The 57,671-nt window shown below is 61.9% G+C and carries 52 protein-coding genes (1 of these 52 running past the window's edge); 25 read left to right on the forward strand and 27 right to left on the reverse strand.

The genetic code is table 11. The features are described 5' to 3' along the window. Both FHW94_RS21275 and FHW94_RS21280 read left to right on the forward strand, forming a co-directional pair. On the forward strand, positions 1-785 hold the 3' portion of the coding sequence (locus tag FHW94_RS21275; RefSeq protein ID WP_168557847.1) for an MFS transporter. 481 nt of this gene lie to the left of the window's left edge; 785 of the gene's 1,266 nt are visible here — the last part of the coding sequence; the start codon falls outside the window, past its left edge; it ends in the stop codon at positions 783-785. A 498-nt stretch (positions 786-1,283) separates the two neighbouring features. Further along, complete coding sequence (locus FHW94_RS21280; RefSeq protein ID WP_168557848.1) at positions 1,284-3,722, forward strand: TonB-dependent receptor; 2,439 nt, start codon at positions 1,284-1,286, stop codon at positions 3,720-3,722. A gap of 151 nt (positions 3,723-3,873) precedes the next feature. Here FHW94_RS21280 and FHW94_RS21285 read toward each other — a convergent pair whose 3' ends face one another. Further along, complete coding sequence (locus tag FHW94_RS21285) at positions 3,874-4,839, reverse strand: AraC family transcriptional regulator (RefSeq protein WP_168557849.1); 966 nt, start codon at positions 4,837-4,839, stop codon at positions 3,874-3,876. A gap of 302 nt (positions 4,840-5,141) precedes the next feature. On the opposite strand from FHW94_RS21285, the gene FHW94_RS21290 reads away from it, so the two are divergent. Next, complete coding sequence (locus FHW94_RS21290; RefSeq protein ID WP_168557850.1) at positions 5,142-6,209, forward strand: aromatic ring-hydroxylating dioxygenase subunit alpha; 1,068 nt, start codon at positions 5,142-5,144, stop codon at positions 6,207-6,209. Continuing rightward, on the forward strand, positions 6,206-7,345 hold the full coding sequence (locus FHW94_RS21295) for an FAD-dependent monooxygenase (protein WP_168557851.1): 1,140 nt from the start codon (positions 6,206-6,208) through the stop codon (positions 7,343-7,345). The genes FHW94_RS21290 and FHW94_RS21295 overlap by 4 nt, the downstream gene beginning before the upstream one ends. Positions 7,346-7,512: 167 nt before the next feature. Here FHW94_RS21295 and FHW94_RS21300 read toward each other — a convergent pair whose 3' ends face one another. Next, the gene (locus FHW94_RS21300) at positions 7,513-8,460 is read right to left on the reverse strand and encodes a LysR family transcriptional regulator (protein ID WP_168557852.1); all 948 of its coding nucleotides are present in this window, start codon (positions 8,458-8,460) and stop codon (positions 7,513-7,515) included. A 226-nt stretch (positions 8,461-8,686) separates the two neighbouring features. Between FHW94_RS21300 and FHW94_RS21305 the strand changes: the two genes are divergently transcribed. From FHW94_RS21305 to FHW94_RS21335, 7 genes are all read left to right on the forward strand, one after another. Next, positions 8,687-9,664 carry an amidohydrolase family protein gene (locus FHW94_RS21305; RefSeq protein ID WP_349237583.1) on the forward strand — a complete coding sequence of 326 codons (978 nt, stop codon included), beginning with the start codon at positions 8,687-8,689 and terminating at the stop codon, positions 9,662-9,664. Between the two features lie 17 nt (positions 9,665-9,681). Continuing rightward, complete coding sequence (locus FHW94_RS21310; protein WP_282599614.1) at positions 9,682-10,803, forward strand: FAD-dependent monooxygenase; 1,122 nt, start codon at positions 9,682-9,684, stop codon at positions 10,801-10,803. A 30-nt stretch (positions 10,804-10,833) separates the two neighbouring features. Beyond that, on the forward strand, positions 10,834-11,829 hold the full coding sequence (locus FHW94_RS21315) for a VOC family protein (protein ID WP_210425803.1): 996 nt from the start codon (positions 10,834-10,836) through the stop codon (positions 11,827-11,829). Positions 11,830-11,863: 34 nt separating this feature from the next. Then, a complete protein-coding gene (locus tag FHW94_RS21320; protein ID WP_168557911.1) occupies positions 11,864-12,364 on the forward strand; it encodes a cupin domain-containing protein in 501 nt (166 codons plus the stop codon). 8 nt (positions 12,365-12,372) lie between these two features. Beyond that, positions 12,373-13,119, forward strand: a complete 747-nt coding sequence (locus FHW94_RS21325; protein WP_246866328.1) for an SDR family oxidoreductase — start codon at positions 12,373-12,375, stop codon at positions 13,117-13,119. Positions 13,120-13,122: 3 nt separating this feature from the next. Further along, on the forward strand, positions 13,123-13,527 hold the full coding sequence (locus FHW94_RS21330) for a nuclear transport factor 2 family protein (RefSeq protein WP_168557855.1): 405 nt from the start codon (positions 13,123-13,125) through the stop codon (positions 13,525-13,527). Positions 13,528-13,598: 71 nt separating this feature from the next. Further along, on the forward strand, positions 13,599-14,528 hold the full coding sequence (locus FHW94_RS21335) for a fumarylacetoacetate hydrolase family protein (RefSeq protein ID WP_349237582.1): 930 nt from the start codon (positions 13,599-13,601) through the stop codon (positions 14,526-14,528). A 55-nt stretch (positions 14,529-14,583) separates the two neighbouring features. Here the strand turns inward: FHW94_RS21335 and FHW94_RS21340 are convergent, their stop codons facing one another. The 3 genes from FHW94_RS21340 to FHW94_RS21350 form a co-directional block, all read right to left on the reverse strand. Then, positions 14,584-15,555, reverse strand: coding sequence for a fumarylacetoacetate hydrolase family protein (locus FHW94_RS21340; protein WP_168557857.1), 972 nt, complete (start codon positions 15,553-15,555; stop codon positions 14,584-14,586). A gap of 30 nt (positions 15,556-15,585) precedes the next feature. After that, entirely contained in the window at positions 15,586-16,533 is a 948-nt protein-coding gene (locus tag FHW94_RS21345; RefSeq protein WP_168557858.1) for an NAD-dependent epimerase/dehydratase family protein, read from the reverse strand. 194 nt (positions 16,534-16,727) lie between these two features. Next, positions 16,728-17,696, reverse strand: a complete 969-nt coding sequence (locus FHW94_RS21350; protein ID WP_168557859.1) for an AraC family transcriptional regulator — start codon at positions 17,694-17,696, stop codon at positions 16,728-16,730. Between FHW94_RS21350 and FHW94_RS21355 the strand changes: the two genes are divergently transcribed. Continuing rightward, positions 17,697-18,845 (forward strand): aromatic ring-hydroxylating dioxygenase subunit alpha, encoded by a 1,149-nt coding sequence (locus tag FHW94_RS21355; RefSeq protein WP_168557860.1) that lies wholly within the window; start codon positions 17,697-17,699, stop codon positions 18,843-18,845. A 505-nt stretch (positions 18,846-19,350) separates the two neighbouring features. Further along, positions 19,351-20,646: a site-specific integrase gene (locus FHW94_RS21360; protein ID WP_168557861.1), complete on the forward strand. Its 1,296-nt coding sequence runs from the start codon at positions 19,351-19,353 to the stop codon at positions 20,644-20,646. 53 nt (positions 20,647-20,699) lie between these two features. Here the strand turns inward: FHW94_RS21360 and FHW94_RS21365 are convergent, their stop codons facing one another. Continuing rightward, complete coding sequence (locus FHW94_RS21365; RefSeq protein ID WP_168557862.1) at positions 20,700-21,365, reverse strand: hypothetical protein; 666 nt, start codon at positions 21,363-21,365, stop codon at positions 20,700-20,702. Between the two features lie 323 nt (positions 21,366-21,688). On the opposite strand from FHW94_RS21365, the gene FHW94_RS21370 reads away from it, so the two are divergent. Genes FHW94_RS21370 through FHW94_RS21380 form a run of 3 tightly spaced genes read left to right on the forward strand, consistent with a single transcriptional unit; the run spans position 21,689 to position 25,029 of the window. Then, positions 21,689-23,260, forward strand: a complete 1,572-nt coding sequence (locus tag FHW94_RS21370; protein ID WP_168557863.1) for a recombinase family protein — start codon at positions 21,689-21,691, stop codon at positions 23,258-23,260. Then, the gene (locus FHW94_RS21375; RefSeq protein ID WP_168557864.1) at positions 23,261-24,142 is read left to right on the forward strand and encodes a plasmid partitioning protein RepB C-terminal domain-containing protein; all 882 of its coding nucleotides are present in this window, start codon (positions 23,261-23,263) and stop codon (positions 24,140-24,142) included. After that, a complete protein-coding gene (locus FHW94_RS21380; protein WP_210425804.1) occupies positions 24,139-25,029 on the forward strand; it encodes a plasmid partitioning protein RepB C-terminal domain-containing protein in 891 nt (296 codons plus the stop codon). The genes FHW94_RS21375 and FHW94_RS21380 overlap by 4 nt, the downstream gene beginning before the upstream one ends. A 236-nt stretch (positions 25,030-25,265) precedes the next feature. On the opposite strand, the gene FHW94_RS21385 is transcribed toward FHW94_RS21380, so the two are convergent. From FHW94_RS21385 to FHW94_RS21450, 14 genes are all read right to left on the reverse strand, one after another. Next, complete coding sequence (locus FHW94_RS21385) at positions 25,266-25,487, reverse strand: AlpA family phage regulatory protein (protein ID WP_168557865.1); 222 nt, start codon at positions 25,485-25,487, stop codon at positions 25,266-25,268. After that, positions 25,484-25,711, reverse strand: coding sequence for a DUF2274 domain-containing protein (locus FHW94_RS21390; RefSeq protein WP_168557866.1), 228 nt, complete (start codon positions 25,709-25,711; stop codon positions 25,484-25,486). The genes FHW94_RS21385 and FHW94_RS21390 overlap by 4 nt, the downstream gene beginning before the upstream one ends. Before the next feature lie 9 nt (positions 25,712-25,720). Next, positions 25,721-26,938, reverse strand: a complete 1,218-nt coding sequence (locus FHW94_RS21395) for a TrbI/VirB10 family protein (protein WP_168557867.1) — start codon at positions 26,936-26,938, stop codon at positions 25,721-25,723. Then, positions 26,935-27,795: a P-type conjugative transfer protein TrbG gene (gene trbG / locus FHW94_RS21400; RefSeq protein WP_168557868.1), complete on the reverse strand. Its 861-nt coding sequence runs from the start codon at positions 27,793-27,795 to the stop codon at positions 26,935-26,937. Before trbG ends, FHW94_RS21395 begins: the two co-directional genes overlap by 4 nt. Further along, positions 27,792-28,592 (reverse strand): conjugal transfer protein TrbF, encoded by an 801-nt coding sequence (gene trbF / locus FHW94_RS21405; RefSeq protein WP_168557869.1) that lies wholly within the window; start codon positions 28,590-28,592, stop codon positions 27,792-27,794. Before trbF ends, trbG begins: the two co-directional genes overlap by 4 nt. A 19-nt stretch (positions 28,593-28,611) precedes the next feature. Continuing rightward, a complete protein-coding gene (trbL, locus tag FHW94_RS21410; RefSeq protein ID WP_168557870.1) occupies positions 28,612-29,916 on the reverse strand; it encodes a P-type conjugative transfer protein TrbL in 1,305 nt (434 codons plus the stop codon). A gap of 111 nt (positions 29,917-30,027) precedes the next feature. After that, positions 30,028-30,786: a P-type conjugative transfer protein TrbJ gene (gene trbJ, locus FHW94_RS21415; RefSeq protein WP_168557871.1), complete on the reverse strand. Its 759-nt coding sequence runs from the start codon at positions 30,784-30,786 to the stop codon at positions 30,028-30,030. Between the two features lie 6 nt (positions 30,787-30,792). Beyond that, on the reverse strand, positions 30,793-33,231 hold the full coding sequence (gene trbE, locus FHW94_RS21420) for a conjugal transfer protein TrbE (RefSeq protein ID WP_168557872.1): 2,439 nt from the start codon (positions 33,229-33,231) through the stop codon (positions 30,793-30,795). Continuing rightward, positions 33,225-33,485, reverse strand: a complete 261-nt coding sequence (locus FHW94_RS21425) for a VirB3 family type IV secretion system protein (protein WP_168557873.1) — start codon at positions 33,483-33,485, stop codon at positions 33,225-33,227. Before FHW94_RS21425 ends, trbE begins: the two co-directional genes overlap by 7 nt. Beyond that, entirely contained in the window at positions 33,482-33,766 is a 285-nt protein-coding gene (locus FHW94_RS21430; RefSeq protein WP_246866337.1) for a TrbC/VirB2 family protein, read from the reverse strand. The genes FHW94_RS21425 and FHW94_RS21430 overlap by 4 nt, the downstream gene beginning before the upstream one ends. A gap of 52 nt (positions 33,767-33,818) precedes the next feature. After that, positions 33,819-34,820 carry a P-type conjugative transfer ATPase TrbB gene (gene trbB, locus FHW94_RS21435; RefSeq protein ID WP_168557875.1) on the reverse strand — a complete coding sequence of 334 codons (1,002 nt, stop codon included), beginning with the start codon at positions 34,818-34,820 and terminating at the stop codon, positions 33,819-33,821. Then, on the reverse strand, positions 34,817-35,221 hold the full coding sequence (locus FHW94_RS21440; protein ID WP_168557876.1) for a CopG family transcriptional regulator: 405 nt from the start codon (positions 35,219-35,221) through the stop codon (positions 34,817-34,819). The genes trbB and FHW94_RS21440 overlap by 4 nt, the downstream gene beginning before the upstream one ends. Positions 35,222-35,228: 7 nt before the next feature. Continuing rightward, positions 35,229-37,253, reverse strand: coding sequence for a conjugal transfer protein TraG (locus FHW94_RS21445; RefSeq protein WP_168557877.1), 2,025 nt, complete (start codon positions 37,251-37,253; stop codon positions 35,229-35,231). A 161-nt stretch (positions 37,254-37,414) separates the two neighbouring features. Continuing rightward, a complete protein-coding gene (locus FHW94_RS21450; protein ID WP_210425805.1) occupies positions 37,415-38,266 on the reverse strand; it encodes a HEPN domain-containing protein in 852 nt (283 codons plus the stop codon). A 288-nt stretch (positions 38,267-38,554) separates the two neighbouring features. Between FHW94_RS21450 and FHW94_RS21455 the strand changes: the two genes are divergently transcribed. The 9 genes from FHW94_RS21455 (at position 38,555) to FHW94_RS21495 (ending at position 50,577) form a co-directional block, all read left to right on the forward strand. Beyond that, positions 38,555-39,739 (forward strand): Fic family protein, encoded by a 1,185-nt coding sequence (locus FHW94_RS21455; protein ID WP_168557879.1) that lies wholly within the window; start codon positions 38,555-38,557, stop codon positions 39,737-39,739. 210 nt (positions 39,740-39,949) lie between these two features. Then, complete coding sequence (locus FHW94_RS21460; RefSeq protein ID WP_168557880.1) at positions 39,950-40,573, forward strand: restriction endonuclease subunit S; 624 nt, start codon at positions 39,950-39,952, stop codon at positions 40,571-40,573. Next, a complete protein-coding gene (locus tag FHW94_RS21465; RefSeq protein WP_168557881.1) occupies positions 40,570-42,114 on the forward strand; it encodes a type I restriction-modification system subunit M in 1,545 nt (514 codons plus the stop codon). The genes FHW94_RS21460 and FHW94_RS21465 overlap by 4 nt, the downstream gene beginning before the upstream one ends. Beyond that, positions 42,114-43,136 carry a virulence RhuM family protein gene (locus tag FHW94_RS21470; protein ID WP_168557882.1) on the forward strand — a complete coding sequence of 341 codons (1,023 nt, stop codon included), beginning with the start codon at positions 42,114-42,116 and terminating at the stop codon, positions 43,134-43,136. Before FHW94_RS21465 ends, FHW94_RS21470 begins: the two co-directional genes overlap by 1 nt. After that, positions 43,136-44,374 (forward strand): restriction endonuclease subunit S, encoded by a 1,239-nt coding sequence (locus FHW94_RS21475; protein ID WP_168557883.1) that lies wholly within the window; start codon positions 43,136-43,138, stop codon positions 44,372-44,374. Before FHW94_RS21470 ends, FHW94_RS21475 begins: the two co-directional genes overlap by 1 nt. Then, on the forward strand, positions 44,371-44,709 hold the full coding sequence (locus FHW94_RS21480) for a hypothetical protein (RefSeq protein ID WP_168557884.1): 339 nt from the start codon (positions 44,371-44,373) through the stop codon (positions 44,707-44,709). The genes FHW94_RS21475 and FHW94_RS21480 overlap by 4 nt, the downstream gene beginning before the upstream one ends. Continuing rightward, positions 44,709-46,577 (forward strand): DUF6119 family protein, encoded by a 1,869-nt coding sequence (locus FHW94_RS21485; protein ID WP_168557885.1) that lies wholly within the window; start codon positions 44,709-44,711, stop codon positions 46,575-46,577. The genes FHW94_RS21480 and FHW94_RS21485 overlap by 1 nt, the downstream gene beginning before the upstream one ends. Continuing rightward, positions 46,577-49,855, forward strand: coding sequence for an HsdR family type I site-specific deoxyribonuclease (locus tag FHW94_RS21490; RefSeq protein ID WP_168557886.1), 3,279 nt, complete (start codon positions 46,577-46,579; stop codon positions 49,853-49,855). Before FHW94_RS21485 ends, FHW94_RS21490 begins: the two co-directional genes overlap by 1 nt. Then, positions 49,852-50,577 carry a SprT family zinc-dependent metalloprotease gene (locus tag FHW94_RS21495; protein ID WP_168557887.1) on the forward strand — a complete coding sequence of 242 codons (726 nt, stop codon included), beginning with the start codon at positions 49,852-49,854 and terminating at the stop codon, positions 50,575-50,577. The genes FHW94_RS21490 and FHW94_RS21495 overlap by 4 nt, the downstream gene beginning before the upstream one ends. Positions 50,578-50,670: 93 nt before the next feature. Here the strand turns inward: FHW94_RS21495 and rlxS are convergent, their stop codons facing one another. The 7 genes from rlxS to FHW94_RS21530 all read right to left on the reverse strand — a co-directional run bounded on the left by rlxS (position 50,671) and on the right by FHW94_RS21530 (position 57,053). Beyond that, a complete protein-coding gene (gene rlxS, locus FHW94_RS21500; protein WP_168557913.1) occupies positions 50,671-52,659 on the reverse strand; it encodes a relaxase/mobilization nuclease RlxS in 1,989 nt (662 codons plus the stop codon). A gap of 504 nt (positions 52,660-53,163) precedes the next feature. Beyond that, on the reverse strand, positions 53,164-54,252 hold the full coding sequence (locus FHW94_RS21505; protein WP_084584613.1) for an IS110 family transposase: 1,089 nt from the start codon (positions 54,250-54,252) through the stop codon (positions 53,164-53,166). Between the two features lie 217 nt (positions 54,253-54,469). Continuing rightward, entirely contained in the window at positions 54,470-54,829 is a 360-nt protein-coding gene (locus FHW94_RS21510) for a hypothetical protein (protein ID WP_168557888.1), read from the reverse strand. Positions 54,830-55,150: 321 nt separating this feature from the next. Next, complete coding sequence (locus FHW94_RS21515; protein ID WP_168557889.1) at positions 55,151-55,780, reverse strand: lytic transglycosylase domain-containing protein; 630 nt, start codon at positions 55,778-55,780, stop codon at positions 55,151-55,153. After that, positions 55,768-56,322 carry a S26 family signal peptidase gene (locus FHW94_RS21520; protein ID WP_168557890.1) on the reverse strand — a complete coding sequence of 185 codons (555 nt, stop codon included), beginning with the start codon at positions 56,320-56,322 and terminating at the stop codon, positions 55,768-55,770. Before FHW94_RS21520 ends, FHW94_RS21515 begins: the two co-directional genes overlap by 13 nt. 10 nt (positions 56,323-56,332) lie before the next feature. After that, a complete protein-coding gene (locus tag FHW94_RS21525) occupies positions 56,333-56,557 on the reverse strand; it encodes a helix-turn-helix domain-containing protein (RefSeq protein ID WP_168557891.1) in 225 nt (74 codons plus the stop codon). Positions 56,558-56,735: 178 nt separating this feature from the next. Beyond that, entirely contained in the window at positions 56,736-57,053 is a 318-nt protein-coding gene (locus tag FHW94_RS21530) for a DUF736 domain-containing protein (RefSeq protein WP_168557892.1), read from the reverse strand. Between the last annotated feature and the right edge of the window lie 618 nt (positions 57,054-57,671).

Raw genomic sequence — 57,671 nt, forward strand, 5'->3', positions numbered from 1 at the left:
CGGTAGCCTGGACCATGTCGGTGGCCAAAGTCGCCGGATTGGGCGGTCCGCTGCTGGCAGGCGTGTTGTACGCGATCACTCCGCAGCTCAGCTTTGGCGTGGCCGTGGTGCTGTGGCTGGCCGCCGCCGTGGCGGCACTTTCCTTGCCGGCCCCGGCCAGAAGGCCGGCCCATCAGCCGCTCGGGCTCAAGTCCGCCTTCGCCGGATTTGCCGTGATCTGGCGCGATCGCGTTCTGGGCGGCGCGATGGTGCTCGATCTGGTCGCTGTCCTGTTCGGCGGCGCCACGGCGTTGCTGCCGGCTGTCGCGCTCGACCTGTTGCATGTCGACGCCGTTGGCCTGGGCATATTGCGGGCCGCACCGGGCCTGGGCGCTGTTGCCCTGGGCATCTGGCTTGCGCGCCATCCGGTATCGCGGAATTCCGGCAGCGTGCTGATCGGGGCCACGCTGGTGTTCGGCCTCCTGACCTGCGCCTTTGGCCTGTCGCGCAGCTTCGTGCTGAGCAGCCTGTTGCTGGCCGGGATCGGCGCGGCTGACATGGTCAGCATTCACATCCGCAGCGCACTGGTCCAGCTTCGCACCCCGCCAGAACTGCGCGGCCGCGTGGGCGCGGTGAACGGCATCTTCATCAGCAGTTCGAACCAGATCGGCGCGTTTGAATCGGGGGTGACGGCAGATCTGCTGGGGCTGGTTCCGGCGATCGTTCTGGGCGGCGCGGTCACCACGGCTGCGGTGCTGGTGATCGCGGCAAGGTTCGCATCCTTGCGTCAATTGCGCAGCTATTGATCCGATCGGCGATGTGCCCGCGCAGGCATTGCGCCTGCCAAACAACAATCCTGCCCTGACGCACGGCGATCGACGGCGCGCTTCCGCTGCCGGATACCCCCGCGCGGTGATCTGAGCCGCCTAAAAACCTGGGGGCTTTTCACTCGTCGACAAAGGGCGCGATATCGCGACTGCGGTACGCAATCACCCTTTCCTACCGTGGGCCGTACAGTCGTGTTCAGGACATGAGCCAACCCTTGGCGATGATCATCGCCGGCCGCGGCCAGGCGCTCTCCAGTAAATATCGGCGGCAGCGATAGGTGTTATCCGGTCAAGCGACTTTACCGGGCGGATCGCCTGCAGGATATCTGCGCAGACTCAGCGTGGCAAAGATTTATCAAAAATTAAATGGCGCCTCGCCGCGTTTGGGCAATCAAAATGCCTTCTGAATAGAAGTCGAATTCGCATATATAATTATAATATTAGCGGAAAATAAAAATACCATTAGGGAGGATGGCCTTGAAGAAAAACTTCATGATATCGACAATGCTTGTCACGTCGTTCTGCAGCATGCCCTCTGTTGCATGGGCTGACGGCGAGAGCGGATCTGTTGGGCTCCAGGAGATCGTCGTTACTGCGCAGCGCAAGTCTGAATCCGCCCAGAAGGCAGCGGTTCCGATCGACGTCATCTCACAAGCTGCCCTCGCCAATGCCGGCGTTACCAGCGTTAACAACCTCAATACGGTAGCACCCGCTCTGACTGTCGCCCAGGGTGGCGGGTCTACGACCAGCTTCTTCCTGCGTGGCGTGGGTAACTACAACAACAACGGTTACAGCGATTCCGCGGTCGCCTTCAATCTTGACGGCATCTACATCGCCAAGCCGAGCGCGGCGGGATCGTTCTACGATTTGCAACGGGTAGAGGTCCTAAAGGGCCCTCAGGGCACTCTGTATGGGCGCAACGCCACGGGCGGCGCGATCAACGTCATTCCCCAGCATCCGATCATCGGCCAGAATTCGCTCGATCTCACTCTGGGCTATGGCAACTACAACCGGATCGAAGCCGAGGCCGCCGCAAACCTGGCTGTGGGCGACAACTCTGCCTTGCGCGTCTCCGGTCGCATCCAGCGCTCCGACGGCTATAACGCCGATGGTACGGATGACAGCAATGCCAAGGCGGTTCGCGTGCAGTTCCTGACCAAGCCCGCACCGGGCGTGAGCCTGAGACTGTCTGCCGACTACACCAATATTGGCGGGATGGGGGCCGGCCAAGCCTATAATGGGTCATTCCAGTATACCCCCGGCACGCCGCAGACAGCCAGTTCGCCGGCCGACTATTCCTATGTGCCGGTCAATCTGGCGGCGCGGAGCGGGCTGCTGACCACGCAGGCGCGCGACTACTTTTCCAAGCTGGTAATCGGCGGCTCTTTCAACAATCCCGCCCCCTTGGCCACGCCGAAGCTCAATGACAACATCTGGGGTGTTCACGGCGAACTCAACATCGACACCGGCATTGGCCAGATCACGTCGATAACCGCCTATCGCAAGGCGGTGCTGGACGACCTTTACAACGGACCATCGTTCAGCGGCTCCTACGACCAGCAGCACGACACCCAGTTCAGTTCGGAAATCAGGCTGAACGGCAAGCGTATCGGCATTTTCGACTGGCTCGTCGGCGGGTTCTACATGGATGAAAAGCTGTCCGGGAACGCTGTCTACGCGCAATATGTGCTCAGCAGCATTCAGGACTATCGGCAGGATTCCCGGTCGACGGCCACGTTTGGTCGCATTGTCGCCAATCTCACCCCGCGCTTGCGCCTGACAGCCGCAGGCCGCTATACTTGGGATCGAAAGCGTTTTGACGGCACCGCGATTTCTCTGCTGAACATTTGCACCAATGCGCCGCCGCCGAACGGCCCCGGCTGCTTTGGCGGGCCGTCGTTGCCGGTCGGCGACACGCTGGCAAGCATCGCTGCGGCCATTCCCGCCTCGCAACTCCCATTCGGCTTCCCGCCTGCTGCCGGCGCCGCCAATGCCCGGCCGTTCGGCTCGGCTGGCAATATCCTGTTCTATTCGCCCACCGACGTCGACCAGACGCAGAAGAACAGCAAGTTCACCTATCGCCTGGGGGCAGAGGCGGACATCGCGGCGGATTCGCTGGCTTATGTCAGCTACGAAACCGGCTATCGCTCGGGCGGCTTCTCGCTTTCGCTCGGCCACGAATCCTATTTGCCGGAAACCATTCGCGCGTGGACGGTCGGTTTGAAGAACCGGTTTTTCAATCGTCGGCTGCAGGTCAACATCGAACTGTTCGATTGGCGCTATTCCAACCAGCGGATTTCGCACTTCGGCCTGGATAGCAACGGCCAGACAAGCTTCTTTGCTGACAACGCCGGCGCTTCGCACATCCGCGGGGTTGATCTGGACGTGCAGGTGAAGGCGACCGATACCCTGCTCCTGACCGGGACAGTACAATATCTCGACAACAAGCTGACGGAGTTCACCTACTCGACACCCGCCGGCGGTACCAATCTTCCGCCTGTGGTGGGCTGTCCCTACACGCCCGGAACCAATGCCCAGGGCGCGGTCTATCTGGTCAACTGCGCCGGCAAGCCGGGCCTGAACTCGCCCAAGTGGTCGATCAACGGTGGTTTCGAGCAAACCTTCCACCTGGGCGACTACGACTTGGCGCTTTCGGCGCAGGGTCGCTATCGTTCCAATGCCGTGGACGGGTTCGATTACCTGGTCCAGCAAAACACCGGCGCCAATTTCAGTGTGGATGCAGCTATTCGGTTCGGTTCCGCCCAGGGCGCCTGGAACGTGACGTTCTGGGGGCGCAATCTGACCAACACGCTGATTCCGGTTCTCACCACGTATAACAGCTCAGTCGCGGGCGTCCTGACAACCAGCTACGCACCCCCGCGGACGTATGGCGTTCGTTTCTCGGGCAAGTTCTGAAGCCCGATAGCAAAAATTGAAAGCCGCTTTTGCTAATAAACGGGGCGATGGCAGATGCTCAGAGAATGATCGCGTTTTCTAGACCTGTCATGATGGAACGATCATAAATTCGCGGCCTGTGGAGCATATTCACAGGCCGCTTTGCTGTCGGTCATTCTTGTTGTGTCCGGCTTCCCTGCCGACGCATCTCTTGCGGCGACATGCCGAAACGCTGGCGGAAGGCTTTCCTGAACGCGTAATGCGTCGCATAGCCTGCTTCCTCTACCAGCAGCTTGATCCGCTCGCCTGCCAGCAGCCGTTCGCGCGCCCGATCGAGCCTGACCATGCGCAAATACTGGTAAGGCGTCTGGTCAAGCAATTGCTTGAACCTTAAGCAGAATGTGCTGCGCGACATGCCACTGTTCCTCGCCAGCCTGTGCAGTGGCCAATCCTCGTCCGGCCGATCATGCATCACGGCAAGCGCCGCGCCAATTCCAGGATCGACAAGCGCGCGCAGCCATCCCGCGACTTCGTCGGGATGCCGCAGAATGTGCGATCGGACGATCTGCGTAAATACCAGGTCCGCCAATCTGCTCGAAACGACGGCATAGCCACTTTGCTGCTGTTCGGATTCCGCCGACAAAAAGTCCAACGTCATGCGAAGCCAGGGCTCCATGCCCGTTCTTGCTGCGTCTATCTTGATGAAACGGGGCAAGCCCAGCAGCAAAGGGTGCGGGGTGGTCTCGTCGAGTTCAAAAACCAGGGATAGAATGCGGGTGTGCTGTGCACCACCTTCGAGCGTAAGCCAGAGCGGCCGGTTCAGCCAGTCCCCAGGTCGCCATACGTCGCCGCTGTTCTGGCTGACCACCTCGCGTACCGTCAGTTCGCGCAGATGGCCATCTGCGCTGCGCAGCCAATGGCGGTCCCAGCGCGGGAACATCACCAAGTCCCCTTCACGCAACTCAATGGGTTCCATTCCGGGTCGGTCCAGCCAAGCAGACCCTTCCAGAATGTAATGCATGGGCGCACCCGATGGAGCGGATTCGAAATCCACTTTCCAGGGGTTGGCGAAATCGAGCATGGCCAGCAACGAACCACGTAGCCGTTTGTCTGAAAGCGCTCTGCTGAGGCTGTCCATATCGGTGTCCGAAATGCCTTCGGACGAATAGAGCCCAAAAATGGACCCCAGTCCACTCGAATGGCTTCGTTAATCCGATATTGCTTGCAAACTGGCTCGGATGTCCGGCGACCGAGGGCTGGTGGGTTTTGCACAATCCCATGGAATTGTGCGCCTCGCGTTGCTCACGAGATCGTGGCGGGCGGCTTTGCCTCGGGTCGAAATGATCGGGCAGGCGCACCGCTAGATTGCCAGGCCGGGCTCAACGGCGAAGCGGCCCTAGGGGCAGTGCGTCCGAGACCAGAACACGAGAGGACAAGGCAATGCAGATCAACGGCGTCAACATGCAGCCAGGGGCTGCTGAATACCCACGCAACCAATGGTATGTCGCAGCCTTCAGCACGGAGGTCACGCGTGAGCCGATGCACCGGACGCTGTTTGGCGAGCCGATCGTTTTTTATCGAACCGAGGCGGGTGACCCGGTGGCGCTGTTCGATCGCTGCCCCCACCGGGGCATGCGCCTCTCGAACGGCGGCGTGCTGTTCGGTGACACGATCCAGTGCCATTATCATGGCATCCGCTTCAATGCCGAGGGCCGGGCCTGCCTCATTCCTTCTGGCGGCGTGCCCACGTCCGCTCTGGCGGTGCGTCGCTACCCGCTCAAGGAAATCGGCGGGTGGATCTGGATTTGGCCGGGCGACGCCGAGCAGGTCGACGAAAGCCTGATCCCCGACCATGATGCCCTCGGGCTGACGGCGCCGGGTTTCCACGCCTATCATGGCCTGGTCCTGACGGCCAATTCCAATTATCTGTTTTCCCTGGAAAACCTGGTCGACGCAACGCACATCTCGTTTCTGCACCACGGGTTGATCGACGATGGCAACGTCGCTGCCCACCCATATGCCTGCCATCAGGACGGCGTGCGCGTGACGATGGTCCGCGAGTTCAGCAACGAGGTCATCGCCCCCATGGTTGCCCGCAGCATGGGCCTCAAGGGAACGCGCGCGGACCGCACGCTGGAGCTGATTAGCTACGCACCCAACGTCTGCGTTGTCCGGCAATGCTTTGTGGAAACCGACAGCGAAGACAAGGCGCGCCGCGACAGCCGCCTGGTGTTCGGCATCACGCCGACCGGACCGCGCAGTTGCATCCAGTTCGTGGCGCTCGCCAACGACTATGAGAACACGCACCCCGGCATTTTCGAGGACCTGCGCCACCTGTTGATGGAGGATGTGGTGGCGTTGGACGACATCCAGATCCTGTTCGATCAGCTTGGCCAGGGCCGGGCACCCGAGGTCGCCGTGCGTTCGGACGAAGGCGCCATTCGAACGCGCCGGCTGATTGCAGCACAGGTGGCGCAGGAGCGCGAGAAAGCCAAGGTGCTCGCATGAGCGCCGCTGTTGACACAAAAGGCCGCGTTCTCGTGGTCGGTGCCGGGATTTCCGGGCTTACCGCTGCCGCAGCTCTTGGCCGGCGGGGCTGGCATGTCGATGTGATCGAGCGCAAGCCGGTGATCGACGACGGTGGCGGGGTCGGCCTCACGCTCGTTGGAAATGCAATGCGGGCCCTGGATGAAATAGGGGTTGCAGAACAGTGCGTCGCTGCCGGCGTGCCGGCAGATTTCATCAACATCATGAAAGCCGAGGGCTCGCTACTGCTCGAAAACCCGCTGCCGCGCATCGGCGGCCCGCGATGGCCCGGTGGTACGGGGATCAAGCGCGCCGCCCTGCATGCCATCTTGCTCAAGGCGGCGAGTGCGGTATCGGCACCGATCCGTTGTGCGTTGACGATCGGCAGCTGGCACGAGACCGATGACCGCGTCACCATCTCGTTCAGCGATGGATCGACTGCAGATTACGATTTGGTCGTTGCAGCCGATGGGGTCAATTCGTCCACCCGTGCCGTGCTGATGCCCGATGTCAAACCGTCGCCCTCGGGGCAGGCGTGCTGGCGCGCGGCCGTTCCGCGGCCGGCCGGCCTGGATCGGAGCCATATCTTCTTCGGAGGCAAGCATGGCGTGGTGGGCGTCTGCCCGGTTTCGTCCGATCTTGCGTACATGTATATCGTCCAGGCGTATGATGGCGGCAGGCAGGCGGAGGATCGGCTCCACACGATCTTTGCCGAGGAAGTGCAGGGCTACGGGGGGCTCATTGCCCAGCTCGTCGAGCATGTGCGTGATCCCGCGATGGTCAGCTTCAGTCCGCTTCCCGCCATGATCGTCCCCAAGCCCTGGGGCAGTGCACGGGTGGTGCTCATCGGCGATGCGGCCCACGCCAATCCTCCGGTGCTGGCGCAGGGAGCCGCAATGGGGATCGAGGATGCCATTGTCCTGGCACAGGAAATATCGGCTACGCCTGAGGAGATTCCGGCCGCGCGCACCCGCTTTGCCGATCGGCGTTACGAGCGGGCGCGCATGGTGGTGGAAGCCAGCTGGCAACTCGCCCGCGCCGAAGTCGAGCACCAGAAGGACATCGACGTTCCCGGGATCATGCGCGACGTCAGCCAGCAACTCGCCCAGCCAATCTAGGTGTTTGGTCACGACCTAACCGATCGCGGCGGTGAGGCCCCGCGTTTCGCCGATATGCGCGGTATCAATCCATCGGGCGGTGTCTGGCCCAGGCGGCAATGTTACCCGCGCCTGGCCGAAAGTCTCGTCCATCCCCCCGATGGGTTGGACCCCGTAGCAAGTCAAACTCAGTCTTCGCGCTGGACGATGGCCTGGCTGCGCGCGAATATCTGCTCCTTGAGCCATTGCAGGCCAGTGTCGCCACGCCGCATCGAATGCCACTGGATGACTTCGCGAATGGGCGGCGCGGACATCGGTAGAGGATAGACCAGCAGCGGCAAGAGGCGGCTGAAGCGTTTGGCGTGCAGGCCATTGAGCAGCGCCATGCGCCGCGTGCCAATCACGCTCATGGCCACAGCGTTGAAGCTTTCCACCCGCAATTCTGTCTTCAACGCCAACTGCGCCTCACTGATGAAACGCTCGCTGAAGGACGGCGCCCGCCCTTGGCCAAATGTCACGTCCACGTGCGGGCGTCTGAGAAATTCGTCGAACGTCAATTCCCCGTTTTCTGCAGGTTCTTGATCCCAGGCGATGACTTTGAGCTGATCCTGGAAAAGCGGCCGGCCCGGATGATCGACGTGCGTATGTTCCTCGATGGTAATGAAAATATCAATCTCACCGCGTTGAAACCGGTCAGAGTTGTATTGATTGGGAGTGCACAGGTCAAAAGTAAGGTCTGGCGCAATATTCTGAATTTCTTTGATCGCCTCGGCTAGCGCCACATCGTACACATAATCCGATACGGCGATCCGGAAATTGCGTTTGATGGTCGAAGGATCGAAAGCAATCGGAGTGGTGATCGTTGCCCGGATCAGGGTGAGAACTTCGCGCACACGTCCGGCAAGTTCCAGGCCAACTTCGGTTGGCACCATCACACGCCCGACTTGCACCAGCAGGCTGTCCTGAAAGAATTCGCGCAGGCGTGCCAATGCGCCGCTTGTCGCCGACTGGCTCATGTTCAGGCGCCGTGCGGCGGCGGACACGGAGCATTCCTCAATCAGGACGTCAAAGGCCACCAGCAGGTTCAGATCTAGCTTGTCAAAGCGCATAAATTCTCCCCCGTCGGGATAGACCATCTACCGGGCCAAATCGAATCCAATTGGCCATCGTTTTGGCCGATATAACCTATCCGAAGGAACGCTTTTGGGCCGCGCGGCGCAGGCTCTAGTCTCCCAGACAACGGCATGGCTTTCTCAAAGGAGGCGAGCCAGATTGTGGGAGAATGTGGTGAACGGAGGCTTCCATCATTGCCAGCATGGCCGCACCCCCCGAATGGTGCGGCGGGCAGGGCAGTCCTTGGTCGTGGATATCCATTGTCACTATGCCGTGCGCGAAGCAGACGTTCTCTTGCGCGAAGCCATGCCGACTGCGCCCGCAGCCATGCCATTCACGTCCGAGGCTTCCCAGAAAGTGAATGGCGCCCAGTTTGCCGCCATCGGTTCGCGCCTGCACGGCGTGCAGGAACGGTTGGAGGACATGGACCGGCTCGGCATCGATGTTCAGGCCTTGAGCCCATCACCAGGGCAATACTTCTATTTCGCCGACGCGGAATTGGGACGTGAATTGAGCGTCATGGTCAACAATGGTCTGGCCGATGTGGTTGCCGGCCAGCCGGATCGCTTTGTCGGGCTGGGTCACGTGCCCCTGCAAAACACCGAAATGGCAATTGCGGAGATGCGTCGTTGCGTGACGGAATTGAATTTCCGCGGGGTGGAAATCAATACCAACGTCAACGGGCGTGAACTGGCCGATCCGGCGTTTGCACCATTCTTTGCCGCCGCCGAGGAGCTTGGCATCCTGGTCTTCATCCACCCGCTCGGGTTCACCCACGGCCAGCGTCTGACGGAATATTATCTCAACAACATCATCGGAAACCCGCTCGAATCCACCTTGGCGCTTTCGCATCTGATCTTTGGCGGCGTGCTCGATGCCTATCCGGGACTCAAGCTCTGCGTGGCCCACGGTGGAGGCTATCTGCCAGCCTATTGGGGGCGCATGGATCACGCCTGGAGAGTGAGGCCGGATTGCAACTGCAACAGCGCGCACCCGCCGTCCCATTACCTGCGGCAGATATGGGTCGATACGCTGGTGTTCGAACGGGACCAGTTGGATGCGCTGGTCCGGGTGCATGGCGCCGATCGCCTCTGCCTGGGAACGGACTATCCGTTCGATATGTCTGAACCCGATCCGGTCGGGTTCCACAGCCAGCTCGATCCAGCGGTGCGAGAGAAAGTCCTGGGACTGAATGCGGCTGAATTGCTCGGCCTCGTCGTTGCATAAAGGTGGTGGATCAAAAAATGGCTGTGCATTCTGTGCTTGTCATCGGTGGCGGGATTGGTGGCATGGCGACCGCCATCCGGCTGAGCCAACTGGGACACAAGGTAAAGTTGATCGACCGCGATCCGAACTGGCGCGTCTATGGTGCAGGCATTTCGATCACCGCGCCGACATTGCGCGCTTTCAAGCGGCTGGGCATTCTGGCGCCAATCCTGGAGCAGGGCGGTTTCGTTTCTGGCCTCAGGACCTACCTTTACGACGGTACATTGCTGAACCAGATCGAAACTGCGCCGGTTGAGCCCGGCCTGCCGTCTTCCGGCGGGATCATGCGGCCCCTGCTGCACCAGATCATGTCGCGCGAGGTGCGGGCGTTGGGGGTCGAGGTGGTTCTTGGCGTCGCCGCTCAGGAGATCGAGAATAGTGCCGACCGCGTCGCGGTGACGTTCTCCAGCGGGGAGCAGCAATCGTTCGATCTCGTCGTTGGGGCCGACGGCATCTACTCCAACACGCGCAGCATGTTGTTCCCCGGGGCGGTACTACCCGTGCCCAATGGGCAAGGCAGCTGGCGCATCGTGGCCAAGCGCCCTGCCGACATGATGCACGGGCATTTCTACGTCGGCCACGAAAACCTCGTCGGCATTACCCCGGTTTCCGATGACTCCGTCTACCTCTTTATTCTCAATCCCGATCCGCATGGCCGGCGCGTCGCCCCCGCCGAACAGCCGGCGCTGGTTCGCGCCTTGCTGGCCGATTTCGGCGGTGCGGTCGCCGATATCCGCGATGCTGTCTCGCAAGCCAGTTCCATCGTCTATCGTCCGTTGGAAGCCGCGCTCCAGCCAGCGCCGTGGAACGCCGGGCGCGTCGTGCTGATTGGGGACGCGGTGCACGCCACGACTCCGCACCTCGCATCCGGTGCCGGCGCTGCCGTGGAGGACGCCCTGGTTCTGGCCGAGGAGCTGGAGCGTCATGGCGACGATGTCATGGCAGCGCTCGATGCATTCACCGCCCGCCGGTACGAACGCTGCCGCGTTGTGGTGGAAAGCAGCCTGGCGATCGGCCGGCACCAGCTCGAACGGGGGCCGATGGAGAAGCTCGGCCCGCTGATGGCTGCGCCGCTCAAGGCGCTGGCGGCAGAATACTGAACCCAATTCATCAAATCGTGGAGGCACGCCGTGTCTGGAATCAATGGCATCGAGACGATTGTGTACGGCGTCGAAGACGTCGGCATCTGCACGCGCTATTTCACCGACTTCGGCTTGCCGCTGATAGAGTCGAGCGAGAGCGAAGCGTTGTTCGAGATGGAGGAGGGATCTTCCGTCATCATTCGCCCGCTCGATGTCGCGCGGACCGAGGGGCAGGGCCTGGTCGGGTACGGCGTCCAGAAGGTCATCTGGGGTGTGCCCAATCAAAAACATCTCGATCGGGCGGTCAAGCGGCTGAGCGCCGTGACCGAGGTCTCGATCGACGCCGAGGGGACCGCTCATTTCTTCGATTGCGACGGCATCGCTTCGGGTATTCGCGTGTTCGCCAAGCAAAGGGTGTTTGGCGCGCCGGACCCGGTCAATAGCCTGGGGACGATCAATCGGCTGAACCAGCACAGAAAATGGCGGCTAAAGGCCAATCCCAAGACCATCCAGCATGTCGTTTATCAGACGCCAGACCCTCAGGCGAGTTGGGAATGGTACCGGGACAACCTCGATTTCCGCCTGTCGGACGTGCAGGAAGGTTTCGGTGTCTTTGCCCGCGCGCCGGGCACGCTCGACCATCATTCGATCTACTGGCTCAGGGCGGATCTGCCCTTCCCGGGTTGCGACGGCCAGGTTCGCTTCAACCATGCCAATTTCGGCGTCGAAGACATCGATGAAGTCATGGTCGGTGGCAACTATATGGAGCGGCGTGGCTGGAAGAAGTCGATCTGGGGGCTGGGCCGCCATCGCATTGCCAGCGCGGTGTTCCTGTATCTGCCCTGTCCAGCGGGCGGCGACGCGGAATATGGCTGCGATAGTGACATGCACGACGACAGCTGGGTGCCGCGCCACTGGAATGCCGGCTTCGGCACGATGAGTTTCATGCATAATCTGCAACCCTGGATTTTCGACGAGAGCCCATGGGAAGTGCGCTATGTCGAAGGCACGACGCCGAAAAGAAAAGAGCGCGCAGGCCACTGATATCACCGATTACCGGCATTTCGGGGTAAATAACATGGTGGAACTGCAGAAGATGCCCCCCGTACAACGGGTCGTCACCGGCCATGATGCGGCGGGGCGAGCAATATTCGTATCAGAGGATTTTGCCCAACCACAGCCGATCGCGTCTGCACCGGCAGACTTTTTGCTGATGTGGACGACGGCTACTGTGCCGGCCGACAACAACGACGAGACCGATGGCCGCGAGCGCGATGCCGGATTGACCCTCAACGCTGGCTCGGTGATCCGGATTGTCGACATGCACCCCGGCTCTGAAAGCCCGATGCACCGCACCAACAGCATCGATTACGGTATTGTGCTCAGCGGTGCCATCGAGCTCGAACTGGACGATGGCGTCACGAAGACAATCGAGGCTGGCGGGATCATCATTCAGCGCGGCACCAACCACTTGTGGCGGAATACGACCGACGCGGTTTGCCGCATTGCGTTCGTGCTGATCGAAGCGCCGGCCTATGTCCACAATGGCCAACCGCTGCCTGAAAACAAGGCGGAATAGCCATGACGATGTTTGATCTGACCGGCAAAGTGGCCTTGGTCACCGGCTCTACCCGCGGGATCGGTCGGGCGATTGCACAAGCGATGATCGCGGCCGGTGCGCGCGTGGTGATTTCCAGCGAAAATGCGGCTGACACGGAAAACGTGGCTGCGGAATTGGGCCAGCTTGGCGTGGTCTGCGACGTTTCCGACCCGGCGCAGCTTGCGACGCTGGTCGACCGCACGGTGGCCGAGCACGGCGGCCTCGACATCCTTGTGTGCAATGCCGGCGTTCCCGAGCAATTCGGGTCCTTTGCTGACATGGATATCGAGGAGTATGAACGCGTTATCGGAATCAACCTGACGTCGCAGGTGCTGCTGACCAAGTTGGCCTTGCCCCATTTGATCGAGCGGCAAGGCAACGTGATCTTCACCGCCAGCCTGTCTGGCCTGCGCGGCAATGGCGGAATCAATGCCTATGCCCTGGCGAAGGCGGCGTTGGCCCAGTTGGCGCGCAATCTGGCGGTCCAGCTCGGACCGAAAGGCGTGCGCGCCAATGCCCTGTCGCCAGGCGTCATCGCAACCGAACTGTCGCGTTCCTTGCTGGACAACCACGCAGTGCGCGATCGGCGCATGGCATTGACCCCGCTGCGCCGGCCGGGGACCCCGGCCGAAGTGGCGGGCGCTGCTGTATTTCTCGCCAGCCCTGCCGGGGGCTTCGTCACGGGTCACAACCTTGTTGTGGACGGGGGCACTCTGATTACGGACGGAAGTTGAAAAATGACCGCGATGACACCCAACGCTCTCCTTGCGATCAAAGCCCAGGTCAGAGCGGCGGAAGCGCGTCGTTGTGCGGCATTGGCTGCAGACGACATCGATGCGCTTGCTGATCTGATGGCCGATGATCTCGTGCACGTGCACACCACCGGCAGCGTGCATACCAAGGCCCAACTGCTTGATCATGCCGGGCGCATCCTGCGCTTTTTCGAAGTCCGGCGCGGCGAACTGAACGTGCGCGTTCTGGCCGACGATGTCGTGGTCGTCACCGGACCAATGACCAACGTCGTCGGTCGGCGCGACGTGGACGAGACGATCGAGGTGCAGGCTTTCGTCACGCAGGTGTGGGCGCTGCGCGATGGCGCTTGGCGCACGGTCAGTTTCCACGCAGTTCGCCAAGGCGACTGAAGCACAACAGAAATGGGAGAAACGCTGTGTCGCAACGATACGCGATAGGAACGGCGACACACGGACAACGCGTGTTTGCCTGTGTTATCCGTGGCGAGCATGTCTGGGAAATCGCCCGCTTGCCAGGACTGGCGGCATTTCGTGACACCCTGGCTGTGTTCGAAGCGTGGGATTACGCCGATGGGCAAATTGCGGCCGTGATGCAGGATCCGCCCCCAGATTGCGCCATTCCATTGGCAAATGTGCGGCTCGAGGCACCGCTGCGACCGCGGCAGATTTTCTGCACCGGCGCGAATTACCGCAGGCATGTGGCCGAACTCACCGCCAAGCAGACTGACCCTGTCACGGCAGGCATGTCGAGCGACGAACGCGTGGCAGCGGCCTACGCGATGATGGACGAACGCGCCCGCAATGGCGTGCCCTATGCCTTCGTGAAGCTGCCTTCAGCCGTGACGGGGCCATACGACCATATCGTTCTTCCAGCCGGTGTCGAAGAGCCGGACTGGGAGCTGGAACTGGGCGTGGTGATCGGCCGCCCCGTGCGACGCATTTCCCGGGAGAACGCGCTCTCGGCGGTGGCCGGCTATGTCGTCGCCAACGACATTTCGAGCCGTGACCGCATTTACCGTGCTGACATGAAAGTGATCGGCACGGATTGGTTGGCGTCCAAATGCCAGGAATCGTTCTTGCCGCTCGGGCCGTTTATCGCGCCTGCCCGGTTTGTCGCCGATCCGCAGGATTTGCGCATCGAGCTCAAGCTCAACGGGCAGACAATGCAGGATGAATCCACCACTGACATGATTTTCGATGTTGCGCGGCAGATCGAATACATCTCCTCCCTCGTCCGGCTCTTGCCTGGAGATATCATCTGCACCGGCTCGCCTGCTGGAAACGGCACGCATTACCAGCGCTTCCTCCGACCGGGCGACGTCGTGGAGGGAACGATCACCGGTCTGGGAACCCAGCGACTGACCTGTATCGCCGAGCCTGTGCAGCCTTGAAAAAGCGCGCATGAAGCCCGGGCTCGATTGAACAGGGTTCATCGAGCCCGGGTTGTCATCCTTGTGCGACCTTTTGGACGATGCGTCCAAACAGCGTTTCACCCGCAAGCCCGCGCGCTTCCATTTCTACGGTGTCGCCAAACGACATGAACGGCGTACGGGCTTCCCCGGAATCGGCCAGTTCGATGCCGCGCCGTTCGGCGATGCAGGCCGAGCCCACCTCCCGATAGTTTTCGTTCGATATCGTTCCCGAGCCTATCACGGTGCCGGCGACCAGTTTGCGCGTCCTTGCGGCATGGGCAACCAGTTCGGCAAACGAGAAGGCCATCGGATAGCCATCCACCACGCCGAAGGGCTCTGCGTTCCATTTCACTTCCAGTGGCAGCGCAACGCGACCGTCGCGCCAGGCCTGGCCGAGCTCGTCCGGGGTGACCGCAAACGGCGCCATAGAACAGTGTGGCTTGGCCTGGATCCAGCCAAAACCGGTTTTCATCTCGATCGGCGCCAGTGCGCGCAAAGACCAGTCGTTGATCTGGACGATCAGTCTTATGTGTTCAGCCGCCCGTCGCGCATCGGTGCCCATGGGCACTTCATCGGTTACAACGCCGAATTCGCCTTCGAAGTCGATCCCGTCGGCTTCGGTCGGCACGATGAGATCGTCATAGGGGCCATAGAAATGATCGGATGCCCCCTGGTACATCAGCGGCCGATCGGTGGGCGGCAAATCCATCCTGAACACGCGCGACATGAGCACGGCGTGACTGAGATAGGTTGACCCGTCGAGCCATTGCCAGGCGCGCGGCAATGGTGCCGCCAGATCGGCGGACCGGATCGGTTCGCCGGCGGCAACATCAGCCTCGAGCGTTCCGGCGAGCTGGCGCAGGGCCGGTTCCGCGATTGACCAATTTTCCATGGCCTCCTGCAGCGTGCGGGCAATCCCTGTGGCGGCCACAAAACGGGTGCCATCACGAGACACCACGACCAGTCGACCGTCCGGATCGCCGTTGCGGATCGTCGCAATTTTCATACTGTCCTCCCAAACAAACTTATTGAATTATCATTCGAAAATGCGCCGGATAAGTGCGTCTACATTCCCATCGTGCCGGAAGCCGAGACTGTCGGCCAAAGGCGTTTTCAGATCTGGTTGTCGCCCGAACTGCCGTTCCACATCCGGGTCCGGGTGAAACGCCACAGTGGCTCCGCTATCGGGAAAACGTTGCGCCAGGCCGTCTATCAACGCGCGAAAGCTGATTTTCTGGGCCGGCAGGGTAAAGGCGCGGCGGGTGCCAAGCCTTTCCGGCGCTATGCTGCCGGCGTGGACCAGGCAGGCCACGCAGGCGGAAACAGAGAGCCACCACGCGGCGCCATCTGCCGACACGGGAAGACTCTGGGCGCGGCCGGCCGCAAAATCAAAAAACAAGGTATTCATAAATGCAGACCGCAGGCGCTGGTCAGTGTCTCGGCGGGCGACGATGCCCGGCAAGCGAAGGGCCAAGCCATCAATCCAACCCCGCCCGCTCATGTGTTCAATCGCGATTTCGATCATGCGCTTGTGGCAGCCGTAGACCATGGCCGGACGAGGCGTCGTCTCGTCGTCGACAGGATCAGTCTGATCCGGTCCGAACACAGCAACCGAGCTTGCAAACACCACGCGGGGGCGGTTTTGTGCAATCTGCAGGCGTTCGAGCATGTCCAGTGTCGCGTCGACGTTGGTTTTTCGCGCGCGCACTGGGTCCGCTTCCGCAGCGCCCCCGAGGATGCTGCCCAGATGGAACACGATGTTGGCGGGCGTGCTGAATGCCCGATCCAGAACACCAGCGTCAGTCAGGTCGCCGGTAATCATTTCGATGCGGTCGGTTTCGAAAGTAGACGGTGCTGTAACGTCGATCAATGCGAAATTGCAATCCGAATAATCGGGAGAGGCGAGCAACGCATGGACTAATCGACTGCCTATGAAACCGCCGGCGCCTGTCAGGACAATTCGGCGTTTCTCGTCCTTATCCATGGACGTCTACTCCCTACCCCCAATCTTGTGTTCTCCAGAGTTTGCGGGAAAGATCTTCAACGTGTCAAAGCCTTCTGGCCGAATGCACCTATCGTCGCCGCAAATAGGACAGATCTTAGGCGGCGTGGACAGTTTCCACAGCGCCACGGCTGGAGGCAAAAACCGCCAGTTCAGCGTCGGCCCGGCAATGACGCTCAGGCGGGGTCTGGAAACGTCATGCGCCGGGAGCGGCGGAGCTGTGCCGGACTCATGCCGGTGTGCTGCTGAAAAGCCCGGCTGAAGGCAAAGCTGCTGCTATAGTTCAAGTCATGCGCGATTTTCGCCACGGACTCGCCCTGGAGCAGCTGTTGCTGCGCTGTTTCGAAGCGCACGTGTCTGACGTAGTCCGCTGGACTTGAACCGATGGCATGCTTGAAGTGAGCGGCGAACTTGGATCGAGACTGCCCTGCAAGAGACGCCATGCTGGCCAAATTCCAGTTCATGCCTGGCTTGGCATGGATGTGGTGGAGCAAGCGCGCCAATTTGGGATCGGTCATGCCGCGCAGCCGGCCGGGACCATGTTCATGATCCAACGTCCATGATCTCAGTGTCTCGATCAGCAACGCCTCCAGCAGGCGCGCCGCGGTCGCCGCATAACCCGGGCGGCTGTTGCGTTCCTCGTCGACAAACGCGAGGACTGCCTGAAGCAGCCCTTCTGTCCCTTTGCCCAATTCGTTGGTCACGATCACGGCGGGCAGATCCTGCAACAAAGATCCCAGATGAGGCTGCTCGAAAAGACAGATTCCGCCGAGTAGTGTTGCCGCGAGAGGTTCTTCGCCAGCTTCGATTATCAACGACTGGTCCAGCCCGTCATCTGGCGACCATTGCTCGGCATGGTCGCGCATGGCCAGATCGAGAATGCCGTACCGTTGCACGGCCTGCCCCGTTTCGATCCGATAATTGGGCCATCGCGGCAGGAATATCAGGTCGCCGGAGGTCAATACCTCAACCCTGTCCTCGCAGACCAATCGCGCGGTGCCGCTGACGAGATAGTGGAACGGGCAGGCGCCATCCATGCGGCTGCCGGCTCCCATTTCAACCACTACATCTCGACCAAGTTGCATGCGTGCAATGAGGGGCGAGGTCAGCCTGATCCTGGCAAGCGCGAAGGCAAGTGCATCCATGTGGACGGTCTGTATCGAAATAACGCCGAATTGTCACTATTCATGCCAGGATTGCACCGGCATTCTGGAGCGCGCAAAAAACAGGAGAGGTTTGTGTATCCACTCAACGCGGGCGCCCCTTGGCCGGTAAACCAATGGTATGTCGCCGGATTTTCTTCCGAGATAAGCGAAACGCCAATGGCGCGCTTTTACCTCGGGCGTCGTGTCGTGGTGTTTCGCGACGATCAGGGCGAGGTCCACGCCCTGGCAGGTCTTTGCCCGCACCGCATGATGCCGATGGAACTGGGTACGCTCAAGGACGGCAAGATCGTGTGTGGCTACCATGGGCTTGCCTTCGACCTGCAGGGGAAGTGCGTTGCGGCGCCGACTGCGGTTTCGGTTCCCAATTGCGCACTGGACGCATTCCTTGTCCGCGAGGCCGCTCCTCTGGTGTGGATCTGGATGGGGGATGCGGCGCTTGGCGAACGCACGCCCTTGCCACCACAACAGGCGTGCCTGATCGGCAGCGAGGGCTGTTTGACCCAGTGTGTCGACTACACGCTGCTCAAATCTCGCTACATGCTGTTGATCGACAATCTGTTTGATCTGAGCCATCTCGGATTTATCCATGCCAGCATCGTGGGCGAGGGCGGCATCGCCTTGATCAAACCCGATGTGGAGGAGCGCGAGGGGCGCCTCATCGTTTCGCGAACCGAATGCGACACGACGCCCGACGATTTCCAACGGTTCCTTTTCCCCGACATTGCCGAGCGCGTGACCGTTGGAATTGGCACCGATTTGATTGGCATATCGCTGATCAACGCCGGCAGTTTCACGCGTTCCGGTCCCTCTGCCGATTCGGCTCTACTGGGCCAGGTGAACTTCATCCATTGCCTCACTCCCGAAACCGAAACGACCACGCATTACTGGATCATGCTCACGCGAGATTTCCGCCTCGATGATGAAATTCTGAGCAGCGCCCTTGCTGCGCAAAACAAGGCTGTCGTCGCGCAGGACAAGGCCGCCCTGGAAGCAATCGAGGAGGCTTTCGCCTCAGGCACGCCGTTGCCCCGGGAAATCTCCATGTCCTCCGATTTGGGAGCAATGCGCGCGCGCTTGCGGATCACGCAGATGATCCGCAATGATGCTTCCGCGCTCGCTCCGCCTTGAGCGCAACCGCTTCGTACTGGCGGCGCGAACCTGGCAACGAGCAACCTTGGCATCGTTCTACTTGTTGTCCGGAACATTTTGATGTTGTGAGGCAGGCGCGGTCCCACTGTCTTTTCCCGCCCTCGCGCTCACCGCCACCGTGCTCTTCTGGCTTTGATCAGGGTGTCCTGAGCCAGCATGCCTAGCATGCAGCGCAGCTCATCAATGTCCGTAATCGCGGGTGGGCGCCATCTCTTCGGCATCCGCTGCCGTAAGCGCTTGGCTATTTCAATGGCCCAGCCGCTTGGCGGAGACGGAGGGATTCGTATCCCCCTTTTCATGACTTTGCGTCAATTGGCTTTTTCTGGCATATTTAGTCATCGTAAACAACTGCTTAGCAGAGATCCATGCGGATTGCAGGTCGCCGCAGTTCGGACCGGTTCGCTACGATCCAGCGCACAAACCCGGGCGCGGACCCGGGCGGAACCCTCAAGCTGGCAGTTCGACGGAGCCATTGGGATTCGAAATGTCACGCCCATTACATAAGCTGAGCTCTCGACGCATCTCCACGCTGTCCGCGCCAGGATGGTATGGCGATGGCGGCGGCCTCTACCTCCGCATCAAGACCGATGGATCTAAGCGCTGGGTGTTCACCTACGAGCGCAACAAGCGCCGACGCGAGATGGGCCTTGGGGCCGTCGCGGATGTGTCGCTTGCAAAGGCGCGAGAAGAAGCGGCAGCGGCGCGGCAGCTGTTAAGCGAAGGTCTCGATCCAATCGAGCAGCGGCGGGCCACTGGACCTCTCGAGCCGGAACAGAAGCCGGAGTCCGAACCGGAAATCGTGAAGCAGACCGGTGCCCCGCTATTCGGTCCTTTCGCAGAAGCATATATCGACACCCAGGAAGAGGGATGGAAAAATCCCAAGCATCGCCAGCAGTGGCGCAACACGATCAAGACGCACGGGGAATCGTTGCTCGCCATTCCAGTCGATGCGATCACCGTGGATGATGTGGTTGCGGTGCTACAACCGATCTGGCGCTCGACCCCGGAAACCGCAGGGCGGTTGCGTGGGCGGATTGAGAACATCCTCGATGCCGCCAAGGCATCGAAGCACATCGCCGGTCCATGGGAGAATCCTGCACGCTGGCGAGGCAATCTGATCCATCTGTTGCCACGCCGCAGGAAGAAATCGCAGGTGCGCCATCATCCGGCGATGCCATATGAAGATCTACCCGATTTCATCGTGCGCCTGCGCCGTCGGTCGGCGCTTGCGGCACGCGCCCTCGAGTTCACCATTCTCTGCGCAACGCGTACCAATGAGACGTTGCGCATGACATGGTCAGAGGTGGATTTGGACGGTGGCGTATGGAACGTCGCCGCCGATCGCATGAAGATGGGTGTTGGGCACCGAATCCCACTGCCGGGTCGCGCCGTCGAGATTCTTCGTGAGATTGCAAAGGGCTCCAACTGCGATCCAGGCACATTCGTGTTCGAAGGGCAAAAGATGGGAAAGCCGCTTTCCCAGATGTCGATGACGATGGTGCTCCGCCGGATGAAGCTTGGCCATTATACCGTGCACGGCATGCGCAGCGCGTTTCGCGACTATATGGGGGACATGACGAACCACCCGGAATCTGTCGTGGAACAGGCTCTTGCCCACCAGATCGGGGACGAGACCACCCGCGCTTACCGGCGAGGGGATGCTTTCCTGAAACGGCGCGAACTGATGAAGGATTGGGAGGGCTATCTCGATTCCAAAGCGCTGAAGTCGAAACAGCCGAAAGGCCGGTCAAAACCGGATTTGGCGGGAGTGGCCGCGTAGCCATAGTCATCGTGGCGTGGCCAGGAGTGTCGTCGGAAAACCGTAGCCGCGAGTTAGGGCTTGCTGGCAATAAGCCCAGTCACGCCCTGAATCTTGTCCACCCAGTTGGCGGCGACGCTGCTTCTCCAACCAATTACCTCATGAAGGAGCGCATAGTCGACGGCGAGGTTTCGACCGAATATCGGCTCATGGTGCGCGATGCGATTCCGGAAATGTCGAATCGTCAGCAGTGCGTTGAAGGCGGCCGCACGAGCCGTGGGAATTGGAGTTGCGTTAGGAACGCCCGGGAATGAGGCATTGAAGTTTCCATTGGGGAGCCAGAGGCGGTTGTCCTGGCCGACCGTGAATACCTTTTCCCAGAAGGCAAAGTTGAGTTCCGCCACAACCTTGCCCGTGGTTGGCTGCCTTGCCGCAACGTCGCGCAGGTTGTTCTGCGGATTGTAGTGATAGGCCTTCTTGGGCACTGGAAGGCTGCGAATGAAACCGTTTGACCATGGCCAGTTCGGACCATGCACCTTCTCGATCGCCTCGACGACGCCGTTGCGGGCCGCGACTTCGCACACTTGCAGCGGCACGATAAACGCGGCGGAAATTTCCAGATTCCACTGATATAGGGCGAGTGCGTGATCGACGTCGTTGTTTGTGGCGCGCAGATACGTGGCGAATCGCGGTCCGGAAATGACGGAAGGAAGATCGCGAATTTCGTCGGCAGTGAACATTGATGGGGCGACTCGGTGGGGAGATTCCCCTCTGTAGGTTGACTTTTAACCCCTTCGCACCCATTATCTCAACCAGCGGCTTTGAGACACGCGGGCGCAAGCCCCCCCTCATCGTCATCGGATAAATGGGAAGCCCGTCAGAAATGGCGGGCTTTTCCAATTCTTAGCCATGATGCTCGCCTTGACGGCCAGCACTCCACCCAGGGGCGGTATGCAGGCGGCCGGCCCGTCGATTTAAACCCGATTGTCCAAGGTCGATCTCGTACCGTTGCGCCCGCCCCTACAACCGTGTAATGATATTGCGACTCGATAGCAGAGAAGCAATGCCATCTGACTCGGAAAATGGAAAACATGGCATTGGCGGCCGATCCGGCCTTGTTCGCGCTGCGCAATATGTGCGCATGTCGACCGACCACCAGAAATACTCGACAGAAAACCAATCGGAATACATCGCCTTCTATGCCGCCCAGCGTGGCTATGAAATTGTCCGAACGTATGCTGATGAAGGAAAGAGCGGCCTTCGCATAGATGGGCGGGAGGCTTTACAGCGCCTGCTTTCCGATGTGGAATCGGGAACAGCCGACTTTTCTGCGCTCCTGGTCTACGATGTAAGTCGTCTCGGTCGTTTCCAGAACACCGACGAAGCGGCCGAATTTGAACTCCGCTGCAAGCGTGCGGGCGTAGCCATTCAATATTGCGCCGAGCAATTTGAAAACGACGGGTCCATGATGGCTGGCTTGTTCAAGGCGTTCAAGCGCTCGATGGCGGGTGAGTATAGCCGTGAACTCTCCGTCAAGGTCCATGCCGGACAAACACGGTTGATCGAATTGGGTTTTCGACAAGGCGGCGCTCCTGGATTTGGAATCCGTCGCCAACTTGTCGATGAGCACCTGCAACCCAAGGGGGATCTGGCAGCAGGCCAGCATAAAAGCATTCAAACAGATCGGGTCATCCTGGTGCCCGGCCCACCGGAGGAGGTCGCTGTCGTCCAGGCGATCTATCGCGCATTTGTCGAGCACGGTCGTTCCGAGCGCGAAATCGCAGAAGATCTGAACCATCGAGGATTACGGACGAACCTGGGGCGCCCATGGACGCGTGGAACTGTCCATCAAATCCTGATCAACGAAAAATACATTGGCAACAATGTGTGGAACCGCACCTCCTTCCGGCTGAAGCAGGCGCATACCCGCAATCCACGAGAAAAATGGATCAGGCGCGACTGCGCTTTCACACCGATTGTCGATGCCAGCCTGTTTGCTCAAGTCCAGGCGATTATCGCCCAGCGGTCGATCCGACTGACTGATGCGCAAATGCTCGATGTCCTGAAAGCACTATTGAACCAGCACGGCGCATTGTCCGGTCTCATCATCGATGAGAGCGAAGACTGCCCTTCCAGCAGCGCGTTCCGCAATCGCTTCGGCGGTCTGCTGCGCGCTTACTCGCTGGTCGGCTTCACGCCTCGGCAGGATTACGGCTATCTTGAAATCAATAAGGAACTGCGGCGCCTCCACCCCGAACTCATATCCGACATCCTGGCCGGAATAGACGACGTCGGCGGTTCGGCCATGCTGGATCCCGATACGGACCTTGTCCGGGTCAATGATGAATTCACGCTATCCATTGTTTTGGCCCGCCATCGCCAAACCGGCGCTGGTGCGGCTCGATGGCACATCAAGATCGACCACCAGTTGAAGCCGGATATTACAGTCGCCGTGCGGATGGATGCCGACAATCGGACACCGATGGACTTTTATCTGCTCCCCCACCTGTCGCTTGGAGACGCATTCCTCCGGCTCTGCGAACATAATGGGTTGGGCTTCGATGCCTATCGGGTTCCCTCGCTCGAGTCGCTGTTCGCCTTATCCCGGCGCGCCAAGCTGAGAAGGGCTGCATGAATGTCACAAGAGACGGGTCAGACGGTCGCTTTCATCGCCATCGACAGCATCACTGTCGTCAATCCGAGAAGTCGTCCGAAACGCAGCTTCAAGGAGATGGTCGACAGTATTGCCTCTGTCGGCCTGAAAAAGCCGATCACCGTTACACGAAGCCGGGACCAGGGCGCGGGATATGACCTTGTTTGCGGTCAGGGGCGCCTTGAGGCCTTTCGTTTGTTGGGCGAGAAGACGATACCGGCCTTCGTGGTCGACCTCGACCCACAGGAAAGCCTGATTGCAAGCCTGGTCGAGAATTTTGCCCGCCGCCAACTGCGCGGCGTCGACCTGCTGCACGACATCGGCGCGATGAAACAGCGAGGGCATACCGAAGCCGAAATCACGCGAATGACCGGGCTCTCATCGGAATATGTGAAGGGTATCATTCACCTGCTCGAAAAGGGTGAACAGCGACTCCTGCAATCTGTCGAAGCTGGGATCGTGCCGGTCGCGGTCGCGGTGCAGATCGCCGATGCTGATGATATCGGCGTTCAGGAAGCTCTCCAGCAGGCGTATGAGCGCAACGAATTGCGCGGCAAGCGCCTGCTTGCCGCCAAGCGATTGGTCGACCGGCGTGCCAAATACGGCAACGCGCTCGTCTCCAACCTGACGAGAAAGCCCAAGATTTCATCGATGTCGCTGGTGCGAGCCTATGAACAGGACACCGAGCGCAAGCGGATGCTGATACGCAAAGCCGAGGCCACCAAGGCACGGTTGCTACTGATTACCGCAGCAATGCGGGAAATGATGCGCGATGAAGCACTGGTTGAAATCATGCAGCAGGAGGGTCTGGCCACAATGCCGAAGGTCCTCTCCGACCGTGTCTTCCCAGGGAGAATCGCATGATGTCCGAGCTGCGCAAACCGGTCCAGATCGCGTTCGAGCGTGAAAGCCGCATCATCCCGATCTCGAAGATCAAACTTCTTCGGCCTGTTACGCAAGCCATGCGATCAGGGATAAAATATGGGCAGATCGCGGCATCGGTAAAGGAGGTGGGCATCATCGAGCCTTTGGTGGTGGTGCCCGATCCATCTGTAAAACATGCATACTACCTCCTTGATGGACATATCCGATTGGACATTCTCGTCGGCGAAGGTGCCGATCGCGTGGACTGCCTCGTTGCTACGGAAGACGAAGCGTTCACCTACAACAAGCGAATAAGCCGCATGTCGATCATCCAGGAACACAAGATGATCCTCAAGGCAATCGAGAAAGGAACGCCTGAAGAACGCATCGCGCGCGCTTTGAACGTCAATGTATCGACGATCAGATCCAAACGCAGGTTGCTGGCGGGTATTTGCCCCGAGGTCGAGGAAATGCTGAAGGATCGTCAGGTTCCTATCAGCGTTTTCACCGAGCTCAGGAAAATGAAATCGGTACGGCAGGTCGAAGCCGCAGCATCGATGATAAAGATGAACCGCTTCACGAACGATCAGGCGCGCTTCCTGGTCGCCGCGACGCCCGCAAGCCAGTTGGTCGAAGGCAAAGCCAAGCCAAAGGAACTGACGGCGGAGCAGATTGTGGAGATGGAGCGCGAGACAGCCAATCTCGACCGGGAAGTGCGCGCGATCGAAGACAGCTATGGGGCCGACAATCTCGCCTTGGCGGTGATCACGGGATTTGTATCAAAGCTGCTCGATAACGCGGCCGTCCTGCGTCACCTTGCCAAGGTTCATCCTGACATATTGAGCGAGTTTCAGAAAATTCGAGACGCTGGAAGAGTTCGGGCCTGAAGTGTGATGGGGACCCGGACCCGAAAGCGCGGGGACCGCAGGAGACGCCGCACAGTGGGGCGGATCAAGGGCGGGGCAGGAAGGGCGGCGATCCCGCTGAGGCCTGCCAAGGCTGGTAGCCATAGACCAGCCGACTTGCCGCATCCCGCAAGTTCCTCCTGCATGCCGGCAGGGATGCAGCCGGCATGCTCCTGTCTTCTGGTGCGCTCGATCACGCCACGTAGGGCGCTGGCAGATCAGCTCGGAGTTGAAACGGCTCTCGTAACCACGGCAATCCACGCCTCAACCTCGCGCTCGCTCCAGCGCGCTGCCGCTGGCGTGATCTTATATGGCCTTGGGAAGCGCCCTTCGCCGATCATGGCGTAGATCATGGTCTTGCCGAGGCCCACCCGATGCCGAACCTCAGCCAGCCGTAGCAATCGATCAGGCACCGGTGCGCCCTCGATTTCGGTCGTCATTTGCGTCGTTCCAGCCCATCGCGGGCCTTTGCGAAACTGCGGTCGCTCGCAAGGAAAGCTGCGATCATGTGCGGGACCAGATCAGCAATCGCCTGCTCGTCGCCATAGGCCTGCTGGTAAATCGTCGCGTAATCCACCAGGGCCAGATGAAGGTCAGGCGTGACGCTGATCGTCAACTTTACGGGCGTCCTGTCGGGCAGGCGGGGCAACTTGAGATCTGCCATATCGAGCTCCTATTCTCTCCAGGGCGCGAGGATGAGATCGCGGTGAACGACCAGCCGGACCGGCGCGCCCGGTCGGATCGTGATGGTGGGCTGGACTTGCAGGTTGCGGGACGTGATCTGGTCGCCGGCGCGGGAGACGTTCTGCTGGGTCGATTGGCGGATCGCCTGGACGAGATCGCTCTCGCCGGAAAAGGTCACGTTTGCGCCCACGCCCAGCAGGGTCGAAATCGCGACGCCCCTGAGCAGTGCCCAAGTGTGAAAATCGACGCGATCCGCAAGCCCGGCATAGCCTGACGGGTCGGTTGCGGGCACATTGTCGAGCCGGATCGAGTTGCCGTCCGGCAGGATGATCCGCTGCCACACCACCAGTGCGCGCTTCTGCCCGAAGGCGACGACGCTATCGTAACTGCCGATCAGCCGCGCACCCTGGGGGATGAGAAGGATACTGCCCGTGGCGCTGTCGAAGACCCGCTCCGTCACCTGGGCGATGACGAGCCCGGGAAGATCGGACCTGAGTCCGGTGATCAGACTGGCGGCGATGACGCTGCCGGCAGACAGCATGTTTGGTGACGCGGGAGGGCTCAGCCGGTGCGCATTGACATCGCCACCGGTGTCGCGCGCAGCCACGAAGTCAGCCTTGCGCTGTTGCGCATTGGGATCACGATCGGGGTCGATAGCGAGCTGCGGCGCATTGGTCGCAGGCGACGGCAAGGGGGACGTCGCATCCGCAATGCGAGCCGGATCGGTGCGATTGCCCGATTGTACCAGCACGGAGGACTCGCGTGCTGCTTTTAGTTCTGCGGCCCTTCGATCCCGTTCGGTTGCGGCTGCCTGTTCAGCGTGCGCCGCTTCACCGCCCTCGAGCGCGATCGGCATGGCGCGCTGGTGCTCGAGGATTGGCCGCCCGAGGTCACCCGGCAACGGCGGGCCGAGCTTGGGCACGTCACCATAGCTGCCTGGCAGACGGTTGAGGGTCTCGGCAGGCGCCTTCGCGGCTGCGGGCGTGTCCTCTGCCGGTGCCGCGAGATGCAGGTCCGTAGAGCGCAGCGCTACCCACGCCGTCGCGGCCAGACCGACCGAGCCGATCGCCGCGATGCCGACAATGGCGCCTCGCTTGAAGCGGATCGCACGCACGGGCTGTGCGCGAAGCGCCAGCGTTTCCGGATCCACCTTGGCCGGGATGGCAGGCGCTTCAGGAGCCGATGGGGATGCTGCCTCGGCGGTCATGATTCCCTCCGGTCAGGCGAACCTTCCGCCACGCGGCGGATGCGGACAATCTGCTGTTGCTTCGTGCCGAGGCGAAGCTCGGCGACGTCGAAGATCCGATCGACGACATAGAAGCGCCCCTTCACGCGGTAGTTGACGAGCTGGGCCTCGCCCTTCCCGTCCACCAAAAAAAGGGGCGGTGCCTCCCCCACCGCCAGCGATGCCGGAAACTCGACGAAGGTCTGCCGCCCGTCGTCGAACGCGCGAAGTGGCCGCCAGGCCGGTCGATCGCCCGATACCGCATAATTAAAGTGCAGCTGCTCGACCTCGATCCCGGTGGCCACCGGTGCAACCGCCTCGGCTGCTGCGGTGGCGCGCTTCAACGCGATCAGCGCGTCCTGGGGATAGGTCCAGGAGAGCGCGACCATTGCCGCCTTCGCCCTGCTGGTCAGGTTGAGGTGATAGGTGCGCCGGTCGGTGGTGATGACAAGGTTGGTGGACAGGCCGGCGCTGTACGGCTTGACCAGAACATGCGTCCGCCGCTCCGCAGCCGAACCGCTGGTGGTATCGCCGATCACCCAGCGCGCCGTGTCGCCGCTCGCGACCGCGACCAGCGTTTCGCCCGGCTGCAAGGCAATGTCGGTTACCCGCTCCGGCGCCGTGGCGACGGAGTAGATGGCGCCATCGGCGAACGGATATGTCTGCACGGCGGTGACGGAGCCCTGCACGACGGGACCGTGCGTAGACCCATCGTCGGCGCCGACGATCGGCGAGGGAACGCGCCCGGCATTATCGCGAGGCGAACTTGCCCCCGCGCTGGCTTCGGCAAGGATCAGGCAAGGCGCCAGCAGCGCGGTGGTTGCGAAGAGTCTCGTCATGGCTGGGTCTCCGTATTGACGGTAGGTTGAGCGCCAAGGTTCGGGTCCAGCGGCGAGCCGAGCGGCACGTTGCTGGGCGGCGGGACGGTGCGCGCCGAAGCAGGCGACGCTGCGGGCTCGAGTTCACGGCTCCAGTCGATCGCGTCGATGTAGATGCCGAGCGGGTTCTTCCGGAGCGCGTCGGCTGATACCGGCGGCTTGGTCAGGATCGTCAGGATGCCGGTCCAGTGGGACGTGCCTGCAGCATTCCCACGCTCATAGGCGGTCTCGGTCCACTTCACTTGAAAGGAGCGATCCGATGCCCGGACTACGCTCGTCACCTGGACCGACACGGTCCGCTGGCCGATCCTGGCAAACGGGTCTGCCGCCCGCGCATAGTCGCTGAGAAACTGGCTGCCGCGGGTCGTGGTGAAGTCGAAGGCCGAGAGCCAGTTGCGCCGCATCAGCACCGGATCGAGCGAGACGCCGCGGACATTCTCGATGAACTTCGCCAGATGCCAGGCGATCTGGGGATCGGTGGGGCGGTAGCCCGCTTCGGCCTCGGTCACTGCCCGGGCCTCGCCGAGGCGATCGACCTCGACGACATAGGGCGTGACGCGGCTTTGCAGCGACTGCCAGATGAGCGCGCCCGACATGGCGGTCGACAGCGAAAGCGTGCCGAATGCCATCAGCCGCCAGTTGCGGGCCTGGACACGGGCCGACCCGATGCGGTCATCCCAGACCTGCCCGGCGCGTTGGTAGGGAGTCTCTGGCTCGGGCGTCTGCGCGTAGCGCTGGACGGCGCGCTTAAAGAACATGGGATATGAAGATCATGGCTCAATCTTCCCTTTCCTTGATGTCGGGGGTGGCGGATGCGCCGCCGCGATCGCCTTCCTTCAGCGTCTGCATGGCGACATGGCGGTGATGACGGGCGTCCTGCTGGCGACGAAGCGACCGTGCCCAGGGCGGCGCGCCGTCGGTGGGGGCGCTTGGCGTGGATCTGGTGACACCGGCCCCGCCGTTGAGGGCAGACCAGGCGGCGTCACGGCCGCGCTCGGCAGCCTCGCCCAATCCCAGCGCTGACGAGGCCTTCTGGCGCACCGTGTTGCCCGCCGCCTGCGCCATGCCGCCGATGCCCGCACCGACGCTCGACGATCCGGCCGCGGTCTGGCCGAGCTGGTAGGCGGCAGACGCAGCCGACCCCATCGTCGTGCCGGCCCGGATCGCGCCGAGCGCGGCACTGCCAACCGCACGGGCCGCACCCATCGCGGCACCGCCACCCAGGGCTACGGCGCCCGCCGCACCAACGGCGGTGCCAAGCGCGGCGCCCGCACCCAGTTGCGGGGCACCGGCAACGAGGCCCGACGCGATGCCGGGACCGAAGATACCGAGGCCGAGCAGCGTGAGCGAGGCCAGCACAAGGCTCATGGCCTGGCCGATGTCGGGCTCCTGGCCCTGTAGGGCGGTGGTGAATTCGCTGAAGAAATTCGAGCCGATACCGACGATGACGGCGAGCATCATCACCTTGATGCCGGAACTCACCACATTGCCGAGCACCCGCTCCGCGAGGAAGCTGGTCCGGTTCCAGAGCGCGAACGGCACCAGCACGAAACCGGCGAGCGTCGTCAGCTTGAACTCGACGATGCAAACGAACATCTGCACCGCGAGGATGAAGAAGGCGATGATCACGATCGCCCAGGCGAACAGCAGCACGATGATGGTCAGGAAATTGTCGAAGAAGCTGGTGAAGCCCATCAGCTTCGAGATCTGGTCGAGCATCGGCCATGCCGCCGAGAAGCCGGTGCCGGCGAGTCGACCGGGTTTCAGCAGATCATCCGCCGATAGCGTGCCGCCGCCGGCGGTCAGGCCAGCTGCCGCAAAGGAGCGGAAGATGATGTCGGCGAGCGTCGAGAAGCGATTAAGGATGAACGCGAACGCGCCAATATAGAGGATCTTCTTGATGAAGCGGCCGATCACGTCTTGCTCGCCGCCCATCGCCCAGAACAGGCCGGCGAGCGTGATGTCGATGCCGATCAGGGTCGTGGTCAGGAAGGCGACGTCGCCGCCCAGCAGCCCGAACCCGCTGTCGATGTAGCGGATGAAGGTCTGGAGGAACCGATCGATGACGTTCAGGTCGTTCATGAGAAAATCCTAGGAAGGAAGCCGCGGGGTCCGATCTGGGGAGCGGGATCGAACCCCGCGGCGGCAGCGGCGAAGAGGCGAATTCGCCGCTGCCCGCGCACCGGCTCGGGCCTATTGGCCACGGGGCAATGGGCTATAGGCCGAGCCGGAACCGAGAAATCTTGTGGTCGCCGCGCGGGCATCGATCTCGGCCTGCGCCCGGCGCGCCTGCTCGATCGTCTGCGCCCGATATTGTGCCGCCATCAGGTCCTGAATCTGGAACTGCTGCTTGGCGGTGAGGGCAAGCAACTGATTGGTCGCCTGTTGCGCCTGCAGCGCGCCTTCGGCACCCTGGCTTCGCGATACAATGCCGTTCAGGGTCTGCGCGTCCGCCTGGACATTTTCGACGACCTGCGCCTGCACGCCCATCGTCTGTTTGTAGGTCGCCATCTCGGCATCGAGCCGGGACCGAGCGGCGACAACCTGACCGTTCATGGTCAGCGCCTGGTTGAAGCTCTGCGGGAATAACGCGCGGAATTGCTGGTCGAGGCCGTCGACACGGAACTGAATGCCCTGCGCCTGCCCCATCAAGCGGTCGATCTGCTGGAGCGTGCTGGTGATGGCCTGGATCTCAGGAAAGCCGATCTTGGCGAGATTCTTCGCCTGATTGATCAGGCTTTGTGCCTGATTTTGCAGGCTGCGGATCTGGTTGTTGACCTGCTGAAGGGTTCGCGCGGCGGTGAGCAGATTTTGACTGTAGTTGCTCGGATCGAACACGGTGAACTGCGCATGGGCGGGCGCGCTCGGCACGATCAGTGCGCAGGCCAGCGAACCGATGGCGCCCGCCCCGAGTGCGGTCGCGACCAGATATTTGCGGATTGGGATACGCATCACACTTCACTCCTTGGCTTGAGGGACGGGAAAATCGGCGAGGAGGCCGGCAGCCCAGTCGAGACCGGCTCCCTCAAGGAATCGGGCGGCGAAATCCTTGGGGCCATGCTCAGCCAGCAGGGCGTCGATCCGCGCTTGGGTTGCGGGATCGGAGGCGCCGCACAGCGCCAGCGCAATCGGGCCAAGGCCCAGTTCGAAAAGGCGGTTGCCGCGTGCGGATTGCAGATAATAATGCCGCTTGGGGGTGGCGCGGCTGACCAGTTCGATCTGCCGGTCGTTGAGGCCGAACCGCTCATAGGCGGCGCGCGACTGCGGCTCGATCGCCCGGTCGTTGGGCAGCAATATGCGCTGCGGGCAGCTTTCGATGATGGCGGGCGCGATGCTGCTGTCGGCGATGTCCGCCAAACTCTGCGTTGCGAACAGCACCGCGACATTCTTCTTGCGGAGCGTTTTCAGCCATTCGCGGATGCGCGCAGCGAAGAGCGGATGGTCGAGGAAGATCCACGCCTCGTCGAGGACCAGCAGCGTCGGACGGCCGTCGAACCGTTCTTCAAGGCGGTGGAACAGGTAGGTCAGCACCGGGGCAACCACGCCGGCCTGTCCCATCAGCGACTCGGTCTCGAAGCACTGGACGTCGGCGATCGCGAGATGCTGCTCGGCCGCATCAAGGAGACGGCCATAGGGGCCGTCGAGCGTATAGGCCGTGAGCGCGGTGCGCAGCGCATTGGACTGGAGCAGCATGGCAAGTCCAGTCAGCGTGCGCTCCTCGGGAGGTGCCGACGCGAGACTGCCGAGCGCCGACCAGACGGCGTCCTTCACCTCGGGGGTGACGATGACCTGCTCGTGCGCCAGCAGCGCCGCGATCCATTCCGCCGCCCAATTCCGCTCGCTCGAATCGTCGATCCGGCGCAGCGGCTGGAACGCCAGGGTGTCGCCGCTGTCCGCGCCGAGTCCGAGCGCGTGATGGGCACCGCCCATCGCCAGCACGGCCGCGCGCGCCGAATAGCCCTTGTCGAAGATATAGAGCTGGGAGCCGACATAGCGCCGGAACTGCAACGCGATCAGCGCCAGCAGCACCGACTTGCCGGCGCCAGTCGGGCCGACGACGAGCATATGGCCAACATCGCCGACATGGGTCGAAAGGCGAAACGGGGTCGATCCGCTTGTCTGGGCGTAGAGTAGCGGCGGTCCGCCAAGATGCCGGTTTTCCGTTGGTCCTGCCCAGACCGACGATAGCGGCATGAGATGGGCGAGGTTGAGGGTATGGACCAGCGGCTGGCGCACATTGGCGTAGGCCTGGCCGGGCAGCGACGAGAGCCAGGCTTCAACCGCGTTGACGCCTTCGCGCTTGGCGGTGAAGCCGAGGCCGTTGACGATCCGCTCGACCGCGCGGACCTTGTCCTCGGCGCGGTTACGGTCGGCATCCGATACCGTGATCGTCGTGGTCAGGTAGCCGAAGGCGACGTGATCGCCGCCGAGCGCCTGGAGCGCGAGATCGGCATCGACCACCTTGTTGTCAGCGTCGGTGTCGAGGAGTTGGACCGGCTGGTTGTACATCACCTCGCGCAGCAGCGCGGTGATCGACTTGCGCTTGTTGAACCATTGCCGCCGGATTTTGGTCAGCGCCTTGGTGGCGTCGGTCTTGTCGAGCGCGATGAAGCGCGTGACCCAGCGGTAGCCAAAATCCTGATGATTGAGCGCGTCGAGGATGCCAGGCCGGCTCAGGTTCGGGAAGCCCAGCACCGTCAGGGTGCGCAGATGGGTCTGCCCAAGCATCGGCTCCAGCCCGCCGACCAGCGGCGTATCGGCAAGCAGTGCGTCGAGATAGATCGGCGTTTCCGGCACGGCGACCGGGTGACGCCGGCTGGAAACGGTGCCGTGGAGATAGGTAAGTGTCTCGGCGTCATCCAGCGCCCGAACTTCGGGCATGAAGCCCGACAGGAGATCGAGCACGCGATCGGTCTCGGCGATGAAGCTGGAGAGACTGGCATGCCAGTCCCGGCCCTTCGCATCATCGGGTCGCTCAACCAGTGTCCGTCCCGCAGCGTCGCTGCTGTCGGCGGGCGGCAGCCAGACCAGCGTGCCGTGATAGACACTCTCGAAATGCTGCCCCTCGGCTTCGAACCCGGCACGTCGTTCCTGCTCGACCAGCCAGGACGCCGCATCGGGGAAAACGCTCTCGGGGTAATCGAGCGCCTCGCGTCGTTCGGCCTCGAAGAACAACGCCCAGCCGGAGCCGAGCCGCTTGAGGACATTGTTGGCGCGCGCGCAGGTCGCGACCAGCTCCCCCTCGGTCGCGCTTTCGAGATCGGGTCCGCGAAAGGCGAAACTTCGCTGGAAGCTGCCGTCCTTGTTGAGGACGACGCCGGGTGCGACCAGCGCGGCCCAGGGCAGATGGTCGGCGAGCCGGTCCGCGCGCCACCGATATTCGGCGAGGTTCAGCATGCCAGATATCCTTTCTGGCGCAGATGACGGAGCAGTACGGGGGCGAAGTCCGGGTCGCTACGGGCCGCTAACACAGCGATGCTGTGGCCGATCGCCCAGAGCGCGATCCCGACCAGCCATTGCTGGAGGCCCAGGCCAACGGCGGCGGCGACCGTGCCGTTGACGATCGTGATACCGCGCGGCGCACCACCCAGCAGGATGGCTTGCCCCAGGCTGGCGTGGATCGGCGCATCGAAGCCCTCGATATGGCTCATGCCACCAGCGCCCCGCCGCCGAAGCTGAAGAAGGACAGGAAGAAGCTCGACGCGGCGAACGCGATCGACAGGCCGAAAACGATCTGGATGAGCTTGCGAAAACCGCCGGCGGTCTCGCCGAATGCGAGCGCCAGACCGGTGGAAATGATGATCAGGACCGCGACGATCTTGGCGACTGGTCCCTGGACCGATTCCAGCACCTGCTGCAGCGGTTGCTCCCAGGGCATGCCTGCGCCGCTGGCATAGGCGCGGCTGGGGATGGTGACCGAAAGGCCGAGCATCACCCCGGTCAGGAAGAAGCGGTCGCGATTGAGAATACGAACGGTCGTCATGTCAGTCTCCTTGCAAGTCAGGGGTTGGCGTTGGTGTGAGATCGACGACGGCGTAGCCGCCGTCTGGGTCGAGCCCGGCGACGCGGGCAATCGTCTCGATGCGCCGCGCGGTGCCGCGCCCGGCGATGAACACGATCATGTCGATCGCCTCGGCGACCAAGCGGCGCGGCACGGTGACCACTGCCTCCTGGATGAGCTGCTCGATCCGGTAGAGGGCGGACGCCGCGCTATTGGCATGGACGGTAGCGATTCCGCCGGGATGGCCGGTGTTCCAGGCCTTGAGCATGTCCAGCGCCTCGCCGCCGCGGACTTCGCCGACGATGATGCGATCTGGCCGGAGGCGCAGCGTCGAGCGTACGAGAGCGCCCATGGTGACCGTGTCCGCTCGGGTCCTGAGCGCAACCGTGTCGGGCGCCGGCGACTGCAGCTCGCGGGTGTCCTCGATCAGGATCACCCGTTCGTCGAGATGCGCCATCTCGGCGAGCAGCGCGTTGGCGAGTGTCGTCTTGCCTGAACTGGTCCCGCCAGCGACGAGGATGTTGCGGCGGTCGACGACGGCCTGGGCAAGGAGCCTCGCGGCTTCTGCCGTAAGGATGCCGTCGGTCACATAGTCCATCAGCGTATAGATGCGGGCCGCCGGCTTGCGGATCGAAAAGCAGGGAGCGGTCGAAACCGGCGGCAGGATTCCCTCGAACCGCTCGCCTGCGCCAGCACCAAACGGTGGCAGCTCGGCCGACACGATGGGCTTATCGCCATGGACCTCAGACCGGACATGCGACGCCACCAGCCGAATGATCCGCTCGACCTGGGGCGCGTCGAGCTTCACGTCGGTGTCAACGCGGCCTTCGCCGAGGATGTCGATACGGAGCGCACCGTCGGGATTGACCATAATCTCGAGGACGCGGGGGTCGCTGAGCGCGGCGGCAATCGCCGGTCCCATCGCGGTGCGCAGCATGGCGCGGCGGCGTTCCGTCGAAACGCTGTCAGCGGGATGCACCGTCATGCTGCCCCTCCATCGGTTTCGGGGGGTATCAGCGTCCGCCTGCTACCGGCGAGGTGGCGGCCGACCTGGGCTACGAACGCCTCGAAGCGGTCGCGACCGATCGCGCGGGCCGCAGCATCGGCATCGGGCAACGGCGCCGTCACCATCAGCTGGTAGCGGACAAACAGCGCCAGACTCTCCAGCAGCACGTCGATGTCGCGCCGCGCGCCAGCAAGCTCGCGGGTCAGGCGGTCGAGACGAAGCTTGAGGAGATCGTCGATCTCCTTGGTTCCCCGGCGCGCCAGCCAATCCTTCAGCGCATCGTTGACGAGGTGGCTCTTGTTGCCGCGCGGGCCGGCCGCGAGCGCTTCCAGCGCGTCGCTGAGCTCGCGGTCGATATAGAGGTTCTGGCGGATCTTCATGGCAGCCTCAGAAATCCGGTATGAGGTCGCGCTTCGCGCCCTCGTTGATGGCATGCCCCCGGACAACGGCGTTCTGCCCTTGCGCCTGGTCCATGGCGCGCTTGTCGGCGGTGACGTCGTCATCGTCGGGCACGACCTGCGGATCGCGCGTTTCGGCGGCGTCGTTCGTTCTGGAGACCTGCTGGGGAAGGCCGGGATGGCGCTGCTGCTGCATGCCACCATCGTCTTCGCCACCCGCGGCGTCCCCGGCCTGATGCAGTCGGTCGTCGGTGCTGCGTACTTGGTTGGACCAGTCGTCGCTGCGCGACTTCGGCCGATCGGCATATTGGCCCGGCGTCAGTTTGGGTGCAGCAGCCACGCGTGCGGTGAAGTTATGGTCGCGGAAATAGCGCAGCTTGCGCGCCCGGATCGGCGCGAGGCCGGAGACGAGCACAAGCTCCTCGTCGGGCGAAAGCTGCATCACCTCGCCCGGCGTCAGCAGCTGCCGGGCAGTTTCCTGGCGGCTGACCATGACGTGGGCGAGCCAGGGGGCGAGCCTGTGCCCGGCATAGTTGCGCATCGCCCGCTGCTCGGTCGCGGTGCCGAGCGCATCGGAAATGCGCTTCGCGGTCCGCTCGTCATTGGTCGCGAAGGCAACGCGAACATGGCAATTGTCGAGAATGGCGTTGTGCTCGCCATATGCCTTCTCGATCTGGTTGAGGCTTTGCGCGATCAGAAAGGCGCGGATGCCGTAGCCGGCCATGAAGGCAAGGCTCGTCTCGAAGAAATCGAGACGCCCCAGTGCCGGGAACTCGTCGAGCATCATGAGGAGCTGGTGCCGACGTGCGGAGGTGCCGGGCTGGTCGAGCCGCTCGGTCAGGCGGCGGCCGATCTGGTTGAGCACGAGCCGGATCAGCGGCTTGGTGCGGCTGATGTCCGATGGCGGGATGACCAGGTAGAGCGACAAGGGCCGCTCGCCCTCGATCAGGTCGGCGATCCGCCAGTCGCAGCGCGACGTAACCTCCGCGACGGTCGGATCGCGGTACAGGCCGAGGAAGGACATAGCGGTCGACAGCACGCCCGAGCGCTCGTTCTCGCTCTTGTTGAGCAGTTCTCGCGCGGCGGACGCGACGACCGGATGGACCCTGGGGTTCTTGTCGTCGCCGAGATGATTGGTGGTCATCATCCGGCGGAGCGTGGCGACGAAGCTGCGCTGCGGATCGGACAGGAAGGTCGCGACCCGCGCGAGCGTCTTCTCCTCTTCGGCATAGAGAATGTGGAGGATCGCGCCGACCAGCAGCGAATGGCTGGTCTTCTCCCAATGGTTACGGCGTTCGAGCGCGCCCTCGGGATCGACCAGGATATCGGCGATGTTCTGGACGTCGCGCACCTCGTTGGTGCCGCGCCGGACTTCGAGCAGCGGATTGTAGTGCGCCGAGGCGGTGTCGGTTGGATTGAACAGCAGGCAGTGCGAGAAGCGCGCGCGCCAGCCGGCGGTCAGCGTCCAGTTCTCGCCCTTGATGTCGTGGATGACGGCCGAGCCGGTCCAGGAGAGCAAGGTGGGGACGACCAGCCCAACGCCCTTGCCCGAACGGGTCGGCGCGAACGCCATGACATGCTCGGGGCCGTCATGACGCAGATAACGGCCGCGCAGCTTGCCGAGCATGACGCCGGTGTCACGGTGCAATCCGGCCTGCTCGATTTCGCGGCGGCTTGCCCAGCGGGCTGACCCGTAAGTGGTGACGTTGCTCGATTGTCGCGCGCGCCACAGCGAACCGAAAATCGCCGCCGCACAGCCGATGAAGCCGCTGGCGCCGGCGAACATGGCCGCCCGGTCGAACACGTGCGGGGCATAAGCGTCGTAATGATACCACCAGGGGAACAGCGCCCAAGGATGGTAGACCGGCACGCCATCGAGCCGGAACCAGGGCGCACCCAGTTCTGGCTGATAGGCCAGCATGGCTGCCGCCCATTGTGTCGCCGCCCAGATGCCCAGCAGGACGATGGCGAAGACGACGATGATCTGGCCGATGAGTAATTTGGTGGGTGTCACGTCGAGGCTCCCGCCCGCCGGACAGGACCGGTTCGGGCGGTTTCAGACTCGGTGACAGGCGCCGAAAATTGAACGGCGCTGATGGGCGCAGATGGGCTCGTGTCGGTCTGCTCCGGTCGGATGCCGAAACGGAAGGCTATCCGGGAGCGGGTTCCAAGCGGTTAGAGGCCGGCGTCGGCTTTCAGCGTGTCGAGGCGTTCGCGCGAAACAGTCTCGACGATGTCGCGCAGGGCGCGGACCGACTGCGACAGGGCGTCCAAATCCTCATTGCCGATTTCATAGCTCGCCGAATAGCGAGCCTCGACATAGGCGCGCTTGAGAAGTTCGAACCGGCGGCGGTCAAGTCTAGTGGCGCGGGGCCAAGCTTCGATCAGCCGCGCTTCGCTGTCCTCGGCGAGCGAGCGCAGGAACTTGATGTTGTGGGAGCGGGGGAAATAGAGGGTGCGGACGAGCAGGAAGCAAGCGTAAGCCGTTTCGGTCGCTTGATGTAGGTTGAATGCTGCATGTCGCCTATATCGAACCGGATCGTCGGTACGTGACTGCTGCGCCGAAGCTGTTTCGAGCCAGACATCGATATCGCCAAGCTTCTCTGCAAAATATTTCGATGCCATCTCGTGGGCGTCAGCTGTCGTCAGCGGTTTGGGCGTCGCAAGCGCGCTGCCGGGCAATTCGTAGAGCACGATCCCATCGCGGGCGATATCGGTCCAGAAATATTCACCCCGGCTCAGCGCCTGGTTCACTTCGTCCAGCGTATGGACGATGATGTTCACCGGCCGCGCGATCGCGCTGTCGTGCAGGATCTTGTCCTCGGCGACATACCAGTAATCGGCTACGTCAGTGAGGTCCGGGTGGCTGACGATGACCAGCAGGTCGAAATCCGACTGGTAGCCGTTCTCCGGCTCGTCCACCCAGTCGGTCCGGGCATAGCTGCCGAACAGAATGATCTTGAGGATCTTGCCGTTCTTCTTCCACGGCTGGTTCGCGCGCGCGATCGCATCGGCAAACTCGCCCATAAGCGTTTGCTTCACGCGGTCCAGTTCGCTTTGCTGGACCGGGGGCAGATGGTCGATGTCACTCCGCACGAAGGGGATTCTCACGGCAGACCATGAAGTTGGCAAGCCCTAACCACATGGACGGGTGCGCCGATGATCGCGCGTCACGCACGAACGCTATCCCGCGTGTGTTCCAGATGATCGCGCACCTTGCCGCCTCCCTTATTTAAGCCAGCTTATCTTAGCGCATTTGCTAATTAAGTGAAGTGGCGATTGCTTAAATAAGGCGTGCCGTGCATATTGGCGCGCATGACTGATCCAGAACCGAATCCGCGGCTGGGCCGTTTCGTGGAGACCCCCGTAGCCGGGGAGATGGTCAGGGCATTCGTGCCGCCGCCGCAGCCACCTGCGCCACCGATCGACGTGTTGGCGCTGCTCGACCGGCTCAGCCTTGCGGAGCGTGCCCTGGGGCGCCTCGACGGTATCACCATGCTGCTGCCGCGCCAGGAACTCTTCCTCTACATGTACGTCAGGAAGGAAGCGGTGCTTTCGTCGCAGATCGAGGGCACACAATCGACGCTCTCCGACCTGCTCCGCTTCGAAACCGAGGCACAGACCGGCCAGCCTATCGAAGATATTCGCGAGGTATCGAACTACGTCGATGCCATGATGCACGGCCTCGAACGTCTGGAGGAAATGCCACTCTCGCTTCGCCTCATCCGCGAGATGCACGAGCGCCTGCTGCAAAGCGGCCGAGGTGGCACCGAGAGTCCCGGCGAATTCCGCCGATCGCAGAACTGGGTCGGCGGTACCCGTCCCGGCAATGCGCTGTTCGTCCCACCCCCGACCACGGAACTCGATGGCTGTCTCGATGCCCTCGAACGGTTCATGCACGAGGAGGAGTCTCGCCTGCCGGCGTTGATCAAGGCGGGCCTGCTTCACGTCCAGTTCGAGATGATCCACCCCTTCCTCGATGGCAACGGACGGATCGGCAGGTTACTGGTAACATTGTACCTGTGCGTCAACGGCGTCCTTCGAAAGCCGCTGCTCTACCTCAGCTTGTATCTCAAGACGCACCGGCACGATTATTACCGATTGCTGCAAGAGGTCCGCGAAGAGGGCGCCTGGGAGGCTTGGCTCGATTTCTTCCTCGCCGGCGTGGCCGATACCGCCAATCAGGCCTTTGACGCTGCCACCCGCATCGTCGATCTGTTCAAGGAGGATCGCGAACGGATCACCGCTGAGAGTGATCGTGCCGGATCGGCGCTGCGCGTCCATGATCTGTTCCAGCAGAACCCGTTCCTCAATGCGAACCAACTGGTCGAACGGACTGGCCTGTCAGCGCCGACCGTGAATGCGGTGCTCGCCGACCTTGAACGCTTGGGGGTGGTTGAGGAAATCACGGGCAAGCGGCGTGGCCGCGTTTTCGGGTACCGGCGATATCTTGCGATCCTCAGCGAGGGTACGGAGCCGTTGCCCTCACGAACAATCTGACGACAGCTTGGTCGGACGATCCGGAGCGTCTTCCTTGCAGAATGCAAAGGCCAGAAGCCGCCATTCCGACTGCTCGATGGTATCGCAGGTACGTCGCCGAGATTGCACACGATCAAACGAAGCTAGGCCGTGCGCCACATTTTCGATGCGTCAAGCGACTTAATGCAGGATGGATTGACAAACTTCGTCCACCAACTCATTACGAGTCGCATGAAGCGCTTTGATGCATATGATTCTGGTATTTTGGGTGGCTTCGCGTCAATCTCTGCGGGCTACCCTTTTCGCGGCAAGATCGACGCACTGCCGGAAGGCGGGGTCGCCGTTATACAAATGCGCAATGCCGATCCTGACACTGGGATCGATTGGAATAGGCTTTCGCGCATCGAGCTGCCACGCCCATCCACAAAAGCATTTCTTCGGCCCGACGACATCATTTTGTCCACGCGCGGTGGACGCAACTTCCCCTATTGCATCGAGGAACGCGACGAGCAGGTTGTTTGCTCGCCGCATTTCTTCGTCATTCGCGCTATGACAAGTGCGATCCTGCCCCAATTCCTGGCTTGGCAGATGATGCAGAAGCCCGCGCAAGACCACTTCGCAGCGGGCGCGACCGGCTCCTACATCCTCAATCTCAAACGCGAGGTGGTTGAGACCTTGCCAATCACGATCCCACCGCTGGCGAAGCAGCAGCACATCGTCGATTTGGAGGCGGCAATGCGCAGCGAACGTGCGATCCTCACCCAACTTATCGATAACAGAGCCGCCGAAATGGCGGCCATTGCCCGGCAGCTGCTTGCACCTGCCTTTCAGCGCTCGGAGCAGAGAACATCGTGAACGACCAGATTAAACAGGACGAAGTAAACAAGGCTGTGTGGGCCGCTTGCGATACCTTTCGCGGGACGGTCTCGGCTGACGTCTATAAGGACTATGTCCTCACCATGCTGTTCCTCAAGTACCTGTCGGACGTCTGGCAGGATCACTATGACGAGTACAAGAAGCAGTATGGCGACACGCCCGAACTGATCGCGGAGCTGATGACGAGCGAGCGTTTCGTCCTACCGGAATCTGCCAACTTCGCCACACTCTACAAGGCACGGCATGAACCGGGGAATGGCGAGCGGATCGACAAGGCGCTGCACGCCATCGAAGAAGCTAACGTCGGCAAACTGCGCGACGTATTTCAGGATATCAGCTTCAACTCCAACAAGCTGGGTGAGGAAAAGCAGAAGAACGACATCCTGCGTCACCTTTTGGAGGATTTCTCCCGTCCCGAGCTGAACATGCGCCCTTCGCGCATCGGCAACCTCGACGTGATCGGAAACGCCTACGAATTTCTGATAAAGAACTTCGCCGCCGATGCAGGGCGCAAGGCGGGCGAATTCTATACGCCGCCCGAAGTGTCCGAACTGATGGCCGAAATCATGGACATGGCTGAGGGCGAAGAGGCCTGCGACCCCACCTGCGGTTCTGGCTCGCTTCTGATGAAGTGCGGTCGCCGCGTGCAGGCCAAATTCGGAGGCTCAAAGCGGTATGCGCTTTTCGGGCAGGAATCGATCGGCAGCACCTGGGCGCTCGCCAAGATGAACATGTTCCTGCACGGCGAGGACAATCACCGCATCGAATGGGGCGACACCATCCGCAACCCCAAGCTGCTCGAAGTGGACCCTCGCCGTACAAATAATATGCTCGAACCGAGCAGGGACCGGCTGAAGCACTTCGATGTGGTCGTCGCCAATCCACCCTTCAGCCTCGACAAGTGGGGCATCGATACGGCGGAGAATGACAGGTTTGGACGCTTCCGTCGCGGTCTGCCGCCCAAGACCAAGGGTGATTACGCCTTCATCCTCCACATGATCGAGACGATGAAGCCGAAGACCGGGCGCATGGCGGTGGTCGCGCCGCATGGCGTGCTGTTCCGGGGATCGAGCGAAGGCACGATCCGTCAGAAGCTGATCCAGGAAAACCTGCTTGAAGCGGTGATCGGCCTGCCGGAGAAACTGTTTTACGGCACTGGCATTCCGGCCTGCGTCCTGATTTTCCGCAAGACGAAGACGGACGACAAGGTGCTGTTCATCGATGCCAGCCGCGAGTTCAAGGCGGGCAAGAACCAGAACCAGCTTGATGCAAACCATCTGGCGAAGATCGTCGATACCTATCGCAAGCGCGAGAGCGTCGACAAATATGCCTATCTCGCGACCCCCGAGGAGCTGGCCGAAAACGACTATAATCTCAACATCCCGCGCTATGTCGATACCTTCGAGGAAGAGGAAGAGATCGACCTGGTTGCCGTCCGCGCCGAGCGGCTCAAGCTGAAGGCCGAACTCGCGGTGCTGGAGGAGAAGATGGACGGCTACCTCAGGGAGCTTGGCTACTGATGGCGGGCGAGATCATCCAGTACCAGACGGAAGATGGCGTCACCGTCATCCGCCTTCAGGCGAGCGACGGCAGCGTCTGGCTGAGCCAGGCCGAAATGGCTGAGCTGTTCCAGACCACCAAGCAGAGCATCAGCCTGCATGTCCGGAACATTCTGGAAGAAGGCGAGCTGGAGGAAGCGGCAACTGTCAAAGAAAACTTGACAGTTCAAACCGAGGGAAAACGCAAGGTTTCCCGCCAGATTTTGCTCTACAACCTGCAAATGATCCTGGCGGTCGGCTTCCGCGTGCGGTCGCGGCGGGGCATGCAATTCCGGCGCTGGGCATCGGAGGCGCTGAGCGAATATCTGGTCAAGGGCTTCGTCATGGACGACGACCGGCTGAAGGAGCCGGACAACGACTATTTCGAAGAGCTGCTTGCCCGCATCCGCGACATCCGCGCGTCGGAAAAGCTGTTCTACAAGAAGGTGCTCGATATCTACGCCACCGCGGTGGACTATGATCCGAGGGCAGAGGCGAGTACGCAATTCTTTCAGACGGTGCAGAACAAGATGCACCACGCCGCCCACGGCCAGACGGCAGCGGAAACCAAACTGGCCCGCGCCGATGCCGCCAAGCCGATGATGGGGCTGACCAGCTGGCCCGGCGAGAAGCAGGGCCGCCTGCCGACCAAGCAGGACGCGCAGATCGCCAAGAACTATCTGCAGGATGAGGAGATGGAGACGCTGAACCGCATCACCGTCGCCTTCCTGGAATTTGCCGAAGCGATGGCGAAGAACCGCAAGCCGATGCACATGGCCGACTGGATCGCCAAGCTGGACGACTTCCTGAAGCTGGGCGATCACCCGCTGCTCGATGGCGCGGGCCGGGTCTCCGCCAAACAGGCGCAGCGCCATGTCGATGCCGAATACGACCGCTGGCACAGCCGCGCGATCAATGCGCCGAGCGCGGTCGAGCAGCATTTCATCGAGGCCACCGCCAAGGTGAAGCAGCTCGCCGCTGATAAGAAACGGGACGTAAATTGATGGCGCGGCGGATGGAGGCCCCGGAGGGCTGGAAAATCTCGCTGCTCGACAGCGTCACAAAGCGGGGGAGTGGCCACACCCCCGATAAAGAGCATCCTGAATACTGGAACGGTGGGATCAAATGGGTCTCGCTCGCCGATTCGCATCGGCTTGATGCGGGTGCGATATCGGAAACAGACAAAGAGATTTCTGAGCTTGGTATTGCCAAGTCCTCCGCTGTTGTTCACCCGTCAGGGACGGTGATTCTGTCGCGTGACGCAGGAGTAGGGAAGAGCGCCGTTCTTGATGGTGATATGGCGGTGAGCCAGCACTTTATTGCTTGGCGTTGCTCCCCGTCCCTCGGTCTTCAAAACTGGTTCCTCTACATCTGGCTCCAATTCAACAAACGCGAATTCGAACGTCAGGCTGTCGGTTCTACAATCAAGACAATTGGGCTCCCGTACTTCAAGCGCCTGCAAATCTGCTACCCGCCATACGCGGAACAGTCGGCTATCGTTAAAATCATAAGAGCGTGGGACCGCGCCATCGAGACGGTCGAAGCGCTGATCGCCAACGCCCGCGCGCAGAAGCGAGCGCTGATGCAGCAGCTTCTAAGTGGCAAGCGACGCTTGCCAGGCTTCTCCGAGCCGTGGGCATGGGCTGACTTCGCGGACGTGTTCGGCCGGGTGAAAACAAAGAACGCCGAAGGCAACACGAATGTACTCACCATCTCGGCCCAGCATGGCCTCATCAGCCAGGTTGAGTACTTCAACAAGAGCGTCGCGAGCGATGACGTCCGGGGCTACACGCTGCTCCAACGCGGCGATTTCGCCTACAACAAGAGTTATTCCGATGGCTACCCAATGGGAGCGATCAAGCCGCTCGACCGCTACGACAGCGGCATCGTCTCCAGCCTCTATATCTGCTTCCGTCTGACCCGGCGTGGCTTCGATCAGGATTTCTTCCGGCACTATTTCGAAGCAGGCCTCTTCAACCGCGAGATCGCCGCAATCGCGCAGGAAGGCGCGCGCAACCATGGCTTGCTCAATGTCAGCGTCGTAGAGTTCTTCGAGACCTCGCTTCACATCCCGCAGCCGGACGAGCAAGCCGCCATTGCGAAAGTCATCAACGCGGCAGAGGCCGAAGAGCAGGCCTACGAAGCCCAACTCACCACCCTCCGCCAGGAAAAGGCCGCGCTGATGCAGCAACTGCTCACCGGCAAACGACGGGTCAAACTCCCGGAAAGCGAGGTGGCATGATGGCAATCGCGCCCTATGGCTATGCCTATGAAAAGCTGCTGGGCGCGATGGAGATCATGGCGACCGGCAAGGGCACCCGCCCCGAACGCCTCGCGCGCGCTGGCAAGCAGTATCTGCTGCCAATCCGCAGCCCGAAGATGCACAAGCTGCCCGACGACCTCGCGGCCGCGCTGGACAGCCTTTACCGCGAACTCACTTCCGTCCCGCCGCCAACGCAATGGGACAATTCCTTCGACGCCACCGCGCAGCGCATGTCCTGGCAAAAGGCCGAGCGCCTGGCCGGGCAGCTGTTCAGCCTGTTCCTGGCGGTCGCTGAACTACGGAGGCAAGCCTGATGAGCAAATCTCGTCCCTTTTCGATCTACTTGCTGAAAGCCGGATTCGACGCGACCAACACGCTGGAAGACGATCACGAGCTTCAGCCGGCGGCAGGGGCAACTGCTCTGCCCGATGGCGGAACGCTTTTCATCCTTGATGCCGAACGCAAGCACCCGTGGTGGCGCAGCTACTTCGGGATCCAGGAAGAGCTCTGGCAGCAGTTCAAGGGCGCAATCCTCTTCCTACCCGTTGGCGATCGATGCTTCGCCCTGACATTCGGCCATGTACTGCACCACATGAGGGACGAGGCGTACGAATACGACTTCGGCCTGATCGTGACATTGAACAGTGTCGACCCTAAGGAACTGAAGAGCGCAGATATGATCGAACCTGGCCCTGCCCGCCGCAGGCGGACGCAGGTTCCGGTCTCAACCGAGCTGACCTATCTTGACTTCGATGGGGACAGCGAGATCATCAAGAGCCTGACTGGCAAGGTGAAGCCTGAATACAAGGACCTGTTCAGCAACGCGACCGGCTCAGCAAGCCTCAAGATCAGCATGAAGATTGATCCGGGCGAGCTTGCCGAGCGCTGTGCGCGTCTGCTCGCCCTCTACGACAGCGAGGATTACAAGGAGACGTTCCCCAACATCCAGAACATCGTGCCGGTTCGCGATCCTGCAGAGGTGAACCGCCTCAATCAACTCGTTCTGGAATCTGTGCGGTCCCGAGATGGCAGCACCACGCTTACGATTCCCGACATTGTCGATTATCGGGACAACACCTGCTGCATGTTTCAAGGTCCGGGCGGAACCAGCGAGGTCTATCCAGACATCTCAATGGAAGCCTTTTACGATTATCTGGGCGAAGACTTCGATCTGAACACCCTGACTATCGACCAGCTCAAATCCTATCGAATGATCCTGACCGACGTAGAGGGAGCGCCGGGTCGCACATATGGGGTCTTTCGGAGTCTCATCTTTGACGCCGAGCCGCAGGGCGAGGACGTCTTGTACCACCTTAATGAAGGGGATTGGTACAAAGCCGAGAAGAGCTTCGTCGCGAGGCTGAAGACATATCTGGATGCCAAATGCGAAGCGACTGACCTGTGCCCGTACAATCATGACGGCGTGAAGGACGGCAAAGCCATTTACAGCGAAGGCAACTACAACGCCGCCATTCCGGGCTGGCAGGGGCGCTTCATCTGCCTTGACCAAACAGACATTAGCCCTACGGGAAGCACCAATATCGAGCCTTGCGATCTCTACAGCGTACAGGCCGATGGCAGTGCCAGGTGCGGGCACCGGGCATCGTTATACCACATCAAGATTTCGACGCGTTCTTCCCATCTCAGTCACCTGTTCAATCAAGGCGTGAACTCGATCGAGCTGATCGAGCTGGAGGAGAGCTCCTGTGCGAAAATGCAGCAGCTGGTCGTCGACCGGCTGGGCGGGAACGACCAACCAACCTACCTCGCGCCCTTCGAACATTTCGATTTCAGGGTGGTGTTTGGGATCATTTCTCACAAAGACCCTGGGGGCCTTTCCGACAATCTTCCGCTCTTTTCCAAAATCAGTCTCATGCGGAATATGCAGCGCCTTGACGTGATGCGCGTACCTTGCGCGCTAGCATTCATTCCCGACGAAAGCCCGGCGAAGGGAGGCCATTCTAAGCATCAGCAGTTTCTTGTCGAAGTGCAGGACGATGCGAATGGCCATGTGGTACGTGCATTGCCCGGCCAAGGCCTGGATACGGTTGTGCCCATCAAGAGGTGTCCGAAGGCGGTTAAGGATAGTGCGGCTGGGACCCGCTATCGCATGGTCGTAAAAGTTGCCGATGATGGGAGCCTCACAACGCATTTTGGCTGGCCATACGAGTTGGCCGCGTAATGACGCCGAATACCGCCGAGCTTTACAGCTCCCATATCCCGGCCCTCGCAACGCTGGTTTCGCTAGGCTGGGATTATCTCTCGCCCGAGGCTTGCCTCGCCTCGCGCGGCGGCAACCAGGGGGTCGTGCTGCGCGCTGTGCTGGTCGAGCAACTGCGGCGGCGGACGTTCGACTACAAGGGGCGGACCTATCCGCTGTCGACCAACGCGATCGACCAGATTGTCCGCGAGCTGACTTCGCCCGCGCTCAATGAAGGGCTGATCACCGCCAACGAGAAGCTCTACAACGCCATCACGCTAGGCATTACCGTCACCGAATTTGTCGATGGCAAGAAGCACAGCGTCACCGTGCCGATCATCGACTGGGCGCACCCGCTGGCCAATAGCTTTGTTGTCAGTGATGAGATGGAGGTGCTCGCCGTGCCGGGCACCCACACGCGGCGACCCGATCTCGTCGGCTTCGTCAACGGCATCCCGCTGTTGGTAATCGAGGCCAAGCGGCCTGACAGTGGCAACCCCAACAAGTCGATGGTCGACGAGGGGATCAGCCAGACGATCCGCAACCAGGGGCAGGAGGAAATCCCGCACCTGTTCGCCTATACGCATCTGCTGCTGTCCATCGGCATGACCGATGGCCGCTATGGCACCACCAGGACCCCGCGCAAATTCTGGGCGCAATGGCGCGAGGAGGAGTTTTCCGAAGACCACTTCCGCCAGATCAAGAACGCCGCAAAGGAAATCGATCCGCGTGCGGCGATCCTGAAGAACCATGTGCGCGAAGTGCGTGACCACTTTCGGCACTTGTGGAGCGACGAGCAGGCCGTCACCGCACAGGACCGGCTGCTGATCGGCCTCTGCACGCCTGATCGTCTGCTGGAATTCGTCCGCTCTTACGTCCTGTTCGACCGAAAGGTGGACAAGATCGTCGCCCGCCATCAGCAATTTTTCGGCATCCGCGCGCTGCTTGACCAGATCAGCTGGATCAAACCCGATGGCGCGCGCGAAGGCGGGGTGATCTGGCACACCACCGGTTCGGGCAAGAGCTTCACGATGGTGATGCTGTGCAAGGCTCTGCTGCTGCATGAAAAGTTGAAGGCATGCCGTCTGGTGGTCGTGACCGACCGGCGTGATCTGGAAAAGCAGCTGGCAGGTAACTTCCTGACTGGCGGAGCTTTCGGCTCAGACATCGGCTCCAAGGATGCGGGCAAAGCCAAGGCGCAATCGGGCCGCGACCTGGCCAAGCGCATCGGCAAGGGCGCCGAGCGGATCATCTTCACGATCATCAACAAGTTCGGCAGCGCGGCTCGCCACGCCGAATGCCGCAACGACAGCGCAGACATGATCGTGCTGGTCGATGAAGGCCACCGCAGCCAGGGCGGCGAGAACCATGAGCGCATGCGCAAGGCCCTGCCAAACGCCGCCTATGTCGCGTTCACGGGCACGCCTCTGCTGAAGGACGACAAGACGGCCAACAAGTTCGGGCGGATCGTTCACGCCTACACGATGAAGGACGCCGTGTCGGACGGCACGGTAACGCCGCTGCTCTACGAGGAACGGAAACCGATCCTCGACGTGAACGAGCGCGCGATCGACAACTGGTTCGAGAAGGTAACCGCTGGCCTTTCCGATGAGCAAAGAGGCGATCTCAAGAAGAAGTTCGGGACCAAGGGCGCGGTTTATGGCTCTGGCGACCGGATTAATCTGATTGCACTCGATATCGCGACCCATTTCAAGGAAAACTTCAAGGATCTCGATCTCGGTCTAAAGGGTCAGCTGGCGACCGATTCCAAGCGCTCAGCCATCCGCTACAAGAAGGCGCTGGATGCAACCGGCCTGGTCAGCAGCGCCATCGTCATTTCCCCCCCGGATACGCGCGAAGGCCATTCGGAAGTTGATGAGGCAGAGCTGCCCGAGGTGCTGCAATGGTGGAAGGAAAACGTGCGTGGCGAGCCCGAGGATTACGAGCGCCAAGTTATCGAGGATTTCTCGACCGAGGGCCGACCCGACATCCTGATCGTGGTCGACAAGTTGCTCACTGGATTTGATGAACCGCGCAACGCTGTCCTCTATATCGACAAGAAGCTCGAACAGCACAATCTGATCCAGGCCATCGCCCGCGTGAACCGGCTGCATGAGCAAAAGAAGTACGGTTTGCTCATCGACTATCGGGGCATTCTGAAGGCGCTGGATACCGCGCTCACGGAATATCAGGACCTCGCTGAACGCACTCAGGGCGGCTTCGATCTCGACGACATTGATCAACTCTATGCCGATGTCAGTACCGAGTATAAGCGATTGCCAAGCCTCCACGCCGAGCTCTGGGCGATTTTCAGGCCGGTCAAGAACAGGGCCGATATCGAGCAGTATCGGCAGCTGCTGGTGCCACAGACTCGCGAGAGCGAGGGCGGATCACCTATCGACCTGAACCAGAAGATCAGGGAGGATTTCTACGAGGCGCTGACAGCCTACGGCATGTGTTTGAAGATCGCTCTGGGATCGCGTTCCTTCTTCGAAGACACATCGATCACCGAGGTGCAAATTGCCGAATACAAGCGCGACCTCAAGTTTTTTACCAACCTTCGCAAGATCGTGAAGCAGGACGCACAGGAAGCCGTCGATTACAGCGCCTACGAAGACCAGATCAGGAGGCTGGTCGATCGCTATGTTGTGGGTGAGGACGTGGAGAACGTGGACGGCGTTCTGATCGTCAACGAGCTTGGGAATCAACCGGCCGCCGAAACCTGGTCTCCTGAGAAAACCCGGAACGAAACCGATATCATCCGATCCAGAGTGCGCAAGACGATTGAGCAGGAATTGGCTGACGATCCCTATGCGCAGCTATTTTTTTCCGACCTTCTCAAGCGCGCCATTGCGGAGGCGTCCGCGCTGTTCGATCACCCCTACAAACAGTATGTTCTGTTCAAAGATTTGGAGGAAAAGCTCGCTGCCAAGACCATCGACGATCTGCCCAAAGGCCTCGAAGATCATCGTCACGCCAGCGCCTATTTCGGGATTATCCGGCTGGAGATGGGGGATGTGGTCGCTGAGGCGGTTGAACAAGAGGAGTTCATCCACGCAGCGCTGGATATGGAGAAGTTTGTCGAGAACGCCATCGCGGAAAATTCGCTGAATCCAGCAAACATTGAAGCGGCCATCCGTAAAGCCTTATTGCCGCGTCTCTTCGGCTTGACCGGCTTGGAGAAGGCCAAAGTCATCACCGACAAGATTGTCGAGGTCACCCGTGTCGGCCTTGCTCGTGGTAATGGCGCGAAGGCATGATTGTTCGATACGGCGATCAAGAAGTGTCGTGCCTCGTTCGACAAACCGCTGCTGTCACGGGCCGAATCCGCATCCACGTCTACCCCAACGGTGATGTGGAAATTGAAGCTCCCAAAGATAAGGAAGTAGATCACATCAGGGCGGCGGCTCAGCGACGTGCAAGATGGATTTTCCAGCATCGCAACGCAGCCATCGCCGCGCGACGAATGGCGCTACCGCGCGAATATATAAGCGGCGAAACCCACTTCTACCTTGGCCGGCGGCACAAGCTCATTATCCATGAGAGCAAATCGCAGCGCTCGGAAGTCAAACTCTTGCGAGGCAAACTCGAAGTTTCGCTACCAGTGGCGGATCGAGCCGCCGTAAGACGCAGGCTGAATGCGTGGTATAGTGATCGTGCCACCGAATATTTGAGTAAGAAAGTCGGCGAAATCTCGGAGCGGCTGAGTTGGATTAGCGCCCCACCACCGTTGAAACTTATGCGTATGAGAACGCAATGGGGAAGTTGCTCGCCCGAAGGGGTTATCTACCTGAATCCTACGCTGATAAGGGCACCACGTCACTGCATCGAATATGTTATTTTACACGAACTTTGCCACCTGATCGAACATAACCACAGCAAGCGATTTTTCGATTTGCTAACTAAGCACATGCTTGACTGGCAGAGTGCTAAAAGGGAGCTAGACTCGCTTGCCGAGTTAATCTTGGCGGAAAATGAATGATCGGCAAAGGTTCGGATCGCATCCCGACCTGTTAAACAACTGCTTTTAAGCGGATTTCACCCTACACCGCGCAAGCATGTAAACTCCATACGATCACGAAATCCCCGGCCCGGATCGGCTGCGCCCGATCGACCAGCTGATGCCGTCGCCCCTCATCAATCCCGAGACGGACTTGCCGACCTGCCGCTCCAGCACCGGGCGCCAGGGCACGAGCGTGAAATCCCGCGACCGTTCGATCAGCGCGAACCGGCCGCTGACGAGCTCCACCGACCGGCGATAGACGCCTTCGACGCGGGCACCTTCGGCAGCTTCCCGGAACGGCATCTTCAGTTCCTCGGAAAGCTCCCCCGCCACCCGCAGCAACTCGCGCCGCTGGAGCGCCGCTATCATGCCGTTCTGAAACGTTGCGCCGCCGCCTGCTTCCTCGGCAAAACCCTGCGCCACAAGCCACTGCCGACGACGCGCTTGGGCATCGCGCAGGTCGTGGCCGAACCCGGCATCCCGAATAGGAACGGGCGCGGCCGAAACCAGCTCCCGATCGATCCAGGTCGCGGCATCGGCATCGACCAGCCGATCAAGCGGTTGCGCCGACAGCATGGTGATCGCGACCGGACGGTCCCGCAGGCGCGCGGCCTCATAGGTTGCGACCCGATCTAAATGATCGGGAGCTACGATCCAGCGCCCTGACGGCTCGCGCTCGACGATCCCCGATATCCGACGCATCGCCTCCAGCCGCCGGACATGCGTCTCAGCGAAGGCCTGCGTGGCGGCCGGATCATGGCGAAGATGGGCATCTACGTCGTATCGCCCGCCATTGGCGGCGGCGACTGCGGCGATGGTCCGGTCCACCTCGCGCACCGTCGGTCTAGCCGGGTCGATCTGTACGATCGCACCACGCGGCAGGCTGGCATCGGTTTCCGTACCCCGGCCGATCGCCACGTAATGGCTGCGCCCGTCCACGCCGTCGACGATCAGGTAGTGGCGGTCTTCGTGCTCGTCGGCAAGCCCTCGTGCCAGCACCCGGCCGACCAGCGGGCGGGCATCTGGCGCGGCAGGATCGTAGATCGCCTGGTCGGCCGGTGCACGCGCAATCGCGGGACGGGAAAATTCGCGCTGCATCGTGCGGATGATGTCGCCGCGCTCGCCCAGGTGCCGAAGCGTATCGGCGAGGTCGGGGGCGAGCCGGAAGCGGCCGGCGCCCAGCGGCTCGGCCAGACCCAGGCGCGACAGCTTCGCCAGCCGGCCCGCGCGCAGCGTCTGGTCGAAGGCGTCGCGCCCCTTGGTCGCGACCACCCGCTCGGCATCCGCCCCCTTGAGCAAGGCCCGGTCGATCGAGGTCAGCCGCTCCTGCTCGACTTCCGCCCGCAGCGACTGCTGGATCTCGCGGCTCGTGCGCGGCCCCAGGTCGAGATCGACCAGTTCAGCGGCGCGTTCGCGAATGCCGGTCGTCAGATAGTCGCGGGCGATGACGAGATCGGCACCGGACATGTCCTTCCCGCGCACGACGATATGGGTGTGCGGGTGGCCGGTGTTGAAATGGTCGACCGCGACCCAGTCGAGCTTCGTCCCGAGATCCTCTTCAAGTCGGCCCATCAGCCGGCGGGTCAGGGGTTTCAGATCGTCATATTGATCGCCATCCTCGGGCGAGACGATGAAGCGAAACTGGTGGCGATCGCTAGCCCCTCGCTCGCCGAACGCCTTGCCGTCGGCCGTATCGGTATCGCGCCCGTAGAGCGTGCCGCGTTCGCCCTCGCGTGTCGTGCCGTCGCGCTGGAGATAGCGCAAGTGCGCGGCCGCGGCCGACACCCCCTTGCCGGCGAGCTTGACGATGCTGGCCTTGACCACGACGCGACGGCCGTTTGCCGCAGCATGACCGCCGCGGCTGGCGAGCAGTCGTCCAACGCCCGCGCCGCGCCCGACCCGGGTGCCCGAGAACGCTCCCCGCGCGAGACCCGGCGCCGCCATGCCGCCGCGTGCAAGATTGGCGGCGGCGAGGACGCGGCCGAGATAGCCGCGGGCGGGCCTGCCGCCCTGCTGGCGCTGGCGTCCAAGGATGGGCAAGAAGCTGTTGTCGTCGGCCATCATCGTGATTCCCGAGGCGTGGAGGGGCAAGCATGATCCCCAGCGCCCCCCATGAAAACCGGTGCCGGCAAACATGGCGGAATGCCGACCTTTGGGCATGGAACGGCACTGGTGCCGAGAAGGCAGTGCCGGCAACAGCTCCAAAAAACGATGTGCAGGCAAAGGCTTATGGTAACGCAGTGCCATGGCTTTATCTTGCCTTCTTAATTGGGCTCTTCCTGGTCGCCTTTTCTACCATCGTCGCTCTCCTATCACGGTCTGCTGAGTCGGCCCAGCGAGTCGGGATTCGAGGTCTGGTACGCGGTGCATTCTTCCGTGCTCATCGACGGCGGGTTTCAGCGGCCCGCGGGCAGCTGCGGCGTCGTCGCGGCACATGTCGCTATCGGAGTAACGGGGCATCATCACAGGCATTCCGGCGTGGTCCAGCGATGCCGGCCACAGGCAAGATAACGTGCTTCCCGTCTTCATCGTCTGTACCATTCCTCATCCGCTCGCGCGGATCTCCTATGTGCGGGCGTAGCTCAGGCGCTTGGCTTTCGCCGCGATCCAGATGGCGGTTTCCTTCTCGGTCGCTTGCGGATCGCCGATGTAAAACGTGCCGTCACGCCACATCGCATGCATCACAACCGCCAGCTTGCGCGCCACCGCGACGCGCGCCTTGGCATGGCATTTTGTCTTCGCCAGACCGAGGCCCCAGGTCTTGATCGTGTCGGCGCCCTTGAAGCGCGTCAGCATCGCCGACGCGGCCTCGTAGAGCGCGCGCCGGACGTCCGGATCGCCCGCCTTGCTGATCCGCCCCTTCACATCGATCGAGGTGCCCGACTGCCATCGTTTCGAAGTCAGGCCGAAGTATGCGGCCACGTCGCGCGACCGTTTGAAGCGCATCGGATCGTCGATCGCGGTGACAAAACTAAGCGCGGTCACCGGCCCAACGCCCGGGATCGCCATGAAGCGGCGGCAAAGATCGTCGGCCATGGCGAGCTGGACGACGAGTTTGTTGAGGACGAGATATTCGGTCCACAAAGCCGACCGCGCGCGCAACATGCATTCGATCAGGCCGACCGTCATCGCGTCGCCCTCGACCGCATCGCGCACGGCCTGATCGAAGCCGCCGCGACCGACTTTCCCGAGCCGGATGCCGAACGCCTTGAGCGAGTGGCGGACAGTGTTCTCGAGATCGAGAAACTTGCGTTTCAGATTGCGGCGCTGGACCAGCAACAGCCGTATCCGATAGCAGTTTTCGGTCTTGATATGCGCCTGGCGGAACCAGCCCGTGCGCATGATATGGGCCAGACCGAGCGCGTCTTTCGCGTCGGTTTTGTTGCGCTGCGCGCTCATCGCCGCGCGGACGTGGCGGGTCTCGAGACAAACTGCTGGGACACCAGCCGCGAGCAGTTCGGGGTGCAGCCAGGGTGATAGCGCGCCGGCCTCGTGGCCGGCCCTGCGCAGGCGCCCGGCAAAAGGTTTGAGTGCGCCGGCGATGGTCGCCGGGTCGGTTGCGACCGACACCTCCAGCACCGTTTCGCCAGCGTCGGTCACCACGCAGATCGCGGTCTCATCGATCGACACATCCAGTCCGGCAAAATACTCCATCGCTCGCCTCCTGCGGTTTCTGCCCGCAGGAACGCTCGCACGCCGCACCCTCGCTTGCCCAATTACAGCGGCATTACGCCGCCCACCCGTTTGGACTGCTGCTGGCGCCTATCTCCACTATCTTGCTACCCGCCCATGTCGTCCAAGCCGAGGCAAAAAGAAGCCGGGACGAAGGTGCCTGTTTGGCACCCTGTCCCGGCGTTTCCGATGGCCCCGATCAATGGGTCGCCGCAAAGGCTTCGCGGGCCTGGCGTTCGTTTTTGAAGCTGCGTCGCCCCATCAATCCGTGCGGGTTGCCATCGCCATCGATGATGCACACCGCGACGAACCAGCGGCCATCCAGCCGCCCGACGATCGCCATCCGATCGAGCTCGAAATCCTCCTCCTCGTTGCTTTCATACGCCCCGAGCCAGCGCTCCGACGCCCGCGCATCCCACAGGAAATCGCTCTCTTCGGCGTCCAGGAACCGTGCGGCAAGCGCCTCGCCCGCGCCCCGTCCAAACTCGATCTCGAGCCCGGCCACGAGCGTTGCCATCACGCGGTCCGACGCTGCACCGATGGGTTGAAACATGGTCATGATCGCCTCCTTCGCTTGAAGTCCCCATCATCGAGGACAGACCTCCGAAGACGGGTGGCGGAGCGGCTGTCAGGGCCGCTGGAGGCGAAGCCGGAAGCGCCGCGTACGCGGCGGCGGAGGAACCGATTTTGTTGCGCTGAAAACAAACAGACTTGCGTGCGCAGCACGCTCCGTCTCGCGGCAAAATTGGAGGGGCCGCCGGCCTTGCACAGCCGCTCCGCCACCCGTCATGCTGGGCCTTGCCGAGACGAGCCCCTCCACTGCCCACCGGTGCGCCGCGCCCTTTCGGCAGGGCGCATTCGATGCTGCCGGATAGTCTGGTCAGCGGGGTGCGCGAACCGCGAAAAGCGTGTCCGCTGGCGTGTCCGACGCCCGCGATGGCGAAGGACCGGGGGCCGTGTGGCTGATCCGGAGCACGACGAACAATGCTGGCGGCGACCGCTGTGGGAGGGATGGCGCTGGACTCGAATGGGTGCCCGACACCTGCGCGACATAGGCCTGCGTCTCGGCTGGCAGTGCACGACCCGTTGCGAGATGGGCGGCATACCGGCCGGGGCCGGCGTTGTAGGCGGCGAACAGCCCAGGATAGCCAAACCGGTCATACATCGCGCGCAGATAGGCCGTGCCTGCCAGGATATTGTCGCGGGGATCATGCGGATTGGCGCCCAGGCCGTGCGCTGCGCGCAGCGTCGCCCAGGTTGCCGGCATCACCTGCATCAGCCCCATTGCGCCCGCCCTTGAGATGATCGGGCGTCCGTCGCGCATCGTCTGGCCGCCACTTTCGGCGCGCATCACCCGCTCGATCCAGGCGACCGGCACGCTGAACCGCGCGGACGCCTCTAAGATCTCGGCGCGCCAGCGGGATACCGGATCGACGTCTGGCGGGCGGGCTATGGAGGAGGTCGCGACCAGGCATGCGGCGGCGAACGCGAGCGGCTTCAGCGGACCCATAAAGGTGTCGCCCTGCCGATGACATCGTGCGCCAATGTCGGTCCGAAATAGCGCCCGTCGAACGAGTCCGGCGTCTCGGTCATGAGCAGGAAGATCATGCCAGGCCCGAGCCGTGCGCACCCTTGCCAGGCTGGCAGCGGAAGGCCTTCGGCATCAGCGGCGCGGCGCCTGGCGAGCGGCTTTCCGTTGACCATCACCACCTTTCCGACACCGCAGATCGTATCTCCAGCGATCGCGGTCACGCGCTTCACCAGCGGCACGCCCGACGGCAGATAGCGGCGGCGCGCGGCCAGTTGCCGCGCTTCGGGCGGCGGCCACGCGATCACCATATCGCCGCGTTTGGGCGCCGCTCCGGGCGATACGGCATAGAGGCCAATGGGCGCGCTGGCGCTCGCATTCCAGACCAGCCGGGGCAGCGGCGGCAGCAAAATCGTGAGGCCGAGGCAGGCGATTCCGCCACCCAGAATCACGGCGCGACGACGCAGCTTCGTACGGCGTGCGCGGGCGGCGCGCAGCGCGTCACCCCAGGCGAACAGCGGCATGTCGCGGCGCTCAACCACGGTCGCCGCCGCGCGCGCGGGCTGCCGACCACGCTTCGATATCGTCGATATGATAGCGCCAGGTTCGGCCGTGCAGTCGGCATTTCGGCCCGGTTCCCGCATGGCGCAGGCGCTTCAGCGTCGAATAGGCGAGGCCGAGATGAAAGGCCGCCTGCTTGGCGGTGAGGAAGGGGCAGATTTCGCGTGCAGCTTGCGCGCGGTCGGCGGTGTCGTCCATGATTCCAGTCCATCCGCGCCAGCGCACCGTGCGCCGGCTGATGCGTGCGGATTGGATCGATCCGGCCGTCTTTGGCAGGGTCGCAAATCGACCCCTGCGATTCCGCCCCCCAATCGCCACCAGTGTTTTCAGGTCGTTGGCGATGCCCCGCGCCCTCGGCGAGCGCGGGGCGGTTCGCTCAATCGGCCGGATTCCAGATGATTGCGAAGGCATCCTCGTCTTGGCCCGCAGCGCGGCCGAGATTCGCGTAGAGCCGGCGCGGCCCGAATTCGGGTGCGGCGAGCGACAGCGACACATAGTCGCGGCCAGACATTTCGCCGCGCCGGATCCAGCCGGCCCCGACCTCGACGCCGGATGCCGACACGCGGTAGTCAGGCTGGGTGTCGCCGGATTTGCGGGCGTTGGGAATGATCTCGATGTCGGTGCGGATCGAGAGCGTCTTGAGCTGGCCCTTGAAGCCTTCTCCGTTGCGGGTGACATAACCGATGGCGGGCATTGTTCGTCTCCTGAAAAGTCGCCCCGAACCGTTTCCGGGCGATAGGCGGACCGGGGGGACGGTCACGGCGGGCCTGCGAACCGGCAGGCCGAAGCGACAGCGGAGGACCGGAGCCGGAGGCTTATTTGAAGCGCAGCGATCGCGAGGAGCCCGTAGCCTTGGGGCCCCCGCGCGGCATGCCGCGTGGGGTGGGCGCGGGCGGGGAAATAAGCCGCAGGGCGATGGTTTCGCGGGGTTGCGGCCGTCCCAGGTCATGCGCCCGAGGAGCCGAAAACGGTGCGGGACACGGCGGTAGTGACGACGACAATGCCGCTGGTTCATTCCCCGCGATGAATGGGTCGTGGACTGCGCGGACAGGCCGCCGCACTATCGGATCGACCGTCCACACGTACGTTCGTCGATACCACCGACATTCCCGCCGTTGGGCTGACGACGACAGGACAGGCGTTCCGGTTCGATGCAAAAGGCGATAGCGGCCAGGACCATGTCGAGGTCCATCTTCCGCCTGACCGTGGGCTGGGCCGAGCTCCCGCTGGCCGTTGCAGGCGTGCGTTGGAAGGGACACGACGAGGATACCTTTCGCCGTCCCAGTTGGTGGGCAAACCCTGTGCCTGAAGT

It is taken from the genome of Novosphingobium sp. SG720 (assembly GCF_012275365.1).
Taxonomy (GTDB): domain Bacteria; phylum Pseudomonadota; class Alphaproteobacteria; order Sphingomonadales; family Sphingomonadaceae; genus Novosphingobium; species Novosphingobium rhizosphaerae.

Excerpts from the sequence above, each read along its gene's own strand:
- FHW94_RS21285 (WP_168557849.1), bottom strand. The coding sequence starts at position 4,839 with ATGGACAGCCTCAGCAGAGCGCTTTCAGACAAACGGCTACGTGGTTCG.
- FHW94_RS21290 (WP_168557850.1), top strand. The coding sequence starts at position 5,142 with ATGCAGATCAACGGCGTCAACATGCAGCCAGGGGCTGCTGAATACCCA.
- FHW94_RS21295 (WP_168557851.1), top strand. The coding sequence starts at position 6,206 with ATGAGCGCCGCTGTTGACACAAAAGGCCGCGTTCTCGTGGTCGGTGCC.
- FHW94_RS21300 (WP_168557852.1), bottom strand. The coding sequence starts at position 8,460 with ATGGTCTATCCCGACGGGGGAGAATTTATGCGCTTTGACAAGCTAGAT.
- FHW94_RS21310 (WP_282599614.1), top strand. The coding sequence starts at position 9,682 with ATGGCTGTGCATTCTGTGCTTGTCATCGGTGGCGGGATTGGTGGCATG.
- FHW94_RS21320 (WP_168557911.1), top strand. The coding sequence starts at position 11,864 with ATGGTGGAACTGCAGAAGATGCCCCCCGTACAACGGGTCGTCACCGGC.
- FHW94_RS21325 (WP_246866328.1), top strand. The coding sequence starts at position 12,373 with ATGTTTGATCTGACCGGCAAAGTGGCCTTGGTCACCGGCTCTACCCGC.
- FHW94_RS21330 (WP_168557855.1), top strand. The coding sequence starts at position 13,123 with ATGACCGCGATGACACCCAACGCTCTCCTTGCGATCAAAGCCCAGGTC.
- FHW94_RS21340 (WP_168557857.1), bottom strand. The coding sequence starts at position 15,555 with ATGAAAATTGCGACGATCCGCAACGGCGATCCGGACGGTCGACTGGTC.
- FHW94_RS21345 (WP_168557858.1), bottom strand. The coding sequence starts at position 16,533 with ATGGATAAGGACGAGAAACGCCGAATTGTCCTGACAGGCGCCGGCGGT.
- FHW94_RS21350 (WP_168557859.1), bottom strand. The coding sequence starts at position 17,696 with ATGGATGCACTTGCCTTCGCGCTTGCCAGGATCAGGCTGACCTCGCCC.
- FHW94_RS21360 (WP_168557861.1), top strand. The coding sequence starts at position 19,351 with ATGTCACGCCCATTACATAAGCTGAGCTCTCGACGCATCTCCACGCTG.
- FHW94_RS21365 (WP_168557862.1), bottom strand. The coding sequence starts at position 21,365 with ATGTTCACTGCCGACGAAATTCGCGATCTTCCTTCCGTCATTTCCGGA.
- FHW94_RS21370 (WP_168557863.1), top strand. The coding sequence starts at position 21,689 with ATGCCATCTGACTCGGAAAATGGAAAACATGGCATTGGCGGCCGATCC.
- FHW94_RS21375 (WP_168557864.1), top strand. The coding sequence starts at position 23,261 with ATGTCACAAGAGACGGGTCAGACGGTCGCTTTCATCGCCATCGACAGC.
- FHW94_RS21380 (WP_210425804.1), top strand. The coding sequence starts at position 24,139 with ATGATGTCCGAGCTGCGCAAACCGGTCCAGATCGCGTTCGAGCGTGAA.
- FHW94_RS21385 (WP_168557865.1), bottom strand. The coding sequence starts at position 25,487 with ATGACGACCGAAATCGAGGGCGCACCGGTGCCTGATCGATTGCTACGG.
- FHW94_RS21390 (WP_168557866.1), bottom strand. The coding sequence starts at position 25,711 with ATGGCAGATCTCAAGTTGCCCCGCCTGCCCGACAGGACGCCCGTAAAG.
- FHW94_RS21395 (WP_168557867.1), bottom strand. The coding sequence starts at position 26,938 with ATGACCGCCGAGGCAGCATCCCCATCGGCTCCTGAAGCGCCTGCCATC.
- trbG (WP_168557868.1), bottom strand. The coding sequence starts at position 27,795 with ATGACGAGACTCTTCGCAACCACCGCGCTGCTGGCGCCTTGCCTGATC.
- trbF (WP_168557869.1), bottom strand. The coding sequence starts at position 28,592 with ATGTTCTTTAAGCGCGCCGTCCAGCGCTACGCGCAGACGCCCGAGCCA.
- trbL (WP_168557870.1), bottom strand. The coding sequence starts at position 29,916 with ATGAACGACCTGAACGTCATCGATCGGTTCCTCCAGACCTTCATCCGC.
- trbJ (WP_168557871.1), bottom strand. The coding sequence starts at position 30,786 with ATGCGTATCCCAATCCGCAAATATCTGGTCGCGACCGCACTCGGGGCG.
- trbE (WP_168557872.1), bottom strand. The coding sequence starts at position 33,231 with ATGCTGAACCTCGCCGAATATCGGTGGCGCGCGGACCGGCTCGCCGAC.
- FHW94_RS21425 (WP_168557873.1), bottom strand. The coding sequence starts at position 33,485 with ATGAGCCATATCGAGGGCTTCGATGCGCCGATCCACGCCAGCCTGGGG.
- FHW94_RS21430 (WP_246866337.1), bottom strand. The coding sequence starts at position 33,766 with ATGCTCGGCCTTTCGGTCACCATCCCCAGCCGCGCCTATGCCAGCGGC.
- trbB (WP_168557875.1), bottom strand. The coding sequence starts at position 34,820 with ATGACGGTGCATCCCGCTGACAGCGTTTCGACGGAACGCCGCCGCGCC.
- FHW94_RS21440 (WP_168557876.1), bottom strand. The coding sequence starts at position 35,221 with ATGAAGATCCGCCAGAACCTCTATATCGACCGCGAGCTCAGCGACGCG.
- FHW94_RS21450 (WP_210425805.1), bottom strand. The coding sequence starts at position 38,266 with ATGGGCGAGTTTGCCGATGCGATCGCGCGCGCGAACCAGCCGTGGAAG.
- FHW94_RS21455 (WP_168557879.1), top strand. The coding sequence starts at position 38,555 with ATGACTGATCCAGAACCGAATCCGCGGCTGGGCCGTTTCGTGGAGACC.
- FHW94_RS21460 (WP_168557880.1), top strand. The coding sequence starts at position 39,950 with ATGAAGCGCTTTGATGCATATGATTCTGGTATTTTGGGTGGCTTCGCG.
- FHW94_RS21470 (WP_168557882.1), top strand. The coding sequence starts at position 42,114 with ATGGCGGGCGAGATCATCCAGTACCAGACGGAAGATGGCGTCACCGTC.
- FHW94_RS21475 (WP_168557883.1), top strand. The coding sequence starts at position 43,136 with ATGGCGCGGCGGATGGAGGCCCCGGAGGGCTGGAAAATCTCGCTGCTC.
- FHW94_RS21480 (WP_168557884.1), top strand. The coding sequence starts at position 44,371 with ATGATGGCAATCGCGCCCTATGGCTATGCCTATGAAAAGCTGCTGGGC.
- FHW94_RS21485 (WP_168557885.1), top strand. The coding sequence starts at position 44,709 with ATGAGCAAATCTCGTCCCTTTTCGATCTACTTGCTGAAAGCCGGATTC.
- FHW94_RS21490 (WP_168557886.1), top strand. The coding sequence starts at position 46,577 with ATGACGCCGAATACCGCCGAGCTTTACAGCTCCCATATCCCGGCCCTC.
- FHW94_RS21495 (WP_168557887.1), top strand. The coding sequence starts at position 49,852 with ATGATTGTTCGATACGGCGATCAAGAAGTGTCGTGCCTCGTTCGACAA.
- rlxS (WP_168557913.1), bottom strand. The coding sequence starts at position 52,659 with ATGGCCGACGACAACAGCTTCTTGCCCATCCTTGGACGCCAGCGCCAG.
- FHW94_RS21505 (WP_084584613.1), bottom strand. The coding sequence starts at position 54,252 with ATGGAGTATTTTGCCGGACTGGATGTGTCGATCGATGAGACCGCGATC.
- FHW94_RS21510 (WP_168557888.1), bottom strand. The coding sequence starts at position 54,829 with ATGACCATGTTTCAACCCATCGGTGCAGCGTCGGACCGCGTGATGGCA.
- FHW94_RS21515 (WP_168557889.1), bottom strand. The coding sequence starts at position 55,780 with ATGGGTCCGCTGAAGCCGCTCGCGTTCGCCGCCGCATGCCTGGTCGCG.
- FHW94_RS21520 (WP_168557890.1), bottom strand. The coding sequence starts at position 56,322 with ATGCCGCTGTTCGCCTGGGGTGACGCGCTGCGCGCCGCCCGCGCACGC.
- FHW94_RS21525 (WP_168557891.1), bottom strand. The coding sequence starts at position 56,557 with ATGGACGACACCGCCGACCGCGCGCAAGCTGCACGCGAAATCTGCCCC.
- FHW94_RS21530 (WP_168557892.1), bottom strand. The coding sequence starts at position 57,053 with ATGCCCGCCATCGGTTATGTCACCCGCAACGGAGAAGGCTTCAAGGGC.